The sequence below is a fragment of the Lederbergia sp. B243.17 genome (assembly GCF_057657925.1).
This window is the reverse complement of the sequence record NZ_JBWBKF010000096.1, coordinates 1-49,386: the sequence shown is the minus strand read 5'-3', so window position 1 is coordinate 49,386 and position 49,386 is coordinate 1. Positions and strand designations below refer to the sequence as shown.

The window sequence follows — 49,386 nt, the reverse complement described above, 5'->3', positions numbered from 1 at the left end:
TCGACTTGCATGTATTAGGCACGCCGCCAGCGTTCGTCCTGAGCCAGGATCAAACTCTCATTAAAGTTTGTTAGCTCATTTGCTGGTCTTGCTTAAAAAGTAAATCATTGACGTTTGTTTCGTTCAGTTTTCAAGGAACAAGCTCGCCTCGTTGGCGACTTACCTATTATATCAAGCACCGAAGTCGATGTCAACAACTTTTTTCAACATCTTCTTTTCTGCTTTGTTGCTGTTTTAGCAACGAATAATAATATACCACTTAGATATTTAGTTTGCAATACTTTTTTTAAAAAAGTTTAGATCGAAATATAAAAGATAGGGAAGCATAGAACTTGCCATGCTTCCCCTACTTCTATTAATCGCGGTTCCTCATAAGCGGGAACAGCAGAACGTCACGGATTGACGGAGAGTTGGTCAGCAGCATGACAAGACGATCGATACCGATACCGAGTCCTCCTGTAGGCGGCATACCGTACTCCAGCGCCTCAACAAAGTCCTCGTCCATTTCATGCGCCTCGTCATTCCCCTGCTCGCGTTCAAGCAATTGCTTCTCGAAACGCTCGCGCTGATCGATTGGATCATTCAGCTCTGTAAAGGCGTTTGCGTGTTCACGGCCGACGATGAACAATTCGAATCGGTCTGTGAAGCGCGGATCCTCAGCGTTCTTTTTGGCAAGCGGTGAGATTTCGACAGGATGGCCGTAGATGAATGTCGGCTGGATCAGCTTTTCCTCGATCCGCTGTTCGAAGAATTCATTAACGATATGGCCATATGTCATATGTTCCGTGATTTCAATATTATTCTCTTTTGCAAGCTGCCTTGCTTCTTCGTCACTTGTTACATTCCAGAAGTCAACGCCTGTATATTCTTTGACAGCATCTACCATGTGGAGTCTTTTCCACTTAGGTTCGAGGTCCACTTCATGCTCGCCGTATTGGATCTTTGTCTCCCCGAGAACTTCTTTGGCGACATAAGCGACCATGTTTTCCGTCAATTCCATAATGTCGTTGTAATCCGCATAAGCTTCATACAGCTCAATCATCGTAAATTCCGGGTTATGTCGAGTGGATACTCCTTCATTTCTGAATACACGGCCAATTTCATATACCTTCTCAAGGCCACCGACAATCAGGCGCTTCAAATGAAGCTCAATGGCGATCCGCATATAAAAAGGCATGTCCAAAGCATTATGGTGAGTGATGAACGGACGTGCAGCCGCTCCTCCGGCAATAGAGTGGAGCATCGGTGTTTCCACCTCTAGGAAGCCTGCCTCATCCAGGTAATGGCGCATTGCCTGGATAATCTTGCTTCGGGCGATGAACGTCTCTTTACTTTCCTGGTTGGTGATCAAGTCGAGGTAGCGTTGGCGATAGCGCTGCTCAACATCCTTCAAACCATGGAACTTATCCGGCAGAGGGCGGAGTGCTTTGGTCAACAAGGTAAAGTCGTTTACTTTGATCGACAACTCTCCTACCTTCGTCTTAAAGATTGTACCGGTTACACCAACGATGTCTCCAAGATCGGCAGATGTGAAGATATGATACTGTTCCTCACCAACTGCGTCCGCGCGCACGTAAATTTGGATTTGGCCATGCAGATCCTGGACGTGGGCAAATCCTGCTTTCCCTTTGCCTCGCTTTGTCATCATCCGGCCTGCAATTGTCACCTCTGCAGCCTTTTCATCCAGTTCTTCCTTTGTATATTCCTCGTAAGTCTCGATAATTTCCTTTGTAGTCGTCGACCGTTCGAATCTCTTGCCGAAAGGGTCATGTCCTTCCGCGCGCATGGCGTTCATTTTCTCGCGTCTGACACGCAGCTGGTCATTCAATTCTTCACTCATGTAAAACACTCCAATCTATTTTTCCGGCCGATGGCAGCATCTTAAGCCCTTTATACTTTCCTATTGTACACAATTATCCGCCGCCACACATCATCCGACCTATTTATTTTGAAATCTCCTATACATGTATAAAAAATCACTGCCGGTTGCGCTCTCCGGCAGTGTTCGTCATTTGCAAAGTGAGGAGGAACACGGAGTTACACATCCCTGAACAGTCCTTCTTATCCATCTTTCCGATCTTCCGGTGCCAATTCTTTTACCGAAACTTGCAACGCTGCGGCAATTTTTGCGAGCATTGCCGCTGACGGCTCCCTGCTTCCCCTTTCAATCTCTCCCATAACGGAAACAGATACACCTATATGTTTAGCCAGGCCTTCCTGAGTAAAGCCCTTTAATTTTCGAAAAGCGCGGATGCGTCTTCCCCATTTATCTGTTTCCATAACCGAACTCCTTCTTTATCAGGTATTTCGTCAAGAATTCCAGCCAAACGGGCTTCGGTTCCAGGCAGTTCCAGTTCCTTGTCCATTTCAAGCAGAGGGACTAGCACAAATGCCCTCTCCGTCATGCGAGGATGGGGGACCTGCAACTTCTCCATTTCAATATTCTCTTGATTATAAAGCAAAATGTCAAGGTCTATTATCCTCGGCCCCCAGCGGAACTCCCGCACCCTTCCAAGCTTCGTCTCGATGTCCATGCATTCTTCCAGCAGCTCCTCCGCCGAGAGGGATGTCGCAAGCTTCACAGCCATATTCAGGAACTGGGCTTGATCCTCATATCCGACAGGATCTGTTTCATAAACGGAAGACAACCGGACAACTTTGACACCATCCGTCTGCTCAAGGGCGTTTATTGCATCGCGCAAATTTCTGAACCTGTCTCCGATATTCGTTCCGATTGATAAGTAAGCCGTGTTATCCATTTACCCGGCTCCTTTTTATCTCCACTGCGACCGACTGGTAGTGCCCTGCTATCGGCGGATCCGGCTTAATCATCTTTACAGTGACAGCACTCGCAAGCGGGAACGTCTCCAGAATGTCCGCTGCGAGTTTTTCAGCGACCGCCTCAATCAGCTTATAGATTTCCTGTTCAACAACATTTCTGCATAGAGCAAAAACTTCAGCATAGTTGATCGTCTTATCCAGCGCATCCTCTGCACCCGCTTCCCGTAAATCCACCTCAAGCTCAAGATCAACCCTGAAACGTTGACCGAGCTTTGTTTCTTCCGGCAGTGCACCGTGGTAGCCGTAAAACTCCATTCCTGTGAGATAAATCTTATCCATCTTACTTCCCCTTTCCGGCCAAAACGTCCATCATTTTCGCCATCCGGCTTATCGCTTTGACATCATGCACCCGCATCATTTGACAGCCCTTTTGGATCCCGTAGCATACGGTTGCTCCCGTTCCTTCCATTCGCTCATCCACCGGAAGGTCGAGGGCTGTCCCAATCATTCTTTTCCTTGATGTGCCAAGCAGGACTGGATAACCGAGCGAGACCACCTTATCAAGGTTTTGCATCATCACAATGTTTTCTTCATAGTCCTTGGCGAATCCGATCCCGGGATCAAGAATGATTTGCTCATCCTTCACTCCAGCTCTTTTGGCGATCGAAATGCTTTCATACAGATCATTCAATACATCCCGGATAAACGAGGTGTAATCCCGGTCTTCACGGTTGTGCATTAGAATGAGCGGCGCCCCGGTTCCAGCTGCTACCGCTGCGATTTCCGGATCTTTTTTTGCCCCCCAAATATCGTTGATAATATGGGCACCCGCCTGCAGCGCGCTTTCTGCCGTCTTTGCTTTATATGTATCAATTGAAATAGGGACAGCCAAGGAAGAGGCGACCGCTTCAATGACAGGAACGACTCGGGCAATTTCCTCCTCCGCCCTGACCGGTTCATGTCCCGGTCTTGTCGATTCCCCGCCGATATCAATTATGTCTGCGCCGTCCCGGACCATTTCTTTCGCATGTCCGGCAGCGAACACATGCTCATTGTATTTGCCGCCATCGGAAAATGAATCCGGCGTTATATTCAAAATCCCCATAATCAGCGTTTTATGTTTGTAATCCAATTGATAGGGCCCGCACTGGATAACGTCTTTCATTTCTACCCATCCTTCCTTCTTCCACTCCATTATAGTCAGTCTAACTTTTTTCCAGGCGGATGAAAAGGACAAAGGCAGGCCCCTCTCCGGGGCCTGCCTTCATTGTTCTGTATTAATCTTCAAATTGATAAAGAGGTGTGCTCAAATAACGTTCGCCATTGCTCGGGATAATCGCCAGCACTTTCTTGCCTTTGCCAAGCTCTTTTGCAACCTTTAGCGCTGCCCAGATCGCAGCTCCAGAAGAAATACCGCCTAGGATGCCTTCCTCTTTTGCTGTACGTCTTGCCAATTCGAACGCATCATCATTTTTAACCTTAATGATCTCATCGTATATTTTCGTATCAAGGACATCCGGCACGAATCCGGCACCAATGCCTTGAATTTTATGCGGACCCGGCTTCCCTCCTGATAAAACAGGGGAATCCTCTGGCTCAACAGCATAAATTTTGATGTCTTTGTATTTTTCTTTCAGCACTTGACCGGCACCTGTAATCGTTCCGCCTGTACCGATCCCTGCAATGAAGCCATCAAGCTGGTCGCCCATTTGCTCAACGATTTCCTTCCCTGTCGTCAAACGGTGAATTTCCGGGTTGGCTGGATTTTCAAATTGCTGCGGCATAAAGTAGCCCTTCTCCTCAGCGAGTTCCTTCGCCTTCTTAATGGCTCCGTTCATTCCTTCCGCTCCCGGCGTCAAAACGAGCTCCGCCCCGTATGCGCGGAGAAGGTTGCGCCGTTCCATGCTCATCGTGTCAGGCATGACGAGCACCGCTCTGTATCCCTTGGCAGCCGCCACCATTGCAAGGCCGATTCCCGTATTTCCGCTTGTCGGCTCAATCAGCGTGTCTCCTTCTTTCAGCTTTCCGGCCTTCTCAGCCGCTTCAATCATCGCAAGTGCAATTCTGTCCTTTACACTGCTTCCTGGATTCATATATTCCAATTTCAAATAAACATCCGCCATGTCGTCACTTGTGATCCGATTTAGTTTGACAATGGGAGTATTTCCAATTAAGTCGGTGATTCCATTCGCTATATTTGCCAATTCCTCCACCTCTAATTCATAGTATTTTTATTGGTTTTATCTCAAATTTACAACAAGTGCCTTTTCCATGTCAATCTTTTGCCAACTTCCCCTATCTTATTCCACACCACTCTGAATAAAAACAAAAAAGGAGAGATCTATACGATCTCACCTTCTTAAACCAATCACTCCGCCTCTTCGCGCAGTTCTTCCAATTCCTCTTTGGAAAACATGTATGTTTGATTGCAAAAATGGCATTGTGTCTCTGCCTGGCCATCTTCGTCAATCATATCCTGGATTTCATCTTTGCCCAAGCTGATGATGGCATTGCCGAAACGCTCTTTTGAGCATGTACATTGGAATTCGACCGGCAGCGTATCCAACATTTTCACATTCTCTTTACCAAGCACTTCCTGAAGAAGCTCTTCAGGCGTTAACCCCCGCTCGATCAGCTTAGAAACTGGAGGAATCTGTCCGAGACGCTCCTCGATGGCTGAAATGACCGACTCAGGCGTTCCGGGCAAAAGCTGAATGATGAAACCGCCTGAAGCAAGGATCGTATTGTCCGGATTGACTAGCACTCCTACTCCGACAGATGAAGGAGTCTGCTCTGACATTACAAAGTAGTAGGTGAAGTCTTCACCCAGCTCGCCAGAAACAATCGGCACCTGGCCTGAGAAGTGATCGCGCAGCCCAAGGTCTTTAACGACCGTCAAAGTTCCGTCCGTTCCGACAGCCCGTCTCACATCCAGCTTGCCCGCTTCATTCAAATCAAAATGCGTCTGCGGGTTGGTTACATAACCGCGAACATGCCCTTTTGCATCCGCATCAACGAGTATCGCACCGATCGGGCCATGACCTTCTATTTTAATAGTCAGCTTCTCTTCGCCCTTCAGCATGGCTCCCATCATGACACCTGCAGTCATTGAACGCCCGAGAGCGGCCGATGCAGTCGGCCATGTATAATGCCTTTTTTGCGCCTCTCCGACAGTTTCCGTCGTTCTTGCAGCATATGCACGAACGGCACCGTCAAACGCAAGCGCCCTTACCAAATAGTCACTCATTTTCACTCCGCCTTTCATTCCTCCATATTTCGCTTATAAATAAGTTGAAGGCCTTTCAACGTCAGATCAGGGTCAACAATATCGATCTGATCCGATTCAGAGGAAATCAGATTTGCCAGTCCGCCGGTTGCTACGACAATCGGATTCGATTTACTTTGTTCCTTAATCCGTTTTACAATTCCCTCTACCTGCCCGACAAAACCGAAAAGGATTCCTGCCTGCATCGCAGAGACAGTATTTTTTCCAATTATATTGTCGACATGGGTGATTTCAATTCTTGGCAGCTTGGCGGCACGCGAATAGAGGGCTTCTGTCGAAATACCGATTCCCGGCGCAATGACGCCCCCCATATACTCGCTCTTTTCGTTTATATAGCAAAAAGTTGTCGCCGTGCCAAAATCCACGATAACAAGAGGGCTTCCGTAGTCATGGATGCCCGCTACCGCGTTGACGATCCGGTCTGCACCGACCTCCCGCGGATTTTCATATTTTATATTAAGGCCCGTCTTGATTCCCGGCCCGACAATCAATGGCTTTTCCTGAAAATACTTTTTGCACATCCTCTCCAATGTAAACATAAGCGGAGGGACAACAGACGAAATAATGATGCCGTTAATATGGTCAAACCTTAAACCTGCATGCTCAAACAATGATTTGATGATCATGCCAAACTCATCTTCCGTCTTGTGGCGGCTTGTTTGAATTCTCCAGTGGTATTTCAGTACATCCCCTTCATAAACTCCGAGGACAATATTGGTATTCCCTACATCCAACACAAATATCATTTTATTTTCACCACTTTACCATGAGACTTAAATTCACTTCAAACATCATACCACAATTCTGTTTCGGGTCGAAGAAAAAGTGTCGAAACTGAGCGCCTTCTGAACGCACATGCCGATTCCTATTACAAGGAGCGGCGGATGGCACAAAAAGGCACTGCCGGTAGACAGTGCCTTTTTTCTATTTAGCTCAGCGTGTTATCGTCATTATCCTGTTTCGTCGGCCCCAATTTCTCTGGAGGACTTTGCGGATCATCAACCCGCTCTTCAGGGATGGATACATCATCGTCTGCTTTAGACTGGATGTTCACCTTTGGATCATCGGCAGCCGGAAGTCCGGTTGCATAATGTCCTTCAGGAAGAACTCCATCGTCAAACAAGCTTCTGATCTGGGCAGCATCGAGTGTTTCCACTTTCAGCAGCGTCTGTGCGATCAATTCAAGCTTCTCGCGGTTCTCTGTCAAAATCTGACGGGCACGCTCATAGCTTTCCTTGATGATTCGCTGAATTTCTGTGTCGATATCATAAGCGATCTTATCCGAATAGTTCTGCTCGTTATGCAGATCCCGGCCGAGGAAAACCTGGCCGCCCTGCTGCTGGCCGAATTGGAGCGGTCCGAGCTTTTCGCTCATCCCGTATTCCATGACCATGCTGCGGGCAATATTCGTCGCACGCTGGAAGTCATTGTGTGCACCTGTGGACACTTCACCGAAAATCAGTTCCTCAGCAACACGACCTCCAAGCAGGCCGGTGATCTTGTCGAGCAGTTCCGGCTTCGTCATAAAGTAACGGTCTTCTTTAGGGAGCATGACAGCATAGCCGCCAGCCTGGCCGCGAGGAACAATCGTAACTTTATGGACTACGTCCGCCTCATCAAGGACAAGGCCGATAACCGTATGTCCGCCTTCATGATAAGCGACAATGTTTCTTTCTTTCTCCGATATGACGCGGCTTTTCTTAGCAGGCCCGGCAATGACACGGTCTGTCGCTTCATCAATATCAAGCATATCTATTTTCTTCTTATCCCGTCTTGCTGCAACCAATGCGGCTTCATTGAGCAAGTTCTCGAGATCCGCACCGGAGAAGCCCGGTGTTCTCATCGCAATAGCCTTCAAGTCGACCGATGCATCAAGCGGCTTATTCCGCGCATGCACCTTCAGCACGGCTTCACGGCCCGTGACATCCGGACGGTCAACAGTGATCTGGCGGTCAAAACGACCAGGGCGCAAGAGAGCCGGATCCAAGATATCAGGTCGGTTTGTAGCTGCAATGATGATGATTCCTTCATTGGCGCCAAATCCATCCATCTCAACGAGCAACTGGTTGAGCGTCTGTTCACGCTCATCATGTCCGCCCCCGAGGCCTGCACCACGCTGGCGTCCGACAGCATCGATCTCATCGATGAAGATGATACATGGAGCATTCTTTTTCGCATTTTCGAACAAGTCGCGCACCCGGGAAGCCCCTACCCCGACAAACATTTCCACAAAGTCGGAACCGCTTATCGAGAAAAACGGCACTCCGGCTTCGCCTGCTACTGCACGGGCAAGTAGAGTTTTACCGGTACCCGGAGGTCCGACTAGCAAAACACCTTTCGGAATGCGCGCCCCCAGTTCAGAGAATTTCCGCGGATCTTTGAGGAACTCGACTACTTCAACAAGCTCCTGCTTTTCTTCGTCAGCACCCGCAACATCCTTGAAGCGGACTTTCTTCTTCTCTTCGCTGTAAAGCTTCGCCTTGCTCTTGCCGAAGTTCATGACTCGGCTTCCTCCGCCTTGTGCCTGGTTCAAAAGGAAGAAGAACAAAATGAAAATGATCACGAATGGAATGATGGTTGTGAAGAAGGATACCCAGCCGCTTGCTTCTTTCGCCGGCATCACTTTCAGTCCGTCCGAACTTGCATCAATCCTGTCCAGCATGGCAGGGCTGTTCATTACATAGGTGAGGAAAGTCTTCCCTTCCTCGGCCCCTTTCAGCTGCCCTCTGATTTCGTATACCCCGCGCTCCGGCTGCATCGAATATTCCTTGATGTCGCCGTTTTCCAGATGCGTGATGAATTGATCGTATGTTATATCTTCTGTCGTTTCATTGGTGTTATTGAAGTAACTGAAAACACCGATGAGGACTAGAAAAATCAGTGAGTAAAAAATTAAATTTCTAAAAACCCGGTTCATCCCTTACCTCCTCCCACGGTAAAAAACTAACTTCAATATTAACATAGTCGTTTCAGCATTTTCAACGATTCACACTTTTTAAAAACAGCCGTTTATTCCTCATCCGCACCGCTATATACTTCAGGTTTTAAAACGCCGATGTAAGGCAGATTCCGGTACTTTTCCGCATAATCCAAACCGTAGCCTACTACAAACTCATCAGGCACGTTAAACCCTACATAATCAGCCACGATATCAGCCTTTCTGCCTGCCGGCTTATCGAGCAGTGTTACAATCTTGATCGACGCTGCTTTCCTGTAACGGAAAAGCTCCACCAAATAGCTCAGTGTCAGTCCGCTGTCGATAATATCCTCGATGATCAGGATGTTCCGTCCTTCGACAGGGGTATTTAAATCTTTGAGTATTTTTACTTCCCCTGAAGAAACGGTCGATCTGCCATAGCTCGATACATCCATGAAGTCCATTTCCAAGTATGTATCAATCCGTTTGAGAAGGTCGGCCATAAACGGCATGGCCCCTTTTAGGACACCGACTGCCAAAGGAAACTTTCCGTCATACTCTTCCGTAAGCTGGCTGCCGAGCTCTGCCAGCTTTTCCTGAATTTCTTCTTCTGTGATCAATATCTTCTCAATGTCGTTTTTCATTGATTTGGTTGCCCCCTGAAAGATGTTGGATGCTTGCGCGCATTACGTACACATTCTGCTTCAAAGAAGGAAAGAGATCGCAGTCGGATTTCTTCAGCCCCGGCAGCCAAAGTATGGTGCCGGCCTCATCGGTCACTATTGGCCATCCCTTCCGCTCGGTCAGCGGAACCTTCTCTTCAATAAAAATTTCTTTTATTTTCTTCGTTCCTGACATTCCTTTTACTTGCATGCGGTCACCCGGTCTTCTCGTCCGGATGAAAAAAGGAGGTTGGACCCGGTCCGGATCCAAAAGCGTCACTTGATTCGTCCCGCCGGCGGGCATACAGCCCTGCTCCATCAGTTCGAGCACCATTCCATTGGGCAGGCGCACGCTTTCCCCCGGATTAAGCGGATAAAAGTAGTCTTCTTCGACCGCTTCCTCAGCAAAGGTAAAAATGCATATGCCATATGACCTTCGGACTTTGAGCCCTCCCGGCAAATCAAGAGAGCCTGATGGGTTCTCCGACTCGATCAGTCTTTTGACCATGTTGGCATGCACAGCTGATAAGTCAGGAAAATCCTGCTTATAAAGATAGTTTAATATTAGATGAATCAATCTCCTTTGTAAAGGCAAAGGCACTTCCATAAAACCATTGATATCAAGCTCAGTCCGATGTTCATCCAATTGACACAAAGCATCCAAATGCTTTACAGCTAAGCTCTCCAGGTACAGTTCATCCTCCGTCATTTCCTCGCTAAAACGCTGAAAATGTTCGGAGACCCGAGGATTCTCCGCATATAGGACGGGAAGGACTTTATGCCTGAAGCGATTCCTCGTGTAATCATCCTTTTCATTGCTCGGGTCGCGGCGGGGCTGCAGCCGATAGTGGGCACAGTACTCTTCTATATCCTTTTTTGTAACATTTAAAAGCGGCCTGATGATAAAACCTGAAGCAAATGTCCGCATTGCCTGGATGCCCGCTCTCGCCAAGCCGCTGCTCCCTCTCGTCAGGCGCATGAGGATGGTCTCCGTCTGATCGTCTCCGTGCTGAGCAACGGCAAGTTTATTTCCCTGCACTTTGTGCATCTCCTGCTCAAAAAAACGATAACGGTATTTTCTTGCCGTTTCCTGCATCCCCGCCCTGTCCGTGGCCATTTTTTCCTTTATCCGAATGGCTGCTGCCTCAAAGGGAATGCCGCGGTCTTCGCAAAAACCCCGGACAAACTCAAGGTCACCCTTCGATTCTTCCCCGCGAAGCATATGATCAACATGCAACGCCTTGATCCTGATGCGGTAAAATTGCTGCCGCCTATGTAAAAAATCCAACAGAGCCAAGGAATCCGGACCGCCTGACACGGCAATCAAGACATGGTCCCCTTCCCTGATCAGTGAATGCCTGTCAATAAACTTGCCGGTTTTCCGCTCAAACTCCAGCATGGAATACCCCTTCCTTTATACGCACCTATTCATTCCGCTATTTTAGCATGTAACTTCCCATCCATATAGGAAAGCGCCTTTTAAAATAGGTGTCCGTATATGTACATCGCGTAAAGGATGGCGGTAATGCCAAGTATGGCAGCCGTCTCAATTGCAGCACCGCTTTTATCAGGCTTCCGACTCTTACGGATACTGCTTCGGGACACCGGCTTATCCCGGGGGGCGGAGAGAACCTGCAGGAAATCCTGCTTCATTTCGGCTGCCTTGTTGTACTGCCCACGCAATGCCTTTAGCAGCGGCACTTCAAACGCCCTCAAATTGGAGTTCCCCCGGATTGCCTCTAGCAGCTGTCTTTCGCCACTTCCGTTCTTGGCAAATCGTTTCGGGTAGAAAAGATTAATCATCACCATCGCGACTGAGAATAAGTCATACGAGGGTTCAGCCTTTCTCGAACCAAGTCCCCAATAGCCACGGTCAAAAAACTCGGTGAACTCCTTTACTGCCCTGCCCTGCATCGTTGTTCCGCCGACATCGATGCACCTCAGTTGGCCAGGGTTGCCGGTGATAATAATATTTTCCGGCTTTAAGTCGCCGAATATCCAATTCTGGCCGTGAAGCTTATCCATCACATCGAGCAGCTGGAGCACCATCACTCCTGCCCATGCTTCACCTTTCAGCCTAACGAATTCCAGCAGCTCCGGACCTTCTATGTATTCCATTACATAATAATGGAGCCTGCCTATCCTCCGATCCCAATCATCGACATCAATCAAAGAAGGCCCGAGGGTGAATCCCTGGACCTTTGCGAATGCTTTCAGGACATTGACCTCTGTAATAATGGACGCGCCATCCGCGCTCATCTTCAATGCTGCCGCCTCTCCCCGGCTGTCCCGGATCAGATAGACAACACCGTTCGCGCCTGCTCCGAGTTTTTTTATAATAGTATATTGCCCACCATGCCATTTTCCCGAAATTTGCGTTCCGGGAAAAACCTCACATGGATTCCTCTGAGAATGGTTGTTCATTTCCTGAAATCAACTCCCTGAACGATCGCTTCCTCCGGAAATTGCTGATTGCCTCGCGAATCGCCGGTCCTGTCGGGGTAATGCCGCCTGTAGTCAGCTTCGGAAAAACGGCGGATAGCGTATTTAAGTTCGGTGTCCAATCCAGCAGCTTCTCCGTCTCTTTTCGTTTCCCGGGAAATACTGAAATGGAGAACCGGTTTTCTCCTGTCCGTGCTCCAAGACTCAGAGACAAATCAAATAATGCCTCTTTGACGACAGGGAGCTTGTCTGCCATGCTTGCGCTCGTATCGATTAAAACGAGTACATCGAGTGCAGATGTCTCACCCAGCTCCTCTACAACCTCCATCACTTCTCCTCTCTGGTCAGGGGGCAGCTCCTCCAATGTTTTTCCTTGTCCGAGGATTTGTTTCAGTTCGCGGTTCACCACTCCCTGCAATGTTTGTGTCATCGCTTTTCTCGTGACCATCTGTACAGTTTGGGACAATTGTTCCGTGAATACCGTCTGGCTGATTCCTCCTCCCGCCGTGGCGATTGCCTCTATTTCGTCCTTTCCCCTGCCTTCAATCGTACCTTTCGCCATCACGCCGATCACATTGACCGTTATCCCGCTCTCCTTCGCCAGCGCCGCCATTGCGACCGGGTCCTCCCCCTGATTTGAACAGCCGTCAGTAATCAGCAAGATCTGTTTCAGTGTGCCTTTGCTCATATGCTCCCTCCGTCCGGTTTCGTTTAGCTTCATCCTCGCCGGACGGCCTTATTTTTATACGCTGATCAAGAGATTTTCATCCCTCTCGACCTCACGGGGATTGCTGCCCATTTCGGTGTATTGTGACTGATTTTCACCGCGGCAATTGTCATGTCATCGGCAATTTCACCCGAACAGGTCCTGATCACTTCCTCCATGATCAAGTCGGCGACTGCCTGTGGATCCCCTGTCTCCAACTCCCTGAGCTTGCGCTTCATCCAAATCTCATAATTCTCGACGTGTTTCGGGCCTTCAAACACACCATCGCTCATCATGATGACCATATCCCCCGCCCGGAGCTGGACAGACACCACATCGACATCAAACTCCTGCAAAATGCCAATCGGCAAATTGCCCGCTTCTATTTTCATCACTTTGTCACCTCTCTTAATGAAGCTGGGAATCGAACCGATCTTTAAAAACTTTGCTTGGGCAGTTTGCAAGTCGATCATTGAAAGATCAAGGGTTGAGAATATCTCATCTGTCGTTCGCAAAGATAGGATAGAGTTAATCGACTTAATGGCGATTTTTTCTTCGATGCCTGACTGCAGGATCGTCTGAAGCAGTTTTAGCGTTTCATTGCTTTCATGGTGGGCACGCTCTCCATTCCCCATTCCATCACTGATAGCCACTGCCACCTTCCCAGGTCCAAGTTCAATCGTGGAATAGCTGTCACCTGATAAAAAGCCGCCTCCTTTCGCCGCATGGGCAACTCCCGTTTCAACGACAAAGCTTTGTGCTGAGCGGAGCGTGATACAGCATTGATCAGCCGGAATATCTGGCCATGTTTTGTTCTGGACGATGATCGTTTCGTCCAAGATATCCGACAGCAGCGGAGCAATCAGTTTCTCACACTCGCCGAATCCGCGGTCATTCAGCATGATAATATCAATATCTATATTGCCTGCTTCGAGGCTGTATACTTCCACATGTTCAATTTCGACCCCGAATTCCAGTAGCGCCTGGAGCATCATCTCCTCCTGGCGGTTATGGTTCTCCTGCTCTCGCTGGATTTCTTTCGCAAAGTCGCCCATCACCTCCGATACACCAAGTAATTGCTCTGCCACGAGCCGCCTGCTTTCCTGTACCTGCTTTTTCAACTTTTCATTCGCCCGCAGAAGGGTCAGTTCCTGATGAACGGCATCCCGTACCTTATCAGGACGGTTGCAATGCTTGTCCAAGTTTCGATAAACACTTCCTGAAATGTTCCCTGCATTTTCGTCGAGATCATGCATGACATCCCGCATCAGCGCATATGTTTTATCAAACTGGGCTCCCCAGCATTGGGCCTTTTTGTAACAGGTTTGGCATGTCTTCTCAGTGACATTGCTTAAAAACAGATCAAACTCCTGTTCTTCATCGTCAGGCTCCTCCCACTTTTCCGGCTGTGAAAAGCTGCTTGAGAGAGCTTGGAAAACCGATGAAAATTGTTCGACTCTCCGCACCGTAACATCCCGGACTTTCCTTGCATACTTTTGCTGGTCCTGCGCATGCTCGACAGTTCCGGGAATGTGCTTGGCAAGCTTTTCCGCTATTCCGACTGGAGTTAACAATAATAGAAGAATGGCTGCTGCCGACTCGAGCGTAGTCTGCATCAATGAGATGGAGGACTCGGTATACATCCCGATCAGCAACGTAGCCACCATCAAGCCGACTGCCGTCCCTGCACGTTTTCCTTCCTTTAATAAACCTCCGAGTAATCCGGCGAAGGCAAGCAGACTCATCTGATAGAAACTCGCCATACTTGCCAGACTGAATATCAGTCCCGTTACGACTCCGACTGTCGAACCGACCGCTGCTCCTGCGGCGAACGCAAATAAAATGACCAGATACCTCGATAATATATGTTCAATAGACAACTCATAGATTGTCCAACCGATCGTGCCTGTCATTACGGAGGCGAGCATGATAATGAGACTGATCACCTCTTCAGTCCGCAGAGACTTTTTCCGTTGCTGGGAGATGAGGAAGGGGATGCTCTGCATGAAGATATAGACGAGAATGAGAGCAAGACAGGCCTCCACTCCGGCCATCACCGCGTCGTACTGAGGGATGGTATATCCATTCGAAAGATAAATCCATGAAAGCTTAACCCCCGCCGCAAGGAGTCCCACAGTATAAGGAAGTGCTTTAAGCGGATGCTTGTTCAACTTTTCTACCAGCTTAAAGATCGGCAGGAAAACAAGGCAAAGGACAAAGGTGAATGCGGCATTACTGATAGAAAGTGTTAAAGAGCTAATCAGCAACCCGAGCATGGCGATCGGTGACTTTTCCCGCCGCAGTACATAGACCGCAGCGAAAAACGGCAGGACAAAAGGTGTTAATTGCGAAAGGATGAATGCCCGTCCCAATAAAATGGAAACAAAAAACAAAGCCAGTCCTCTTTGGATTAAAATGTTCTCCAGTTTTAGCTGCAGCTTTTTTAGCCCGTCCAGCAAATCAAACTTCGCCCCCGAAACTGCCAAATCTCCCGCCGGCTCCAACAAACGTTCACTTTTCTCCATCTCCTACCCACTCCCCCTGTTATTGTTCGTTGACCCATTATAAACAAAATTACGCGGAATATTTTGTCAATTGGACAGAGAGAAAATGGCAAATCGTTCGACGTTATTGGGCAAAATCTAAGTGCCTCGCATAAAAAATGCCAAATAGACATCCCAATAGACAAACTGCGGTAAACGACAGATAGACAGACACACAGAACCGATCACAAAAACAGATTTGTTGTTGACAAGCTGCCAGGACGCCGGTATTATAGAGAATGTGTTTTAATTTTGGCGGCGTAGCTCAGCTGGCTAGAGCGTACGGTTCATACCCGTGAGGTCGTGGGTTCGATCCCCTCCGCCGCTATAAGAATAGCATCTGGCAGTCGTCTGTAGATGCATATCAAACGAAAAAAAGTGCGGGCCTCCCCTTGAATAGGGAGCCCGCACTTTTTTTAAATAAAAACAAGCGGCAGGCCTAAACTAACTGGGGCCTGCCGCTTGTTTTACACGTTCTATTAAAAAAACAGACAGCAAGTTAACCTCGCCTAGCACCGCGTCCGCCGCGTTTTGATTCCGTATTACGCTTCAGGGAAGATAAACGATCTTCACTGTCCTTCAAGAATTTGTTCATTTTCTGTTCAAATGTCTCTCTTGGGCGGAAATCAGTAGTGCGATTTGGACGCGGACGATGGTTCGAATGGGATGGAGCCGGCGGCTGATCTTTCGCTTTACGGATAGATAAACCAATTTTACCGTCCTTTTCAACATTCAGGACTTTCACTAATACTTGATCACCGACTTTTAGATGATCGTTGATGTCTTTTACATAATTGTCGGCGACTTCACTGATATGAACAAGTCCCGTTGTACCTTCGGGCAGTTCTACAAACGCCCCAAAATGAGTGATGCCTGTTACTTTACCCTGTAACTTGCTGCCTACTTCAATCGACATAAAAAAATTTATCCTCCTTAAAGTATAAGAAATGAACCTTTATGATATATTATATCGCTTCTGGAAAATAAGTGTCAACCAGCGGTCTATTTCTCCTTACCTTTCTCTTTTTCTTTCTTCTTCGGTTCCGGAATGTTGAAAATGGTTTCACCTTTGTCAGAAAGGAAGTATTCACTCCTGGCAAGTTTGGCTATGTATTCGTCATCATTCAGCTTTACAATTTCGTTCTCCAGAAGGGACTGTTTCTTTTCGAGCTTGGCGAGCTCCAACTGGAGTTGTTGTTTCTCCTCCTGCTTCGCCTCAAGCGCAGAAGTACGAGCAATCAGCGTTGATACGAATAAATACGTGCAGGCTATCATCAGGATGAGAAAAACGGATAAACGCCTGAAAAGTAATTTTTTCCGTTTCTTTGCGAGCCTTGCGCCCATTTCCTGCTGTTTCATATATTGGGTTTCTAACGATGCAATCGGCAGCCTTTTCTTCGCTCCCATCCTGCCACCTCCTACTGTTTTTTCTGAAAAAATCTGCGAATGAAGTGATAGCCTCTACGTAACTTATTCTTGCTCCAATCTATAGTTCCTGCCAAAGCGGCAAGTTTTCGTGCGACATAATTTGTTGCGGTCTTCGGCAGCATTCTCCAAAGAAGACGAAGTAGCCAAACGACCGGCATGAATATAATCTTTATAATCCATAATATCACGTTCATAGCCGTTTTTACAACAGCCAGCAGCAGCTTCCCGATCAGCGTGAGGAGAGAAAACAGCAGCATGAAAATAGCTGTAATCGGCCGGAAGATGAGGAGCTGTATCGTTCTCCTGATCAACCTGGCGCAAGCAAGGAAAAACCGGATCAGCCATTCAAGCAGCTTCAGATAAAATGATTTGAATAGTGCCTGATATGCCGCAAATCCGCATAAGAGGGCCAGCAGCAAATAAAACCGCAATTCCCCGTAGTTAACGAGGAAAAGTAGATAAAAAAACAATAACCCATGGACAAGCCAAAAGAGTACGTCATAGATGAAGACAATCCACCCGCTGCGCTTATTTCTCTGCAGAAACCTCTGGTATGTGTCAAGGGCAGCCCCGAACCAACTTCCGGCTCCGACCATGGCCAGCATTGTATATAACTGGACAGACAGACTCATTTGAACAGCTTGCCAAAGAGCCCTTTAGCCTTCTCCCCGTGATGATCATCCAGATAAACGAGATCATACACCTTTCCTTTAATTGAGACGATGCCCTTATCCACATCAAGGTTTTTCATTTGTAAATTCTGGCCGCGGACTGAAAGAAAGCCCATGCTTGTTTCAAGCAGAAATTCCTCATTGTCGAAACTCTCCACTTGCTTTACGCCCGTGATTTCCAATAACCTGCGGCCTCTCATCGTTACATCATGCTCCGCAGCTGCCCCTTTTCCGCCTTGAACAGACTCATACTGGTTCATCCCATATCCCCCGCTTTACATCTGGTTTACTATACGTTTATGAAGCGGGGGGCAAAATTAGAACAAGCCCTATGCCTGCTCTTCTTCCGAGATCCGTTCCTCCTTGAGGACAGAGAACATGTTTGCTGCGTCTTCCTTTTTCGTAGACTCTTGCAGCTCCTCGACTTTGACGGTGACGAGCTTCTGGCCGAACCGGATTTCCAGCTCATCGCCAACCTTTACATTGGTACTGGCCTTCGCCTGAATCCCGTTGATTGTGATTCTTCCTTTATCCGCGACTTCCTTGGCCAAGGTTCTCCGCTTGATCAATCTTGATACTTTTAAAAACTTATCCAATCGCATAACTGACATCATTTCACCCCATTACTTTCCTGATTGCTTTGCTTCATCCCAAAAATGGTCAAGCTGCTGCAGTGTGAATTGCTCAAATGGCTTTCCCGATTCGCGGACCTTTTGTTCAACATATGAAAATCGGCGCCGGAACTTGTCATTCGTCATTTGCAGTGCCTCTTCAGGTTGGATCCCTGCAAGTCTTGCAGCATTAATCACAGCAAAAAGCAGATCGCCCAGCTCCGCAATCTTCTCTTTTGTTGTTCCCTTCGCCACTTCCTCTTCAAACTCCTGCATTTCTTCCTTTACTTTCTCTATCGCTTCCTCAGCCGTATCCCAATCAAACCCCACTTTGGCAGCCTGTTTTTGATATTCATAGGCGCGAAGCAAGGCAGGAAGACCCTTGCTTGTCTTATTAAGTAGAGAGGCAGGAGGTTCATCATCGCCCTTTTCCTTACGCTTGATTTCCTCCCAATTGGCGACAACTTCTTCAGCATTCTCTGCCATTGCCGTACCGAAAACATGCGGGTGGCGCCGGATCATTTTTCGTGAAATGCCCTCAATCACCTCATCGATTGTAAACATCCCTTCATCCTCGCCGATTTGGGAATGGAGCATCACCTGCAGAAGGACATCGCCGAGCTCCTCGATCATATGCTCAATATCATCCTCATCAATCGCTTCAAGAAGCTCATACGCTTCCTCGATCAGGTACTTTTTCAAGGATTCATGTGTCTGCTTTTTGTCCCACGGGCAGCCCTCTGGCCCCCTTAGCTGTGCGATGATCGACCGTAATGTCGAAAACTCATGGTACGGCCGCTCAGGAAGAGGCGGAATGTATAAACTGCGCAAGTTATTCACCGCAAGCTCCCAGTCTATTTGATATAAAGGGACCGTGCGGATGACTTCATCCTTCCCGCCAGCTGATTCGATCATGTACACTTTATGCTCATCAGGATACTTTTCCATCAGTGCAAGCTTGACGTCTGAAGCGGTGAAAGAGTCGTATACTTGTGCAATGATGACGTGCTGTACCGGATTTGCATCTTCTTTCTTGAGTGCAGTTCCGTCGAGCAGCTGGAAGCCTTCGATCGGATCCACTTTGACTGCGGAAAACAGACTGTCCAAAAAGCTGTGGCCGCCGGCGATTTTTATTTCCACTCCTGCCTCTTGTCCCCTTTCAAGCAGAAGCTGGACTGTTTTCTCAGCCATCATCGGATGACCGGGAACCGCATAGATTACATCCTCTGTAGCCGCTCTTTCTAGCAGCACTTGGACAATCTCTTCGTAAACTGCTTCGAATTGGTCGTGTTTTTCATAAATGCCGTCAAAGAAAGTAAACTCAATTCCTTCTGCAGCCAACTCCTGAATGACCGGATGCTCTTTCGTTCTCGCATATAAATGCGACGCTCCTTTTAGACGTTTATAAACGCCGAGCGGCAGCTGGTCGAGGTCTCCCGAACCAAGACCGATAATTTCTATTTTATGCATATCGTATCCTCTTCTCTTTTAACCGCCTCATCTTTTACCGATGGGCAGAAGATTTCGCTCTTCCTCATTCAGCAAGCTGCTCTTCCAAATAACCGTAAGATAGACGAAACCGCCAAGCACTACACCAGATAAGGCGATGACAGCGGACCATCCCCTTCCAGACTCGCCAATCCCTGCTGTCACCTTTAAGAAAACCTGCAGCACAATGGTCATAGATAGAACCGCAACAGCTGCCGGCTTGACGAATGATGCTACAAATCGACGTATCGGCAAAATCCCATTCAGCTTTCTGAAAAAAAACCAGGCCATAAATGCTAGACTGAACACCGTAGAGATGGCCGCTCCCATCGTGCCCACCTTCGGAATAAGCACGTCGTTCATGATCCACTTCATTGCGACTCCTATAAGAATGTACAAGGCGGGACGATCGACCATGCCGATTCCCTGCAAGATACCGCTTATCAATAAAATGATCGAGCAGAATAGAATGGAAACGGCTAATACGCCGAGAACAGCGGATCCTGCCGCATTTTCAAACAGCATCCTATTGACGGGCCGAATCAGATTGGCCAGCCCGAAGGCTGCACCTGTTCCGACAATCATTGTCAGTTTCAGCGCAGTCAGCATCTTTCCCCGCGCTTCTTTCATCCCTTCTTCATTTGCCTGCCATTGCCGGGCAATCACCGGGACGATCGACAGGGAAATTGACGTTGCCGCAACAGTTCCCAGTTGAAGAAGAGGCTGTCCCCTGTCATAGATTCCCTTCAGCATCTTCGCCTCATGCCCGGCTGTGCCTTCTTGAATGAGGAGCGGATACAAGCTGAAGGAATCAAGCAATTGCAGCAGTACAAGTACCATACTGCTGATGGCAATCGCTGCGCCTTGAACGATAATCACCTTTCCCAGTCGCCAATTCACACTAAAACTTCCTGGCTGGAAAGCAAGACCCTGCTTCCGGATAAACAAAAGCAGAACGAACAGCCCGGCCAGCCCTCCTGCAGCTGCTCCGGCCATTGCTCCTGCACTCGTTTCATAGAGAGAATAGCCCGCTCTTACCAAGAAAAACGAACAGCCGAGGATCGCCGCCACTCTGACAATTTGCTCGATGGTTTGACTGGCAGCGGTCGGCATCATGTTTCCCACCCCTTGGAAATACCCTCTGATCACCGAAAGGAATGGCATCAGCAAAAATATAAGAGAGGTAGACCTGATGACCGGGACAAGTTTGTCATCGCCCATTACCCGGGCAACCCCCTCCGCACCAGCAAAAAACAACAAAAACAGCATGAAACTAACCAAAACCAAACTAAAAAATGCGGTTTGCAGTAAGCCGGAAAGCTGTTTCGAATTCCCTGCCCCTCTATCCGCGATCAGTCGGGAAAGGATGACTGGAAAACCTGAAATTGAAAGTCCCGCTGCAATTCCGTAGATTGGATATACTTGTTGATAAATATAAAATCCGGTATCGCCCACAATATTTTGAAAAGGAACCCGATACACGGCACTCAGAATTTTAACGATAAAGGCAGCGGCTGCCAGCACAGCAGCGCCCTTTAACATATTGTTCGCTTCCTTCGCCTCTGGCAAAATGTCTCCCGGCCTTTCATAACCTAATAAGGTGCATTATACCATATCGCCAGGAATGAAAAAAATGGACCGGGTTGGTCCATTTTTTTAGATATTATGACTCCATCTGCCTGGCCAAAAAGCCAGCAGCGGTTTCAGCTGATTTCTGTTCCACTTCGCCCAGCATCTTTTCCTTCGAAAAGATGAATACCGCTCCAATCGCATCTCCATTGGCAATAATAGGAGCCATTGCATAGGATTGAATTTCTTCCTCGTTTCCGTCGACAATTTCTACGGTTCTTGCCTTTTTTTCCAAATGGATTTTTCTGTCGGCCATCGCCTTTTCGAGCAATTCGCCATTCGATTTGCCGACATACTCCTTTTTGGAGGCGCCGGAAACGACTATAATTTCATCCCGGTCGCAGATAATAACTGGACTGCCCAAGCTGTCGAACAGCGCTTCCCCATATTCTTTTGCAAAATCGCTTAGTTCATTGATCGGGGAATATTTCTTCAGGATTACTTCCCCATCCCTGTCGACAAAAATCTCCAATGGATCGCCTTCCCGGATCCGTAATGTTCTGCGTATTTCTTTAGGGATAACAACTCTTCCCAAATCATCGATTCTACGTACGATTCCTGTTGCTTTCATTCTTATGCTGCCTCACTTTCATCAGATGATTTCGACAGACTCCGTTCCAATTAAACAGGTCTACGATTTCAATGTATTGCCATCAGTTGTTGATTTTAGTATCTTTCAAATCAACCGTTCTATACATGGAACGATAAATAAGAAAGTAAAATGTGATGGAACACTGTCGTTCGGGAATGTGTACCTATTTAATATTGTTCATAACAGAAAAAAGCGACGTCTTTTTAGCCTGGCTCGCTAAGACAAGGTGGATCATCGCTCTTTTCTAAGCCTGCGCCAGGCCAAGCATCGCTTTGCTGCTAACGCAGGCTCATCACCAGCTCTCCATTACTTTTTTGCGGTTTCTAAATTCTTGATGATGTCCATTGCCATTTCCAGCCATGTGTCAGTTGCCATCTTGGAGTTCTGAATCGTGATCTTCAATTTTGATCCTTCCATTCCGAGCCCCACTTCCCTGCCATGGCGGCTGCAAATGCTGAAAACCTTCGATCCGTCGATTTCCGCGGTCCCATCCTCCGTCATATAAATGATGATTTCCGTTTTCGTCTGTTTGATCGACTCCAGCTTGCTTCTTTTTGCATATACTTTCATTTCTGCGACAGTGAATAGGTAGCCGACTTGGTCCGGGTAATCTCCGAAGCGGTCAATCATCTCTTCTCGCAGCTCTTCAAGTTCATCCAGCGTTTCAATGTTCCGGAAACGTTTGTACATTTCAATCTTCTGGTTTCCATCCGCGATGTAGGCATCAGGGATGTAGGCATCCAATTCAAGCTCCACCTCAAAGACGGGCTGGTCGATTCTAATTTCCCCTTTTCGCTCATCAATAGCCTCTTTGAGCATTTGGGAATACAAATCAAAACCGACCGAATCGATGAAGCCGTGCTGCTGGGCCCCGAGCAGGTTTCCCGCCCCCCTGATCGACAAGTCACGCATTGCAATTTTAAAGCCGGATCCGAGTTCAGTAAACTCCTTGATCGCTTGCAGCCTTTTCTCCGCTACTTCCGTCAACACCTTATCTTTCCGGTAGGTAAAGTAAGCGTAGGCGATCCGATTGGAACGGCCGACCCTTCCTCGCAACTGATAAAGCTGGGAAAGACCCATCCGGTCTGCATCATGGACGATCAGCGTGTTGACATTTGGAATATCGACGCCTGTTTCGATGATTGTGGTCGTTACTAGCACATCGTATTCACCGTCCAGGAAGCTCAGGATGATCGACTCAAGTTCCGCCTCAGACATCTGACCATGGGCAAAAGCAACCCGTGCTTCTGGCACAAGCATGGAAATCTCCTCGGCTTTCCGCTCGATGTCCTCCACCCGATTGTAAAGAAAATAAACTTGCCCATCACGCGCCAATTCCCGTTCTATCGCTTCTTTGACCAGTGCCCCGTTATATTCCATTACATAGGTCTGAACCGGGTAACGGTTCTCTGGCGGAGTTTCAATGACGGACAGATCGCGGACGCCGAGCATCGACATGTGCAGCGTCCTTGGAATCGGTGTCGCCGTGAGCGTCAGTACATCAATATTCGTCTTCAGCTGTTTGATCTTCTCTTTATGGGTGACACCAAACCGCTGCTCTTCATCGACAATGAGTAAGCCAAGGTTGGCGTATTTGATGTCTTTGGATAAAAGGCGGTGGGTACCCACTACAACATCCACTGTCCCATTTTTCAGCCCTTTGAGCGTCTCGGTCTGTTGTTTCTTTGACCTGAATCTGCTTAGCAGCCCGACATTTATCGGAAACTCTTGGAACCGTTCTTTCATCGTTTCAAAATGCTGCTGGGCAAGAATGGTCGTCGGTACAAGGATGGCAACCTGTTTGCCGTCCATGATCGCCTTGAAGGCAGCACGGATGGCGACCTCCGTTTTTCCGTAACCGACGTCTCCGCAAAGCAAGCGGTCCATCGGGCGCTCCCTTTCCATATCCTTTTTGATTTCCACAATCGAGCGGAGCTGGTCCTCAGTCTCCTGGTAAGGGAAAGACGCTTCGAATTCGCGCTGTGTATCTCCATCTGGGGAAAAGGCATAGCCTTTAGCAGCTTCCCTTTCGGCGTACAGCTTGATCAAATCATCCGCAATGTCTTTGACGGACGTTTCGACCTTCTTCTTGACCCGTTTCCATTCTGTACCGCCAAGCTTATAGACCTTCGGATCCTTTCCTTCAGAGCCGACAAACTTTTGGACGAGATCAATCTGGTCAATCGGAACATACAGCTTATCATCACCCTGATACTTGATGTGCATATAGTCTTTATGAACACCATTGATCAGCAACGTCTCAATTCCGAGATAGCGGCCAATCCCATGATTAACATGAACAACATAGTCGCCGGGCTTCAGCTCCGAGTAGCTCTTGATCCGCTCTGCATTTGAAAGATTCTGCCGGCGCTTCGATCTTCGCGTCTTTTTATTGAAAATCTCTTCTTCGGTTAAAACGACAAGCTTCGATAACGGAAGCTCAAAACCGCTATGGAGCGTCCCTTCAATGATCTGAATGCCTGGCTGCAGCCGATCGGGATGATCGACAACAGCCGCCTCGATATCATAGTCATCAAAAATCGACTGGACTTTTTTCGCCCTCTCCATTGTGGGTGCAAGAAACACAACCGAAAAGCGCATTTTTACCCAACGTTCCATTTCGGCCTTGAGCAAGTTCATCTGGCCATGGAAATTCTGCATCAGCTTGCACGGGATATTTGCGATATTTTGCGGATTTGTATTCGGAATATGACGGATGAATAAGGACAAATAAACCCGCGGGAACGAATATGCTGCAAGCAGATTGGTAAATTGATGGGCCACTTTCGCCCCATTTGTGATTTTTCCCGTTTCGAGCAGGGATGTAAACCATTCCGCCTCTTCTTTCTCCAACCGCTCATCCATTTCCTGAATTCTGCTTAGCTCGTCAAAAATCAGCAAACTGTCGGAAGATAGATAGTCTAGCAAACTGGCGGGGCGGGAATAGGCAAATGAGAGGTACTTGAACATTTGCTCGGGCTTTTGGCCGTTGCGGAGCTGCTCAATATCATAGCCGATGTTTTCGCTAAGCAATTCTTTCGTCTGTTCGTTTTTCATTTTCGCTATTGTTTTGGAAAGATCCGCTTCCAGCTTACTGGCCAAGTCTATGAACATTGCCGGATCGACAGGTGATTCGGAGGCCGGGCCGACTGTAATGGAATCGAGTTTTTCCATCGATCGCTGGTCATCGATTGAGAAGGTACGGATGGAATCGATCTCTGTATCAAAAAGTTCGATCCGGATCGGATTCTCCTCCGTCAACGGGTAGATGTCGAGAATGCCTCCCCGAACGCTGAACTCCCCTGGAGCGCTGACCATATCGGAGCGGCTGTAGCCCATCTGGACAAGTGTCGTCAGGCTTGCCTCCAGATCCAGATCATCACCGAGCCCCAAACGCAGCTGGTATTGCTTCCACTTTTCAGGCGGCGGCAAAATCCGCCTTAACCCTGCAAGCGGAATAACGAATATCCCTTTTTTACCCGAAGCCAGATAATTGAGCATTTCCAATCTCTGGCCCCTCAGCTCAGGACTGGACGTGCCGAGTTCAGCAGCAATCAACTCATTGGCAGGATACAAAAACAGCTTCTCTTCTTCTATAAATTGGCTTAAATCATCGAATAGCTTCTGAGCCTGCAGCAGGTTATGGGTGACAACCGCGACAGATCTGTTTGTTTTATTGGCTGCCGCTGCAATAAACACAGACCTGGCTGAGCCTGAAAGCCCGGCCGCCAGCTGTTCATGCAACCCTTCTTCGACGCCGTCAATGATTGATTGCATTTCATTTTGCTGGAGCAGTAAACTTTGTAATCCTTGCATATTTATCTCCTCTTCCAAGAAATGGCCATACGTCAAAACAGAAAAACGCTTTGGATTTTTCTCCAAAGCTTTTTACTGTATAAGGTGGTCGTATTGATGCATATCCGGATTGCGTTCGTATGCCTCTTGGCAGTTCTCGCATATGGCTTTGATGTGCACATCGCCATTAGCATCGTAGGCTACCATTTCTTGTTTTTCCTGATCAGTTAGTGTATGAAGGCCAAGCTGCTCCTCGTGAAAGGAACCGCCTTCAATCTTTCCGATGCCCGCCGAACACCGGCTGCATTGATAATATATAGCCATGCTGCGCCTCCTTGCCTCAAACAAATCTGTTCATGCTTCAGTATGAACGATTCTTTGCGGAGTTATGCATCACTTGGCGTTGAACTGATTCATTACCTCCAAAAAAGGCTTAGTAAACCATTCTTCGCAAGCATCCGCGCTCAGCTTGACCATATTTTCCACCATTTCCCGCTCTTCCTTGCCGAATCGCCCCAGCACATAGTCTGGAACCTTCATTCCTGCGGGCGGGCGGTCGATCCCAATTCGGATACGATTGAATTCCTGCGTACCAAGGTGGGCTATTGCAGATTTTATTCCATTATGCCCCCCGGCGCTCCCTTTCTGTCTCAGCCGGATGCGTCCGACCGGCAAATCAAGGTCATCATAGATGATGGCCAGATCCTCAAGGTCAATATCAAAGTAATCCATGAAGGGACGGATGCATTCACCCGACAAGTTCATATACGTCAACGGCTTCAGCAGGAAAATCTTCTCTCCCCCTGAATGCACAGTCGCATACACACCGTTAAACTTCGTCTGTGAAAGTGGTGCATTCAGCCTTTCCGCGAGTTCATCAATTACATCAAAACCTACATTATGTCTTGTTTTATCATAAGCAGAGCCTGGGTTTCCCAATCCTACAAGCAGCTTCATCATGTAAACACTCCTGAATAAAAGGCATTTCCTTTTTATACTCTTTCCATTATAGCTGATTTTTTGCAAATAAACGACTTTCGAAGGCAAAATCTCTCGACCTGCAGCCCGAAAGCCGCTCCAAACAGAAATGCCGCAGAACGGGTACTCCATTCTGCGGCAGAGGATTGTTGTTGTTATTCAGCTTCGGTCGTTTCCTGTGCTCCTGATTCTTGGGCTTCCGCCTCATCCGCATCCTCCCGGTCTTCCTCTACACGTGGAGGCTGGACGTTGGCAATCGGCTCATCATCCTCATGGTTGATTGTGACAGACACAGTATTTCGGATATCACCGACAGTAATGGTTTCACCGATGTCTAGATTGGAGGCATCCACTTCAATTGCCTCAGGTATCTTGTCTGGTACCGCCGTCACTTGCAGTTCATGGAGCAGAACTTGCAGAACACCGCCACTCTTGACGCCGAGTACGTCCTCCGACACTTCCACGCGGACCCCTGCTTCAATTTCCTGGTTCAAGTCGACAGCAAGGAAATCGGCATGGATCACAGTGTTTTTGAGCGGATCTTGCTGGTATTCATGAAGGATGGCATTCACTTTTTTGCCGTCGACATCAAGGCCGATGACCCCGTTTCTGCCAACATCTCTCATGAGTTTTGAAAATTCGGCTGCATTCACGAATATTGGTGTATTTTCTACTTCATAACCATACACTACGGCTGGAACCTTACCGTCTTGCCGAAGCTGTGTAAGCTCCGATCGGCGGCTGCCGGAACGCTTTTTTGCCTCTAGCGTGTTACTCATATTATCGTCCACCTTCTCCCTGAAATGTAAAACCAAATGCTATTCCATAGTTTTACCATAACATAAAGCACTTTAAACCTCTAATCAAATGCAAGAATTGCATGAATTGAGGGACTCCTTTACAGTGAAGCAGGCCGGGTTTCCAATACGGAACCCGGCCTGCTTATCTATATTCTGTTTGTTATCAATCGAAAAGGGTGCTTACAGATTGGTTTTCATGAACGCGGACAATTGCTTCGCCGATGAGGGAAGCGACGGAAAGTTCTTTGATTTTGTCGATTTTCTTTTCTTCCGGCAAGGAAATTGTGTTTGTGACGACAAGCTCCTTAATGTTCGAGTTGTCGATTCTTTCAATGGCTGGCCCTGATAGAACAGGGTGTGTACAACATGCGTATACTTCCTTCGCTCCGGCCTCTGCCAAAGCTCCGGCTGCCAATGTAATCGTTCCTGCCGTGTCAATGATGTCGTCAATCAAGATCGCTGTTTTGCCTTCGACATTACCCACGATGTTCATCACTTCGGCAACATTCGGACGCGGTCTTCTCTTGTCAATGATGGCGATCGGTGCTTTCAGACGGTCTGCAAGCTTGCGTGCGCGTGTCACCCCGCCGTGATCCGGAGAAACAATCACAATATCATCGCGCAAAAAGTTCTTAGCTTTGAAATATTCGCCCAGAATCGGCACGCCCATAAGGTGGTCGATCGGGATATCAAAGAATCCCTGGATTTGCGGTGCATGCAGGTCCAATGTAATTACCCTTGTTGCCCCTGCCGTTTCAATCAGATTGGCGACAAGCTTGGCTGTGATTGGCTCTCTCGCTCTTGCTTTCCGGTCTTGCCTTGCGTAACCATAGTACGGGATAACGAGGTTGATCGTTTTGGCAGAAGCCCGTTTGAGCGCGTCAATCATGATCAGCAGTTCCATCAGATTATGGTTGACCGGTGCGCTTGTCGATTGAATGATATATACTTCGCAACCGCGAATGCTTTCTTCAATATTTATTTGGATTTCTCCGTCGCTGAATTGATTGACAGAGCACTTTCCAAGCTCTACTCCGATATCCTTGGCAATTTCCTCCGCCAAGGGGCGGTTGGAGCTTAGTGAAAATAATTTCAGGCTAGGGTCTAAATATTGGTTGGGCATGACTGACCTCCGGTTATTTTTTCAAATTTAATTTTGAAACGTAGTTGTCTTTATTCACTTGGCGTGCGCGTGCAATCGATAGAGCTTCTTCAGGGACATCCTCGGTAATGGTTGATCCGGCTGCAACATACGCACCTTTCCGTACTGTTACCGGCGCCACTAAGTTGGAATTGCAGCCGATGAACACGTTGTCTTCGATCTTGGTTACGTGTTTGTTTTTGCCGTCATAGTTCACTGTAATGGATCCGCAGCCAATATTTACATCGGCTCCTACTTCCGCATCGCCGATATAACTGAGGTGGGATGCTTTGCTGCCCTTGCCGATTTCCGCTTTTTTGATCTCAACGAAGTTTCCGACCTTCGCTTCATCTCCAATCGCTGATGCAGGACGAATATGAGCAAACGGACCAATTTGGACATGAGAACCAATCTTGCTGTCATGCACGACGGATTGCCGGATGACGGTTGCCTCTCCCACTTCGCTGTCCTTCAACTCGCTGTTCGGACCAATTGCACAGTTGGGGCCAATCGTTGTCTTCCCTTTTATGACGGTTCCCGGATAGACGGTTGTATCCGGACCGATTTGAACATCGGTATCAATGTAGGTGTGGGATGGATCGATGAGGGTCACTCCGTTTTTCATATGCTGCTCATTGATTCTCGCTCTCATGACACGTTCAGCTTCTGCTAGAGCCACCCGGTCATTTATCCCCATTGTTTCCTCGAATTCAGAGGTCTGGTAAGCAGACACAACTTCATCCGCTGATTTTAAAATCTCGATTACATCAGGAAGATAATATTCGCCCTGTGCATTTTCATTTGATACCTTGCTCAACGCATTGAACAGTGATTGGTTGTCAAAGCAGTACGTACCGGTATTAATCTCTCTAACAGCCAGTTCAGATGAATTGGCATCTTTATGTTCGACAATTTTCTCTACATTGCCTTCATGATTGCGGATGACGCGCCCGTATCCGTCCGGTTTTTCTGTATAGGCAGTCAGAATCGTCGCTTTGGCTCCCTGCCCTTCGTGATGCTGAATTAAGGATTCCATCGTTTCAGCTTTTATGAGCGGGGTGTCTCCGCATATAACAAGGGTCGTTCCGTTCTGTTCGCCTAATATATCCTTCGCTTGCATGACTGCATGGGCGGTGCCGAGCTGTTCCTCTTGAAGAACAAATTTGCTTTTGCCCTCCAGTTGGTTTTTCACGGTGTCTGCTCCGTATCCGACGACTGTCACCGTCTCATCGGCATGAAGTCCGGCAATATTGTCCAGAACATGTTCAACCATTGGCTTGCCGCAAATAGCATGCATGACTTTATATAAACTGGACTTCATTCGGGTACCTTGGCCAGCAGCCAGAATTATAGCGAATCTATTTGTCATAAACGGGCCTCCCTACTATTTTTCCATAATGAATATATCGTAAATAAGCCAGTTTTTCAAGGATTCGGGGAGGGGAGGCATAAAGTCGTCACAGTGGGCAGCTTAGAGGAATGGCACGAACAAGTGCGAGGCGGGAATTATTTGCGGACAATCAAAAGAGAGCCTTACTTTACCAAGTAGGCTCTTGATGTGCGGTTCTCTTCGGTTTACGAGGCGCCGGCTTCTTCTAGCTCCGGTTCTTCCACTTCTCCCAGGCGGTGGTATTCCGCCAAAACAACATCCTGGATCTTACTGCGGGTGTTTGAATTGATCGGATGAGCAATATCGCGAAATTCTCCGTCTGGCGTACGTTTGCTCGGCATTGCAACAAACAGCCCGTTATTACCGTCAATCACGCGGATATCATGAACAACGAATTCATTGTCCAAAGTAATCGAAGCAATCGCTCTCATTCTTCCTTCTGTGTTGACACGGCGCAGTCTCACATCTGTCACTTCCATTGTGCTCACCACCTTCTGTTCCTAGATAGAATCATACTTAAGTATTCTACGGATGTTGGCAAACTCCTTCTTGAATTGTGAATTTTTTTTAAAATTAATGTATAAGTGGTTTATTTTTCCTCAAAAGGGCAATATATATATATGTTTTTGATTGCCATTCCATAATAAAAAAACTGCTCCCTTCAGCAGGGAGCAGCGAGTTACTTTACGAGAGCGATAACTTCGATTTCCAGCAGTGCATCTTTCGGCAGCCTTGCTACTTCCACACAAGAGCGCGCCGGCTTATGATTGGAAAAATATTGTCCGTACACTTCATTGATGGCACCGAAATCATCCATGTTCTTAATGAATACAGTCGCCTTGACAACTGTCTCCAGAGAGGCGCCTGCCTCTTCAAGGACAGCAGTCAAATTTTTAAAGACTTGATGCGCTTGTTCCTCGACACCGCCCTCTACCATTATTCCTTCAGCGGTCAGCGGAATCTGACCGGAGCTGTAGAACATGTTATTGACGATCATCCCCTGGCAGTAAGGCCCGATAGCTGCCGGCGCTTTGCTTGTCTGTACTGTTTTCATTCGAATCTCTCCCCTTTTAAAAGTAATTGCCTTTCTCTACACGGATTTGTCTCTCTTTCTCGTTTACATCGGCCAGTTTGATTAAGGAAATATAATCCTCCACAAGTCGTTCTTCCTGATATTCGGACTCAACCAATACAGCGATGCCGGAAACAGTTGCTCTGAATTCATCAAGCAGGTTAACCATGCCATTGATCGTGCCGCCCGCCTTCATGAAATCATCGACAATCAGCACTTTGGAACCTTCCTTTAGGCTCCTGCGTGATAGCGACATCATTTGCAGGCGTTTTGAGGATCCGGATACATAATTGATGGAAACGGTCGAACCCTCTGTCACCTTGCTGTCACGACGAACAATTACAAAAGGCACGTTCAAATGATGTGCAACCGTCTGGGCGATCGGGATGCCTTTCGTCGCTACTGTCATGATGACGTCGATTTCCTTATCGGCAACAGCTGAAGCGAGAAGCTTTCCGACCTCGTTTAAAATTTGCGGATCACCGAGCAGGTCGCTGATATATAAATACCCTCCGGGCAAGAGCCTGTCAGGGCTGGCCATTTGGGTGCACAATTCGTTGATGAACGTTGCTGCCCTTTCTGCCTTGATTTTCGGGATATATTTCACTCCGCCTGCTGCACCCGGCAATGTCTGCAGTGTCCCAATTCCTTGAGCTTCAAATGTTTCTTTGACGATTGCCAAATCTTCACTGATGGACGATTTCGCGGATTCATAGCACTCGCAGAAATGCGTCAGCGAAATCAACTCCCGCGGATGATTCAACAGGTGATGCGTCATATCAACGAGCCGCTCGCTGCGTCGAAATTTCATTCAATACCCTCCGTTCACTAAACACACCGAACATTTTTAAATAAATATATAGCATTGTCCGTACTTTTTCAAGGGACCTTGTCCATTCTCACTCTCCAAGCATTCTTACAGCAAAAACTTGCCCGCAGAAGCCACGCAGGCCATTGTAAATACGTTGCAGTCTTGAATCGTGCTGGACGAGACCGAAAACCGTCGGACCGCTGCCGCTCATCAAAACCGCATCCGCTCCGAACCTTTCCATCTGGTCCTTTATATGAGAAACCTCCGGATGCATTTTCAGCGTCACACTTTCCAATGCATTGCCCATCTCCCGGCAAATCGTTTCGTATTCCTGTTCATAAATCGCCTTGACCATTCCTTCTGTATTGGGGTGTTTCACCTGCTTCAAATCGACCCCGCGGTATACATCAGCCGTTGAAACACCAATTGAAGGCTTGGCCAAAATTACCCAGCAATTGGGCGGTGCCGGCAATCTGGTGATCTTTTCGCCGCGGCCCTTTGCAAGTGCAGTCCCTCCGTAGACACAAAACGATACATCAGAGCCGACAAGTGAACCGATCTCAGCCAGTTCATCTGGAGAGAGCCCCAGCTGCCAAAGCTTATTCAAGCCTCTCAGAGTGGCTGCAGCATCACTGCTGCCGCCGGCCAATCCCGCTGCAACCGGAATGTTCTTGTCGATAGAAATGGTGACGCCTTGCTTGATATTGTATTTGTCTTTCAATATTTTGGCGGCTTGGTATGCAAGGTTGCGCTGATCATCGGGGACAAAGCGATTTTGGGAATGGATGACAATCTTGTCCTCCCTCCGTTCCTCAAGCTCTATACGATCAGCCAGATCGATTGTCGTCATGACCATCTCGACCTCATGATAACCATCATCCCGCTTGGACAAAACGTCCAAGGACAGGTTGATTTTTGCCGGTGCCTTCATTAACAATTTCATTGCCTTCACCTGCTTGTCTTTCCGTCTCATTATTTTTCCCATTTTACCATGAACAAAAGCCGAAAACCATACAGAGAGGAGGTCGGACGGCTTATTGAGAATAATCAGGCGTATCAAAGGAAGCAAAAAGGCGCCGAAAGGGAACTTCGATTTCCCCTCGGCGCCTTTAACGGGCGGTAATTTGTCGTTCATTGTCTTCAGGTCAGAGCATGATCATTCTTCTCGATTGTTATTGGCGAGCTGCCGTTCAGCCATTTCTATAGCACGTTTGACCATGTTACCAGCATCTCTGGCTCTGATGCCGCCCCAGCCCTCTTTCTGGACCACATCATAAAACCCAAGCTCCTTTGCCAACTCTTCTTTCAATTGATCAGACATGACTCCTCTTCTTCTTCCCAAAGCAACTTCCTCCTTTTCGCCCGCATTCTTAGCTTGGGCAATTCGAGGAAGATTATCGCGGGAAACATTGACCAGTCCAGCCATGGGAAAAATATGAAGTCAGAAGACGGCAAAAAGCAGCAGTACTGAATTACTGCTGCCCCATTGCTATGTTTCCTGCTGTATCTTCGTAGAATGTAAGTTCAACCGTCTCAGTAAGCACATCTGCATAGCTGTAGGAAACACGCTCGAACGCGTTCTCCTCCTGGTCTAATTCGATGACAAAAACCGATGGATAAGTTTCTGCCAAAATCCCAGAACGTTCAATCGTCTTTCTGCGACCTCCATTGGCTTTTAACATTAATCTTTTACCCAAGTTGGAATCAAGGGATTTTTTAATGCTCGCTAATGTTTTTGGCATTTCGCTCCACCTCACTGGTTTTTATTATAACACAGGGGTAAAAAAATGTCAAACAAATTAATAATTTTATCAATGATACCGATAAGTTGTCAATGCTTTTTTTTCATCAAATTGATTGTTTTTACAACATTTTTAGTATGACCCGCCCTTCTCAAATTATCCGCAAGAAGAGTATTATGTAAAAAAGCATTGGATTCCAAACCAATGCTATTCGGTGCTATCTATTCCTCATCGTCGCTTGGGGGTTTGAACGGCATTCCTGTCCGCAGCACCCCTCTTGTTTCAATTCCTCCGATGCCCTTTTCCCCGGTTAGCGTATTGCGGAGCACTTCCCACACGTTGATCCGTTCCATAAATGGGGTGTAGCAAATTCTCGTAACAATGTAAACGGGGTCGAGAGCGTGGATATTCACTCTTTGCGGAGAGCTGGCAAAATTGGCGCCGGCCTGGATGAGGGATTCAAAATGGGACTGGCACGCCCCCGCAAAGATGACGAGCTGATCCAAATTTGGAATCTTTCTCCGAGCTTCCCTTACCGTTTGAACAAAGTACTTCGAATGGCGGTATGCGTTTATATCTGTTTTCTTCCCTTTGGCCTTTGTATATGCGTCATGACCAGTGATCACAAGAATATCCGGCCGGTAGTAATCGAGCAGCGACTCAATCCGCAGATGCATTTCTTTCTCATCACAATGAACGCCATAAACCGAAACGCCGATTTTTTTGTACAGATCCACACATTTATTTAAATAGCCCTGATCCCCGTCAAGGTGGAGAACCCGGCCGGGAATCTGGAAATAATCGAACTCCTCACGATAGCCGTCTGTAACCCTGTATTCCCCTGCTTGGCGCAGGAGCTCCAGATCCTGCCGGAACAGCTTAAACGACTGCTCCTCGAGGGAACGGACCTGTGATGCTTTCCTGGAAAGCTCCGACTCGCTGAACCGGACAAGATCATCCAGGGGTGCATCTGCAATTAGCCTGTAATCCTCCCCATATAGGACTGCAATCTTCCGTCCTTCGTTCTCCGTTATGTCGATGATGCGGAATAAAATATCGCATTGATAGGAAAGACGGCCGACAATTGAATTGATCTCCATTCCAGTCTCATCTCCAATGTTCAGCAGAATGATCTCATTCTCTGACATAGAGTATGCACCCAGGGCGGGCAATGTGTCTGAAGGATTGAGATTCGGTCTATTCCTTCTTTTTGAGTGGAAGAAGGGCTTCACTCAGTTTGCCGAACTCCTCGATCGACAGCGTCTCTCCTCTGCGGGAAGGGTCAATGCCCGCAGCTGACAGGGCAGCCGAAATCTGTTCTTTCTGTTCCTTTCCTTCGGGCATGCCATTTACAAGATTATTCATGATCGTTTTCCGTCTTTGCGCAAAAGACATCCGGACGACCTCAAAGAAGAAATCTTCATCCGGAACCACCGCCGCAGGTGTATCCCGCCTGATGAGGCGAATCACAGCCGAGTCCACATTCGGCTGGGGCATAAAGACGGTTTTCGGGACGATCATTACTGTTTCCGCTTTCGTATAATACTGCACTGCAATGGAAAGCGAGCCGTAATCCTTTGTGCCAGGCTTGGCGGAGATCCGGTCGGCCACCTCCTTCTGAAGCATGACAACCATCCCGCGGATCGGGAGCCTATTCTCCAGTAGTTCCATAATGATCGGCGTGGTCACATAATACGGAAGATTGGCGACGACCATAATATCTTTTATACCGGAAAATTCCTCTTCGATGATTTCCTTGACAGATGCCTTCAATATATCCTGATGAATAATTTTGACATTGGAATATGGTGAGAGCGTATCGGCCAAGATCGGGAGGAGCCGCTGATCAATTTCAAATGCCAGTACCTTCTTGCTCTTACGTGCCAAATGCTCTGTCAACGCACCGATCCCCGGCCCGATTTCAATCGCTCCTGTCTCTTCTGTCAACCCTGCATACTCCGTTATATTCCTTAATATATTCGGATCGATCAAAAAGTTTTGGCCCAGGCTCTTTTTAAACGCAAAGCCGTACTTCGCTAAAATTTCCTTTGTTCTGATTGGTGTGGCAATGTCCTTTTCCATTCGTACCTTCCTCCTGAAGTCCAGGGAAACCGTTGCCCTGTCCGTCTCATTTCTCTTCGTCAATTCGCTTCATCGCTTCTGCAAAAGCTGTGGGGCTAATCTGAAATGCCATCAGCCGCTTATGCAATTGCTTCCCATTCGTATAGCCGATCTTCAGCAGCTTTCCGAGCTGTTCCCTGCGTCTGGAAGCAGCCGGTCCTCCGATCAATCCCCAATGAATTAAATCATCTTTCGTTATCTGCTCTTCAGGCTCTTCCTGCATCGTCTGAGCATGGCGCAGCGCCTCCAAGATCGCCTCTTTGGATGCATGCTCGACTCCCAGTCCTCTGCCATGCTTCGGTCTTGCCTCCTCTTTATCCAAGAAGGCATGCTTGCAATCCGGAACGGCCGCAGCAATCGTTTTTCTTATCTTTTCGCCCGGAAAGTCGGGATCCGTGAATACGATGACGCCCCTTACGCGCTGGGCGTGCCGGATTACCTCAATCGTGTCGCCGGAGATAGCTGAACCGTTCGTCTCGATTGTGTCCGCATCAAGCGCCGACTGGATTGCTCTTGTATCATCTTTACCTTCCACAACGATTATTTCTTTTATTTTCATTTTTCCTCCAACTAGTGAAACTTTTTTGTCGACCGCGTCGTCTATATAGGTGAGAGACATTTCCCCCACTCTTGGCCGGGCTGCCGAATCTGTGAAGATGAAAGGCAGCCCCTAACGTCCTTTTCTTTTCCATTCATTATTATAACCCAAAGCATGATTGAAGAGAAAATCAAAAAGGGCAAAGGAGATTGCTCTCCCCTGCCCCTATGGTATCAATTTACAACTCTGATCTTAACCCGTTTTGAACCGTATCTGTACGCTTCCTCTTTTGAAGAAACAAACAGGTCAATTCTATTTCCTTTGATCGCACCGCCTGTATCGCCTGCGACTGCGTAGCCGTATCCTTCCACCCATACCTTGGAACCGAGCGGAATGACTTTCGGGTCAACAGCAATTACCTTGGCTCCCGGATTGGATCTCAAATTAATGCCAGTTGCAGTGACGCCTGAACAGCCATTGCAATATGCTGTATAAGCAGTGGCATTCACGTACATCTCTTTGCCGCCTTCAGGAGCTGCACCTGCTGCCTGTGCCGTGCTTTTTGTTCCGCGTGACACTTGTGCAGTAAGCACCTTAGTCCCGACAGCCACTATTTTACTCTGGCTTTCCTCAACCTTTTTTTCGGCGATGAGCTTACGGGATACTTCTTTTCCGTTTTCTTTTACTACTTCAAACTCTTTTTTCGCCAGGCCGTTCTTGCCAGGCTGGACTACTTTTTCAACACCCTTGGCGAGCTTATCATCTTTCTTTGTCACAATTGCAAAATCAATCGGTTCTTCCACTACATCGGTGACCTTTTCAACGCGGATAACGTTCACTGTACCATTCGGCTCCACGCTCTCATCCAAACCTGGCTCTACACGGTCAAGCTGGCTGAGTGTAATTCCCTGTTGCTCTAAAAAGTCAGCGACAGTAGTCGAAGTTGCCCATACTTTTTCTTCTTGGTTTCCATTTTTCAACACGAGAGGAAAAGCGCGCTCAATCGATAATTTCATGTTATCGGAAATCACCTTATCGAGCGATACATTGATCTTATCATAGTCTGTTAAACTCATATTCTGCGACTTCAAGAACTCGCGGACTGTTTTCGTCGTAGTCCAAATCTTTTCTTCTTTCTTCCCGTCTGTCAGTACAACCTGCTTGGCGGGTTCCCACGCAAACGTCAATCTATTCTTTACAGCGGTATCAGGCGAATGAGATAAATAATCCCCTTCACTGACCGTAATGTCCAGCTCCTTTAATACATCCCCGATTGTGTCAGCATGTGTTTTCACAACGACTTTTTCGCCATCCAGCGTAAGTGCCACAGTCTTTTTTGTCCCCTCATATGCAAGGATACAAAACGTAGCTGCAAACACTACGAAACTGGCAACAAAAAGGCCTAACTTGTGCCGGTTCATTGTAGATAACAATGAACCATTTCTGGGTTCTGTGTTCATCAACACGCCTCCTTCTTCTCCGTGAGATTATATAAATATTAATCGCCCCATGTCAACTCACAATTTCTGGTGGGGTTACGCAACATTATGCATAACTCGCAAGAAAAAGAAAAGCTAGAGTTGTCGACATAGTCTCTCAACAAAGAAGTAAGTTTTGTCAAACATTCTGGAATCGGACATGAAGCAGACAGGCTTTCTCACGGTCTTACAGTATTCTTTGTCAGTTGATGCCGAATAGTCTTTTTGCGTTTTCTGCAGTCACGGCAGCCACTTCTTCTACCGGCAGGTTTTTCAGTTCAGCAATTTCTTCTGCTACCAGTTTGACATAGGCTGGCTCATTTCTTTTGCCTCTGTTTGGATGAGGTGCCAAATATGGGCAATCCGTTTCAATCAGAAGACGCTCCATTGGGACAGCTTGCGCGACTTCCTTCGGTTTTTTTGCATTTTTGAACGTCACCGGTCCTCCAAGGGAAATGTGAAAGTTCATGTTTACACATTCCAGCGCTGTTTCAGCACTACCGCTGAAGCAATGCATGATGCCGCCGACTTCATTGGCCTCTTCTTCTTTGAGGATAGTTACGATGTCTTGAGTAGCTTCTCGGTTATGTATGATGATCGGCATCTTTAATTTCTTCGCCAGCTTGATCTGTCTGCGGAATACATCCTTCTGTACATCATGGGGAGATTTCTCCCAATGGTAGTCGAGGCCCATTTCACCAAGAGCGACTACTTTCGGATGTGCTGCCTTTTCTTCAATCCACGCGAGATCCTCATCCGTCATATCAATGGCATCAACCGGATGCCAACCGATGCTGGCGTAGAGAAAGTCATACTCGTCGATCAGTTTTAGCGCCCTTGTGATTGTTTTGCGGTCGAAACCGACCACTACCATATTTTCTACTCCTGCTTCTTGTGCTCTTGCAATGACTTCTTCCAGATCCTCATCAAATTGATCGTCGTTCAAATGAACGTGAGTATCAAATAGCATTGTCAAAATCTCCTTAGTAGAGTATACGCCATAAATCCGTAACATTTATCACAGTACTCTAACATTATGATTACAACAAACTTCATAGAGAGAGAGCGAATAAATATGCATGATTCGCTCATACCCCTCTATGTCCCTGTTGTATAAAAGTTTTTAGAATTTACAGTTTTATTAAAATTACTTTACAAGGGCCCCGTTTTCCAGTGACTGATCGACACTTGCCAGGGATAAAATTCCGTTTTTCTCACCGGCCAAGATCATTCCTTGGGACAATTCCCCCCGCAATTTCACTTCTTTCAAGTTCGCCACAACGATTACTTTACGGCCGACGAGTTCCTCTGGACTGTAGAATTGTGCGATACCCGATACGACCTGACGTTTCTCATAACCCAAGTCGAGTTGAAGTTTTAACAGCTTATCGGTCTTTTTTACCGGTTCACAATCGATGACCTCTGCTACCCTCAATTCAACTTTCATAAAGTCATCGATCGTGATTTCAGGCTGTCCATCCGAATTTTCTTCTTTCGGCTCTTCGGCAGCTGCAGGAGAGCCGCCTTGCATCTGTTCTTTGATATAGTCGATCTCCTCTTTCATATCAAGGCGAGGGAATATCGGTTCTCCCTTTTCTGTTACCTTTCTTCCCTCAGGAATGAGGCCGAATTTCTCAAGACTGTCCCAGGCCTTCAGCTGTTCCTCTTCAATTCCCAGCTGCTGGAACACCTTTCCCGGTGTTTTGGTCAAGAATGGCTGAAGAAGTACAGCTGCTCTCCGAAGCGATTCGGCCAAATGAACCATAACACTTCCGAGTTCTTCCCGTTTCTCTTCTTTTGCGAGCACCCAAGGTTGTGTTTCATCTATATATTTATTTGTCCGGCTGATCAATTGCCAAACGGCCGACAAAGCAACTGAAAACTCCATCTTCTCCATGGCCTCTTCATATTGCTTCACGACATCACCATTGATCTTTAGCAGATCATCATCAAATGCAGTAACCGATCCCGCGTACAGAGGAATTTCGCCGCCGAAATATTTATTGATCATTGCTACTGTCCTGTTCAGCAGGTTGCCGAGATCATTTGCAAGGTCAAAGTTGATACGTTCTACAAATCCCTCTGGAGTAAAGACGCCGTCTGCTCCGAATGGAACCTCACGAAGAAGATAATAGCGAAGTGCATCAAGGCCATAACGGTCAATCAGCGTAACCGGATCGACAACATTCCCCTTCGATTTCGACATTTTCCCGTCTTTCATCAACAACCAGCCATGCGCAAATACCTTTTTCGGTAGCGGCAAGTCAAGCGCCATCAGCATGATCGGCCAGTAAATCGTATGGAAGCGTACAATCTCCTTCCCGACAAGATGAACATCGGCCGGCCAGTATTTAAGGAATTTCGAATCGTCATCCGTTCCGTAGCCGAGAGCTGTAATATAGTTTGTCAATGCGTCAATCCAAACATAGATTACATGCTTCGGGTTACCTGGAACCTTGATTCCCCAGTCGAAAGTCGTTCTGGATACGGCCAAGTCCTCAAGTCCCGGCTTCAAGAAGTTATTAACCATTTCATTTTTCCGTGACTCAGGCTGGATGAACTCCGGATTTTCCTCATAGAATTGAAGCAGCCGGTCTACATACTTGCTCATTTTGAAGAAATAGGACTCTTCCTTCACTTTTTCGACCGGACGTCCACAATCCGGGCATTTTCCGTCAATTAGCTGTCTCTCTGTGAAAAAGGATTCACATGGCGTACAATAAAGTCCCTCGTATTCATCAAGATAGATGTCTCCCTGGTCCAAAAGTCGCTGAAAGATTTTTTGGACGACATCCTTGTGGCGATCTTCCGTAGTCCGGATAAAGTCGTCATAGGAAATTTCCAACTTGCTCCACAGCTCCTGAATCCCGCTGACAATCTCATCAACATAAGCTTGAGGAGTAACACCTTTCTCTTCGGCCTTCTGCTGGATCTTCTGCCCGTGTTCATCAGTCCCTGTCAAGTACATTACATCGAAGCCTCGCAGACGCTTGTAGCGGGCCATTGCATCCCCCGCCACCGTTGTATATGCATGACCTATATGCAAATTGCCGCTCGGATAGTAGATCGGCGTGGTCAGATAAAATGTTTTCAATTTTTCTTTCACATTTGTTCCCTCCTCTTATGTCTATAAACAAACGTTCTTTTTGGCATCATAACCCCTTATATCAACAAAATATACGTGAAATTAGACATTTCCGCAACTTAGGCACGTCCAAATCCCACTCTCATTATTCAAGGGAAGGAACTTGTCGAAAAATATTAGTTGAAATATGGAGGAAATTGTTAATCAAAAAAGGTATTATAGTGTAGTAGAGTGAACTAGTTCTCTCAAATGCTAGCTAATTAATAAATTGACGCATATGGGAATGACTGGTATGATTATACTACTCCTAGAAATTTGTCGAATTATGGCGAAATAATCTGTAGTCCTATCTTGAGAGGGGAAATGAGGAAAATGAAATCGACTGGAATTGTTAGAAAGGTAGATGAGCTTGGAAGGGTTGTAATCCCGATCGAACTTCGTCGCACTCTAGGAATTGAAGAGAAGGATGCGCTGGAAATATATGTTGATGACGATAAAATCATCTTGAAGAAATACAAACCAAGCATGACTTGCCATATTACCGGTGATGTTTCTGATGACAACGCGTTGCTTGCCGGCGGAAAGTTGGTAATCAGCCGTGCGGGAGCAGAGCAATTAATGAAGGAAATTGAAAATGCCTTCCACTTGAAAGAAGAAAGGTAAGTACATAAAAAAATCCGGCTAACGCCGGGTTTTTTCTTTTTATCTTCGATAACATTTTAATCTTCAACATGGTAAATCTGGTACACGTCCCGCTTTTTCATGCCTCTGTCAAGGGCAGCCTGCTTAATCCCTTCCTTTGCGGTAACCTTTCCTTCATTAATATAGTGGTTAACATGCTCCTCAACCGTCAAGTTTTCCCACCACTCAGCTACAGCCTGTTCTTGTATCGTTACCCCGCCTGCTTCAAGAATAATGCAGAACTCTCCTCTGACCTCTTCACTTCCAGCCCATTCCAGTGCATCCTCTGCGGTTCCCCTGATAAATTCTTCATACTTCTTGGTCAGTTCGCGGCAAAGGACCACAGTTTTTCCGCCATAAATGCCTGCAATCGCCTTAAGTGTTTCTTTCAGCCGATGCGGCGCTTCGTAAAGGATCGCAGTTGTATTTAGCTTAAAGATCGCCTCAAGTTCTGCTGCCTTTTCCTTTTTGCCTCTGGGCAGGAATCCATAAAAATAAAAAGGCTGGGCTTTAATGCCTGACGCAATCAAGGCGGTCAAGGCTGCATTGGCTCCAGGTATCGGCACGACTTTTATTCCTTCCTCGATGGCAAGAGACGCCAGTTCATAACCCGGATCGGATATACAAGGCATGCCCGCATCACTGACAAGCGCTACTGTTTCTCCTCCCTTAAGCCTTTCTACAAGCTGCTTCCCGCTCGTTTCCTTATTATGTTCATGGTAACTTATTAAAGGGGTTGTTATATCAAAATAATTACAGAGCTTTTTTGTGTTCCGGGTATCTTCAGCAGCAATTACATCTGCCTCTTTCAGAAGTCGTATCGCACGGAACGTCATGTCCTCCAAATTACCGATCGGAGTGGAAACAAGATAAAGGATCCCCCCAATGCCTGTCCCATCAAAACTCTTTTGAATTCTCATAACGGCCACCTGCCTTTTGCAAAAAATGTTCTTTCTGTTTGCGGGTCAGTTTTTTAAATGCATATTCCGCCCTCATCGCCTGGCGCTTATCGCCAAATTCCTCACTATAAATAACCGTTACCGGGGTTTTTGCCCTTGTATATTTTGCTCCTTTGCCGCTGTTATGCTCGGCAAGACGCCTTTCCACATCAGTCGTATACCCCCCGTAATAGGAGCCATCGCAACATTCCAGCACATAAAAATAATGGTTATTCTTTATTTCCATATAATATTTCTCTCACTTCAGGGGTATATTCACCTTCATCGTCATACACAAACAGTGGAGGCAATGTTTTCAACCCCGGCTTGCCGTCCTTCATGCCTTCAACAAGGATGGTATTCGCCTCTTTTCCGTTCTTTGGATAGACAAAGCGAAGCCTTTTTGGCTCCAGGCGGTAGTGACGCATTGCTGTAAGAATATCCATTAACCTCTCCGGACGATGGACGAAGGCTGCCTTGCCTCCTTGTTTGAGGAGCTGACTGCTGACACGGACGACGTCATCCAGTTTGCAGAGGATCTCATGCCTTGCGATTGCAAAATGCTCATTTTCATTCCTCTCCTCTGAGGACGGCGACAAAAAGTAGGGTGGGTTGCATGTGACGACATCATACTTGCTGCTTCCTAATATTTGCGGCATGTCCTTCAAGTCTCCATGGATCATGTTCAGCTGTGTCTCCAGCCCGTTATAGGCAACACTCCTTACTGCCATATCGTACAGCCTCTCCTGTATCTCTACTCCTGTTATGTCCGCCTTTGTTCTGGCGCTTAAAAGCAACGGAATGACGCCATTTCCCGTACATAAATCGACCACCTTCCCCTTTTGGATCGGCAAGTAGGCGAACCTTGCCAATAAGACGGCATCAAGGGAAAAAGCGAACACGGAAGGACTTTGTATAATCCGCAGGTCTTCAGCGAGCAAATAGTCCAAACGCTCATCAGGTTTTAGATTCATCATGTTTCACACTCCATTAAAACAGCCTTCCTTTTTGTAAGGAAGGCCTCGATAATCTCCAGACAGCCGCCCAAACGGTAATAAGCTTCTCGTTCCGCGGCCTGAATGCATCTTTATTTTTTATTGAGGAAAGAAAGACAGAAGAGACAGTCCTCATCCCGGCGAGGACTGCCGAAATGAACGTTGCAAATATGGAAGCCTTCTTGGTAGAGACGGGCCAGATTATCATATCCTTCCCCGATCTCTGTTATTTTCTCATACACCGTTTTGTCTTTCTGCTTTTCTTCGTCTGTCAAAGCTTTATTCTCGTCCTGTCCCTGTTCCATATGTCTGCGCAAATGGTCGTTCTCTAGTTTCAAATGATGATTTTCTTCAATCAGCTCGGCAAGATATTGCTTCAACTCGCCCAGTTGCTGATAGAGCTGGCCAATTTGCATCTCCATATTACTGACTGAATCAAAGAATTCCTTCTTATCCATTGCACTCCACCTCGTTATTCCGTGGCCGGGACAGACGTTGCACTCTGACTTGTGATCTCCTCCAGCGTGTATTCCAGCATGCGCTCCTGCCCTGACAAGTCCACTTGGATCAACCGTTCCAAAATGTTCAAGCCTGTCACCCGGCCCATGCCGTCAGGGGTCTTGATCGTCTCACCTACATCAGGCAGCTCTGCCTTAGCAGCTTCGTATTCATCATTTTCATATTTCAGGCAGCACATGAGCCGTCCGCATAACCCAGAAATCTTCGTCGGATTCAAAGACAGGTTCTGGTCCTTCGCCATCTTGATCGACACCGGTTCAAAATCTCCGAGGAACGTGGAGCAGCAAAGCATTCTTCCGCATGGTCCGATGCCGCCGAGCATCTTCGCTTCATCTCTTACACCGATTTGGCGCAATTCGATTCTCGTCCGAAAAATGGCCGCCAAATCTTTTACCAGTTCGCGGAAATCGACCCGGCCATCCGCTGTAAAATAAAATATTACCTTGTTCCGATCAAATGTATATTCAACATCCACCAGCTTCATATCAAGCTGGTGAATTGAAATCTTCTCGGTACACACACGATAGGCCTCTTCCGCCGCTGCCTTGTTCTCTTCGACATTCAGCATGTCCTTCTGGTCTGCAATGCGAACCACTTTTTTGAGCGGAAGCACCACATCGTTCTCATTAACCCTTTTTATATCTGTAACAGCCTTGCCATACTCAATCCCTCTGGCAGTTTCAACGATGATATAATCATCTTTAAAAATTGGAAACTCTCCAGGGTCGAAGTAATATATTTTACCGGCTTTCTTAAACCGGACACCTACAACATTATACAAAAGAAGGTCCCCCCTGCAAATTTAGCACAAGCTGTTCCATTAACAGCTGAGGATTCATATTTGCTTGTAATTTCCGTTTGGCTTCCAAAATTGCAGTCATTTGGTCCGACAGCCTTGTCGCAGAGGTGCGCAGGGCATCTTGAGCCAGTTGGGCCCTCATGTCGGGATAGACCAAGCTCTGTTCCTTCCCCAATTGTATATAAAGTACATCTTTATATAAGAGCAAAAGCAAGTCCAAGCCTATATTTATCTGAGGCCTTTCCTTGAAAAGGCCATGCCATTCCTCTTGTAAAACAGTCATCGCGTACAGCGGCTCCTGTTTCATAACTTCATATAATTTTAACACTGTCTTTCTGGCCTGTGCAAACCAATCTTCCTCATTGAGGATGAGAGCCTGCTCCATATTATTCGTCATGGCCGCGAGCAGCGGAGCCTTAACGGGATGGACACCGGCATCTACCAGCTTGGCTGTAAGAATCTCAGCCGGAATGGACTTGAAGGATATGGACTGACAACGGGATAAAATCGTCGGCAGCATACGCTGAGGCTGAGAGGTCGTCAAAATGGCAATCGTTTCGGAATACGGTTCCTCCAGAAACTTCAACAGGCTGTTCGCTGCCGCGATGCTCATTTTCTCTGCATCAATCAGCATATACAGCTTTTTATTGGATTCCACGCCCGATTTACTGAACTCGGAACGCAAGGCCGTAATCTGATCCTTTTTGATAGATTGCCCGTCCGGTTCGACCACATGCACATCGGGGTGATTGCCTGAATAAATCCTCTTGCAATTGACACATTGGCCGCAGGGTTCAACCGCCCCCCGCTCACAAAAAACACTGGCGGCAAGCAGATACCCTGCTTCTCGCTTGCCGGTTCCTGCCTCACCTTCAAACAGGTAGGCATGGGACAGACGGTGGCGCTCGATGCCGTTTCTCAGCATTTTAGCGGCAAATGGCTGTTCCTTCTGAAAGCTTTCCCAAGTTTGGGACACCCGATTCACCCGCTTACGTTTATAAATTGATAACAGCCTCTTTATCGGCTGCGGCTATTAAAATTGGTGAAACTGTTCGATTGGCACTACAAAAACTGTCGCTCCGCCAACAGATACTTCAACCGGATACGGGATATACGAATCCGCATTTCCGCCCATAGGAGAGACTGGGGCCATCAGCTGCTCACGGGATTTGCAGTTATCTTTGATGACTTGAAGAGCTTTTTCGACTCTGATGTCTTCCGTCCCAATCATAAATGTTGTATTACCCGACTTCAGGAATCCGCCGGTTGTTGCCAGCTTTGTTGCTCTAAAATTATTGTCCACCAACGCTGTCATTAAACGGTTGCTATCTTGGTCTTGAACAACTGCCATGATCAACTTCATATAGATTCACCCCTCCATATCGTTTTACTTCTGAAAATCCATTCCATCATATTATATCAGTTAAACCCATCTGTTACATAGGTATTCCGCGTTCATTTTAAATTTCCTCTTTTCTGCAGGAAACTTTCGACTTTCTTCTTCGCCTCTTTGTATACCTCGTCCAGAGAGCGGGAAGCATCTATTTCTACGATCCTTTCTGGGAACCTCTCCTTCAGGATCTTATACCCTTCACGAACCCGTTGATGAAAGCCCAAATCTTCCAAATCGAGCCGGTTCACTTCCCGGCCCTTGTGAGCTTCGATTCTCTGCAGGCCGATTTTTGGCTCAATATCGAAGTAAAGCGTCAATTCCGGCAGGACATCCTGTATGGCAAACTGATTGATTGAAAAAATCTCCTCAATGCCGAGCCCTCTCGCATAACCTTGATAAGCGAGGGAACTGTCGATGAAACGGTCGCAGAGAACAATAGAACCCTTCATCAGCTCAGGCAGGACCTTTTCGATCAGATGCTGCCGTCTCGCCGCTGCATATAGCAGAGCTTCGGTACGGCCGTCCATTTCAACATGGTCTTTATTTAAAATGACCCGCCTGATTTCCTCTGAAATCCGGATACCGCCTGGTTCTCTCGTCGGTATTACCTTTATCTCCTGTTTACATAAATCTTCGACGATCTTACTCATGATTGTCGTCTTTCCGGATCCGTCTGGACCTTCAAACGTGATGAATACTCCCTGCATTCCAAAACCTCCGCAGCACTAGCTTATTGTGTTTTAGTATATCATTCACCAGATGATTTTTCAGCAGGCGATTGAATATACACGGCAATCTTTCCGTCCTTTAAATGTTCCGCTCCCTGGAACCGCACCCCGGCGACCAGCAGCTCTTCCAATCGGGAGATATGCCATCCCGTAATCGTCTCTCCGGGCATGAGCAATGGAATGCCCGGCGGGTAGGGAATGACCATTTCGGCTGCGACACGTCCTTCCCCTTCTTTTATATATACCCATTCTGAGAGAATGCTGTACCTGTTTTGAAAAGCAGCAGCAGATATTTTTGATATTCCGCTTAACTGTATGTTTGATGCTCTCTTTTCAGTATAGGCTTCCTTCCTTGTCCACTCGATTTTTTTCATTCTGGTAACTGCATCTTTATACGGAAAGGCCATACCTTTTTTCAATAGAGGAAGAACGAGAAGAACAGCGTTCGGGTCGGCCAACTCCGGATAGATACCAGCCTCCTCCAGCTTCTTCTGCAGATCCACCCCGCTATAATTTTCATGGCGCAGCGTAATTTTGAGCGGGTCATCACCTGACTGGACAGTCAGGGAGGGTATGGATTCAAGGGAAGCGATGAATCGTGACCCTTCTTCCAACGTATATGCGATGTCCTCCTGATTAAAACCCGCCAAATAGCTACGGGCAAAGTCCAGCGATGCCATAATCGGATAGGAGGGACTGCTTGATTGGAAAATCGATAAATACCACTCCAATTTCTCCTTAGACACCCGGGAACTGTTGAGATGCAAGTAGGACCCCATCGTCATTGCTGGCAGCATCTTGTGAGCCGACTGTACAACAACGTCGGCACCCAACGAGACCGCGGAAGCCGGGAATGGCTCCCCCAGCATAAAATGCGGGCCATGTGCCTCATCAATCAGGACAGCCGCACCAAATTGATGGGCGGTCTTTATGATAGAACGGAGATCATATGTATGTCCGTAATAGTCCGGATATGTAAATATACAGGCTGTGATGGCTGGAAAACTTTCGAAAGCCTTTTTGACCTCTTCTTGATCCACCTTACCTGGAAGTCCTGTTATGCTATCTATTTCCGGGGAAATGAATACCGGCTCAGCCTTTGCCAGCATGATTCCATTCAAAACAGACTTGTGGCAGTTCCGCTGGACGAGAACTGTATCGCCCTCGCTGCACGAAGACATGATCATTGCCATGTTTCCAGACGTGCTGCCATTTACAAGAAAGTAGCTCTTCTCTGATTCATACAGATCGGACAGAAGCTCCTCTGCTTCCTGAATGACCCCCTCTGGAGAGTGCAGATCATCCAGTCCGGTTAGCTCCGTCATATCTATGCCCGCAATCCGGCGGAAGGCAGAACCGATTTCAGAAGCATATAACGCACCGTTTTTATGGCCCGGAACATGAAAGGATATCGGCCTCTCTCCTGTACGGGAAAGCAACCGCTCGTACAAAGGCATTTTTGACTGATTCATTCATCTTCTCCTCTCCACATCCTTTCTCATTTTACCCGGCAAAAAGAAATAAGACCAGACGAATCCGAATCGTCTGGCCTACGAAATTACCCTCGCGTCGGTCACAGCTTTTAATTGGGTAATATAGTAATTGTATTGCGGGTCACTCGTGCTTGTGCTGACCATCTCTTTCTCGCAATCTGTGCAAATGAATGCTGTATACAGGTGAATTCCCTTCTCTTTCGGATGCTCACAAATAACGCACCTTTCCATTGCCCCACCTCCATACTGTCATCATGCCCGTATATTAATTTTATATACATAATTTTCAACCAACTGCGCCCAATCACATACTCCATCCTATGCCGGCAGGACAGCGGCCGTGTTTGTCTGCCGGAAATCTAATTATGTGCAGGATGGATGGGGCGATACCTTCATTAAGAACATTAGATAATTGCTTGGGTGGCGGGCGGGAAGGGAGTATTAAGGAACCGGAGGGGCTGGAAGCTGGATGTGAGGAGATTGGAAAAGGGATACATGCCTAAATGAGGGACTATTGCTAGTGGCCTCTGAGAAAGCTGGTCATAAATTGAAGGCAGGTGCGCCATTGAGGGGAATCTTAGTATCCGCCACAGGCAGGCGATACTTTGGCCGGGAACGACATAAAGTTGCTGAGGTGGTAGATAACTTTCCTGAGAACGACATACATTCATGGAGTTGATCGATATCTTTGCCGTGGGTGCCCAGAAGCAACTGGATTTCAGCTAAAAAAGATGAACTTGCCAATATATTCTCCAGGACGGCGATATATTTACTGAGAACGAGATATATCCCCCAGGAGTGAAATATATTTGCCGAGACGGAGATATCTTCTCCCGGAGTGAGATATATTTTCCAAGACGAAGACATATATGCTACGGAAGAGAACCTTATCGATGAAACACGATATAGCCTATAAACGGACAATAAAAATGGAACAGCTGCCCCATTAAGCAGATAAAACAAAAAAACACCGCATCCGCGGTGTCTTTCGTTTTGCCTGGCAGCGTCCTGCTCTCGCAGGGGGAAACCCCCAACTACCATCGGCGCTGAAGAGCTTAACTTCCGTGTTCGAGATGGGAACGGGTGTGGCCTCTTCGCTATAGCCGCCAGACAAGGTTATAAGAGAAATGTTT

51 protein-coding genes, 1 tRNA gene and 2 rRNA genes are annotated in these 49,386 nt (G+C 47.2%); 2 read left to right on the top strand and 52 right to left on the bottom strand.

What is annotated here, in order from left to right:
• The 15 genes from AC0TWI_RS20130 to spoIIE form a co-directional block, all read right to left on the bottom strand.
• Positions 1-65: ribosomal RNA gene (locus tag AC0TWI_RS20130) — 16S ribosomal RNA — on the bottom strand; the annotation flags it as partial.
• 290 nt (positions 66-355) lie between these two features.
• Positions 356-1,840: a lysine--tRNA ligase gene (lysS, locus tag AC0TWI_RS20125; RefSeq protein ID WP_488128124.1), complete on the bottom strand. Its 1,485-nt coding sequence runs from the start codon at positions 1,838-1,840 to the stop codon at positions 356-358.
• Positions 1,841-2,061: 221 nt separating this feature from the next.
• Positions 2,062-2,280, bottom strand: coding sequence for a helix-turn-helix domain-containing protein (locus AC0TWI_RS20120; protein WP_488128123.1), 219 nt, complete (start codon positions 2,278-2,280; stop codon positions 2,062-2,064).
• Positions 2,232-2,759 (bottom strand): 2-amino-4-hydroxy-6-hydroxymethyldihydropteridine diphosphokinase, encoded by a 528-nt coding sequence (gene folK, locus AC0TWI_RS20115; protein ID WP_488128122.1) that lies wholly within the window; start codon positions 2,757-2,759, stop codon positions 2,232-2,234. The genes AC0TWI_RS20120 and folK overlap by 49 nt, the downstream gene beginning before the upstream one ends.
• Positions 2,752-3,120, bottom strand: a complete 369-nt coding sequence (gene folB / locus AC0TWI_RS20110) for a dihydroneopterin aldolase (protein ID WP_488128121.1) — start codon at positions 3,118-3,120, stop codon at positions 2,752-2,754. Before folB ends, folK begins: the two co-directional genes overlap by 8 nt.
• 1 nt (position 3,121) lies before the next feature.
• Positions 3,122-3,946: a dihydropteroate synthase gene (gene folP / locus AC0TWI_RS20105; protein WP_488128120.1), complete on the bottom strand. Its 825-nt coding sequence runs from the start codon at positions 3,944-3,946 to the stop codon at positions 3,122-3,124.
• 112 nt (positions 3,947-4,058) lie between these two features.
• Positions 4,059-4,985, bottom strand: a complete 927-nt coding sequence (gene cysK, locus AC0TWI_RS20100) for a cysteine synthase A (protein WP_488128119.1) — start codon at positions 4,983-4,985, stop codon at positions 4,059-4,061.
• A 164-nt stretch (positions 4,986-5,149) separates the two neighbouring features.
• Positions 5,150-6,028, bottom strand: a complete 879-nt coding sequence (hslO, locus tag AC0TWI_RS20095; protein ID WP_488128118.1) for an Hsp33 family molecular chaperone HslO — start codon at positions 6,026-6,028, stop codon at positions 5,150-5,152.
• A gap of 14 nt (positions 6,029-6,042) precedes the next feature.
• Positions 6,043-6,813 carry a type III pantothenate kinase gene (locus AC0TWI_RS20090; RefSeq protein ID WP_488128117.1) on the bottom strand — a complete coding sequence of 257 codons (771 nt, stop codon included), beginning with the start codon at positions 6,811-6,813 and terminating at the stop codon, positions 6,043-6,045.
• A gap of 182 nt (positions 6,814-6,995) precedes the next feature.
• Complete coding sequence (gene ftsH, locus AC0TWI_RS20085; RefSeq protein ID WP_488128116.1) at positions 6,996-8,984, bottom strand: ATP-dependent zinc metalloprotease FtsH; 1,989 nt, start codon at positions 8,982-8,984, stop codon at positions 6,996-6,998.
• Positions 8,985-9,076: 92 nt separating this feature from the next.
• Complete coding sequence (gene hpt / locus AC0TWI_RS20080; RefSeq protein WP_488128115.1) at positions 9,077-9,628, bottom strand: hypoxanthine phosphoribosyltransferase; 552 nt, start codon at positions 9,626-9,628, stop codon at positions 9,077-9,079.
• Complete coding sequence (tilS, locus tag AC0TWI_RS20075) at positions 9,612-11,045, bottom strand: tRNA lysidine(34) synthetase TilS (protein ID WP_488128114.1); 1,434 nt, start codon at positions 11,043-11,045, stop codon at positions 9,612-9,614. Before tilS ends, hpt begins: the two co-directional genes overlap by 17 nt.
• A gap of 80 nt (positions 11,046-11,125) precedes the next feature.
• Positions 11,126-12,070, bottom strand: a complete 945-nt coding sequence (locus AC0TWI_RS20070) for a serine/threonine protein kinase (RefSeq protein WP_488128113.1) — start codon at positions 12,068-12,070, stop codon at positions 11,126-11,128.
• Positions 12,039-12,776: a VWA domain-containing protein gene (locus AC0TWI_RS20065; protein ID WP_488128112.1), complete on the bottom strand. Its 738-nt coding sequence runs from the start codon at positions 12,774-12,776 to the stop codon at positions 12,039-12,041. The genes AC0TWI_RS20070 and AC0TWI_RS20065 overlap by 32 nt, the downstream gene beginning before the upstream one ends.
• 65 nt (positions 12,777-12,841) lie before the next feature.
• A complete protein-coding gene (gene spoIIE, locus AC0TWI_RS20060; RefSeq protein WP_488128111.1) occupies positions 12,842-15,319 on the bottom strand; it encodes a stage II sporulation protein E in 2,478 nt (825 codons plus the stop codon).
• 272 nt (positions 15,320-15,591) lie between these two features.
• Between spoIIE and AC0TWI_RS20055 the strand changes: the two genes are divergently transcribed.
• A tRNA-Met gene (locus AC0TWI_RS20055) sits at positions 15,592-15,665 on the top strand.
• A gap of 171 nt (positions 15,666-15,836) precedes the next feature.
• Here AC0TWI_RS20055 and AC0TWI_RS20050 read toward each other — a convergent pair.
• The 26 genes from AC0TWI_RS20050 to metG form a co-directional block, all read right to left on the bottom strand.
• The gene (locus AC0TWI_RS20050; RefSeq protein ID WP_488128110.1) at positions 15,837-16,253 is read right to left on the bottom strand and encodes a S1 domain-containing RNA-binding protein; all 417 of its coding nucleotides are present in this window, start codon (positions 16,251-16,253) and stop codon (positions 15,837-15,839) included.
• Between the two features lie 86 nt (positions 16,254-16,339).
• The gene (locus AC0TWI_RS20045; RefSeq protein WP_488128109.1) at positions 16,340-16,744 is read right to left on the bottom strand and encodes an FtsB family cell division protein; all 405 of its coding nucleotides are present in this window, start codon (positions 16,742-16,744) and stop codon (positions 16,340-16,342) included.
• Between the two features lie 11 nt (positions 16,745-16,755).
• A complete protein-coding gene (yabQ, locus tag AC0TWI_RS20040) occupies positions 16,756-17,397 on the bottom strand; it encodes a spore cortex biosynthesis protein YabQ (RefSeq protein ID WP_488128108.1) in 642 nt (213 codons plus the stop codon).
• A complete protein-coding gene (gene yabP / locus AC0TWI_RS20035) occupies positions 17,394-17,696 on the bottom strand; it encodes a sporulation protein YabP (RefSeq protein WP_488128107.1) in 303 nt (100 codons plus the stop codon). Before yabP ends, yabQ begins: the two co-directional genes overlap by 4 nt.
• 69 nt (positions 17,697-17,765) lie before the next feature.
• The gene (locus AC0TWI_RS20030; RefSeq protein ID WP_488128128.1) at positions 17,766-18,038 is read right to left on the bottom strand and encodes an RNA-binding S4 domain-containing protein; all 273 of its coding nucleotides are present in this window, start codon (positions 18,036-18,038) and stop codon (positions 17,766-17,768) included.
• A gap of 21 nt (positions 18,039-18,059) precedes the next feature.
• Positions 18,060-19,517, bottom strand: coding sequence for a bifunctional methyltransferase/pyrophosphohydrolase YabN (yabN, locus tag AC0TWI_RS20025; protein WP_488128106.1), 1,458 nt, complete (start codon positions 19,515-19,517; stop codon positions 18,060-18,062).
• A 27-nt stretch (positions 19,518-19,544) separates the two neighbouring features.
• A complete protein-coding gene (locus AC0TWI_RS20020) occupies positions 19,545-21,077 on the bottom strand; it encodes a putative polysaccharide biosynthesis protein (protein WP_488128105.1) in 1,533 nt (510 codons plus the stop codon).
• A gap of 121 nt (positions 21,078-21,198) precedes the next feature.
• A complete protein-coding gene (gene spoVT, locus AC0TWI_RS20015; protein ID WP_488128104.1) occupies positions 21,199-21,735 on the bottom strand; it encodes a stage V sporulation protein T in 537 nt (178 codons plus the stop codon).
• 327 nt (positions 21,736-22,062) lie between these two features.
• Positions 22,063-25,572 (bottom strand): transcription-repair coupling factor, encoded by a 3,510-nt coding sequence (gene mfd / locus AC0TWI_RS20010; RefSeq protein WP_488128103.1) that lies wholly within the window; start codon positions 25,570-25,572, stop codon positions 22,063-22,065.
• Positions 25,573-25,644: 72 nt separating this feature from the next.
• Positions 25,645-25,875 (bottom strand): anti-sigma-F factor Fin, encoded by a 231-nt coding sequence (fin, locus tag AC0TWI_RS20005; RefSeq protein WP_488128102.1) that lies wholly within the window; start codon positions 25,873-25,875, stop codon positions 25,645-25,647.
• Between the two features lie 69 nt (positions 25,876-25,944).
• Positions 25,945-26,508: an aminoacyl-tRNA hydrolase gene (pth, locus tag AC0TWI_RS20000; protein WP_488128127.1), complete on the bottom strand. Its 564-nt coding sequence runs from the start codon at positions 26,506-26,508 to the stop codon at positions 25,945-25,947.
• A gap of 176 nt (positions 26,509-26,684) precedes the next feature.
• Positions 26,685-27,308: a 50S ribosomal protein L25/general stress protein Ctc gene (locus AC0TWI_RS19995; protein WP_488128101.1), complete on the bottom strand. Its 624-nt coding sequence runs from the start codon at positions 27,306-27,308 to the stop codon at positions 26,685-26,687.
• A 184-nt stretch (positions 27,309-27,492) separates the two neighbouring features.
• Positions 27,493-28,452, bottom strand: coding sequence for a ribose-phosphate diphosphokinase (locus AC0TWI_RS19990; RefSeq protein WP_488128100.1), 960 nt, complete (start codon positions 28,450-28,452; stop codon positions 27,493-27,495).
• A 13-nt stretch (positions 28,453-28,465) separates the two neighbouring features.
• Positions 28,466-29,839 carry a bifunctional UDP-N-acetylglucosamine diphosphorylase/glucosamine-1-phosphate N-acetyltransferase GlmU gene (gene glmU, locus AC0TWI_RS19985; protein WP_488128099.1) on the bottom strand — a complete coding sequence of 458 codons (1,374 nt, stop codon included), beginning with the start codon at positions 29,837-29,839 and terminating at the stop codon, positions 28,466-28,468.
• A gap of 206 nt (positions 29,840-30,045) precedes the next feature.
• Positions 30,046-30,339 carry a septation regulator SpoVG gene (gene spoVG / locus AC0TWI_RS19980; RefSeq protein WP_213100123.1) on the bottom strand — a complete coding sequence of 98 codons (294 nt, stop codon included), beginning with the start codon at positions 30,337-30,339 and terminating at the stop codon, positions 30,046-30,048.
• Between the two features lie 200 nt (positions 30,340-30,539).
• Positions 30,540-30,914 carry a RidA family protein gene (locus AC0TWI_RS19975; RefSeq protein WP_488128098.1) on the bottom strand — a complete coding sequence of 125 codons (375 nt, stop codon included), beginning with the start codon at positions 30,912-30,914 and terminating at the stop codon, positions 30,540-30,542.
• Positions 30,915-30,930: 16 nt separating this feature from the next.
• Complete coding sequence (purR, locus tag AC0TWI_RS19970) at positions 30,931-31,743, bottom strand: pur operon repressor (protein WP_488128097.1); 813 nt, start codon at positions 31,741-31,743, stop codon at positions 30,931-30,933.
• An 88-nt stretch (positions 31,744-31,831) separates the two neighbouring features.
• Positions 31,832-32,686 carry a 4-(cytidine 5'-diphospho)-2-C-methyl-D-erythritol kinase gene (ispE, locus tag AC0TWI_RS19965; protein ID WP_488128096.1) on the bottom strand — a complete coding sequence of 285 codons (855 nt, stop codon included), beginning with the start codon at positions 32,684-32,686 and terminating at the stop codon, positions 31,832-31,834.
• Positions 32,687-32,899: 213 nt separating this feature from the next.
• The gene (locus AC0TWI_RS19960) at positions 32,900-33,085 is read right to left on the bottom strand and encodes a small, acid-soluble spore protein, alpha/beta type (protein ID WP_488128095.1); all 186 of its coding nucleotides are present in this window, start codon (positions 33,083-33,085) and stop codon (positions 32,900-32,902) included.
• 130 nt (positions 33,086-33,215) lie between these two features.
• On the bottom strand, positions 33,216-33,485 hold the full coding sequence (veg, locus tag AC0TWI_RS19955) for a biofilm formation stimulator Veg (RefSeq protein WP_488128094.1): 270 nt from the start codon (positions 33,483-33,485) through the stop codon (positions 33,216-33,218).
• 221 nt (positions 33,486-33,706) lie between these two features.
• Complete coding sequence (gene yabG, locus AC0TWI_RS19950; protein ID WP_488128126.1) at positions 33,707-34,585, bottom strand: sporulation peptidase YabG; 879 nt, start codon at positions 34,583-34,585, stop codon at positions 33,707-33,709.
• Between the two features lie 97 nt (positions 34,586-34,682).
• Positions 34,683-35,567, bottom strand: coding sequence for a 16S rRNA (adenine(1518)-N(6)/adenine(1519)-N(6))-dimethyltransferase RsmA (gene rsmA / locus AC0TWI_RS19945; RefSeq protein ID WP_488128093.1), 885 nt, complete (start codon positions 35,565-35,567; stop codon positions 34,683-34,685).
• Between the two features lie 46 nt (positions 35,568-35,613).
• Positions 35,614-36,165, bottom strand: a complete 552-nt coding sequence (gene rnmV, locus AC0TWI_RS19940) for a ribonuclease M5 (RefSeq protein WP_488128125.1) — start codon at positions 36,163-36,165, stop codon at positions 35,614-35,616.
• Between the two features lie 212 nt (positions 36,166-36,377).
• A complete protein-coding gene (locus tag AC0TWI_RS19935) occupies positions 36,378-37,604 on the bottom strand; it encodes a resuscitation-promoting factor (protein ID WP_488128092.1) in 1,227 nt (408 codons plus the stop codon).
• 220 nt (positions 37,605-37,824) lie between these two features.
• Positions 37,825-38,592, bottom strand: a complete 768-nt coding sequence (locus tag AC0TWI_RS19930) for a TatD family hydrolase (protein ID WP_488128091.1) — start codon at positions 38,590-38,592, stop codon at positions 37,825-37,827.
• Positions 38,593-38,769: 177 nt separating this feature from the next.
• Positions 38,770-40,728, bottom strand: a complete 1,959-nt coding sequence (gene metG, locus AC0TWI_RS19925) for a methionine--tRNA ligase (protein ID WP_488128090.1) — start codon at positions 40,726-40,728, stop codon at positions 38,770-38,772.
• 351 nt (positions 40,729-41,079) lie between these two features.
• Between metG and abrB the strand changes: the two genes are divergently transcribed.
• Positions 41,080-41,370, top strand: a complete 291-nt coding sequence (abrB, locus tag AC0TWI_RS19920; RefSeq protein WP_488128089.1) for a transition state genes transcriptional regulator AbrB — start codon at positions 41,080-41,082, stop codon at positions 41,368-41,370.
• Positions 41,371-41,426: 56 nt separating this feature from the next.
• Here abrB and rsmI read toward each other — a convergent pair whose 3' ends face one another.
• The 11 genes from rsmI to rrf form a co-directional block, all read right to left on the bottom strand.
• Positions 41,427-42,308: a 16S rRNA (cytidine(1402)-2'-O)-methyltransferase gene (gene rsmI / locus AC0TWI_RS19915; protein ID WP_488128088.1), complete on the bottom strand. Its 882-nt coding sequence runs from the start codon at positions 42,306-42,308 to the stop codon at positions 41,427-41,429.
• Positions 42,286-42,573, bottom strand: a complete 288-nt coding sequence (locus tag AC0TWI_RS19910; protein ID WP_488128087.1) for a GIY-YIG nuclease family protein — start codon at positions 42,571-42,573, stop codon at positions 42,286-42,288. The genes rsmI and AC0TWI_RS19910 overlap by 23 nt, the downstream gene beginning before the upstream one ends.
• Complete coding sequence (locus AC0TWI_RS19905; protein WP_488128086.1) at positions 42,557-43,303, bottom strand: tRNA1(Val) (adenine(37)-N6)-methyltransferase; 747 nt, start codon at positions 43,301-43,303, stop codon at positions 42,557-42,559. The genes AC0TWI_RS19910 and AC0TWI_RS19905 overlap by 17 nt, the downstream gene beginning before the upstream one ends.
• 110 nt (positions 43,304-43,413) lie before the next feature.
• The gene (gene yabA, locus AC0TWI_RS19900; RefSeq protein ID WP_488128085.1) at positions 43,414-43,779 is read right to left on the bottom strand and encodes a DNA replication initiation control protein YabA; all 366 of its coding nucleotides are present in this window, start codon (positions 43,777-43,779) and stop codon (positions 43,414-43,416) included.
• A 14-nt stretch (positions 43,780-43,793) separates the two neighbouring features.
• On the bottom strand, positions 43,794-44,621 hold the full coding sequence (locus AC0TWI_RS19895; RefSeq protein WP_488128084.1) for a PSP1 domain-containing protein: 828 nt from the start codon (positions 44,619-44,621) through the stop codon (positions 43,794-43,796).
• Positions 44,614-45,615 (bottom strand): DNA polymerase III subunit delta', encoded by a 1,002-nt coding sequence (gene holB, locus AC0TWI_RS19890; RefSeq protein WP_488128083.1) that lies wholly within the window; start codon positions 45,613-45,615, stop codon positions 44,614-44,616. Before holB ends, AC0TWI_RS19895 begins: the two co-directional genes overlap by 8 nt.
• Before the next feature lie 57 nt (positions 45,616-45,672).
• Entirely contained in the window at positions 45,673-46,002 is a 330-nt protein-coding gene (locus tag AC0TWI_RS19885) for a cyclic-di-AMP receptor (protein ID WP_488128082.1), read from the bottom strand.
• Between the two features lie 92 nt (positions 46,003-46,094).
• Positions 46,095-46,739 (bottom strand): dTMP kinase, encoded by a 645-nt coding sequence (tmk, locus tag AC0TWI_RS19880; RefSeq protein ID WP_488128081.1) that lies wholly within the window; start codon positions 46,737-46,739, stop codon positions 46,095-46,097.
• Between the two features lie 41 nt (positions 46,740-46,780).
• On the bottom strand, positions 46,781-48,232 hold the full coding sequence (locus AC0TWI_RS19875; protein ID WP_488128080.1) for an aminotransferase class I/II-fold pyridoxal phosphate-dependent enzyme: 1,452 nt from the start codon (positions 48,230-48,232) through the stop codon (positions 46,781-46,783).
• A gap of 78 nt (positions 48,233-48,310) precedes the next feature.
• Positions 48,311-48,484, bottom strand: a complete 174-nt coding sequence (locus AC0TWI_RS19870) for a sigma factor G inhibitor Gin (RefSeq protein WP_488128079.1) — start codon at positions 48,482-48,484, stop codon at positions 48,311-48,313.
• Positions 48,485-49,248: 764 nt separating this feature from the next.
• Positions 49,249-49,364 (bottom strand): 5S ribosomal RNA (rrf, locus tag AC0TWI_RS19865).
• Positions 49,365-49,386: the final 22 nt, after the last annotated feature.

Bases quoted from the DNA above. Each gene is read 5' to 3' on its own strand.
- lysS (WP_488128124.1), bottom strand. From the start codon at position 1,840: ATGAGTGAAGAATTGAATGACCAGCTGCGTGTCAGACGCGAGAAAATG.
- AC0TWI_RS20120 (WP_488128123.1), bottom strand. From the start codon at position 2,280: ATGGAAACAGATAAATGGGGAAGACGCATCCGCGCTTTTCGAAAATTA.
- folK (WP_488128122.1), bottom strand. From the start codon at position 2,759: ATGGATAACACGGCTTACTTATCAATCGGAACGAATATCGGAGACAGG.
- folB (WP_488128121.1), bottom strand. From the start codon at position 3,120: ATGGATAAGATTTATCTCACAGGAATGGAGTTTTACGGCTACCACGGT.
- folP (WP_488128120.1), bottom strand. From the start codon at position 3,946: ATGAAAGACGTTATCCAGTGCGGGCCCTATCAATTGGATTACAAACAT.
- hslO (WP_488128118.1), bottom strand. From the start codon at position 6,028: ATGAGTGACTATTTGGTAAGGGCGCTTGCGTTTGACGGTGCCGTTCGT.
- AC0TWI_RS20090 (WP_488128117.1), bottom strand. From the start codon at position 6,813: ATGATATTTGTGTTGGATGTAGGGAATACCAATATTGTCCTCGGAGTT.
- ftsH (WP_488128116.1), bottom strand. From the start codon at position 8,984: ATGAACCGGGTTTTTAGAAATTTAATTTTTTACTCACTGATTTTTCTA.
- hpt (WP_488128115.1), bottom strand. From the start codon at position 9,628: ATGAAAAACGACATTGAGAAGATATTGATCACAGAAGAAGAAATTCAG.
- tilS (WP_488128114.1), bottom strand. From the start codon at position 11,045: ATGCTGGAGTTTGAGCGGAAAACCGGCAAGTTTATTGACAGGCATTCA.
- AC0TWI_RS20070 (WP_488128113.1), bottom strand. From the start codon at position 12,070: ATGAACAACCATTCTCAGAGGAATCCATGTGAGGTTTTTCCCGGAACG.
- AC0TWI_RS20065 (WP_488128112.1), bottom strand. From the start codon at position 12,776: ATGAGCAAAGGCACACTGAAACAGATCTTGCTGATTACTGACGGCTGT.
- spoIIE (WP_488128111.1), bottom strand. From the start codon at position 15,319: ATGGAGAAAAGTGAACGTTTGTTGGAGCCGGCGGGAGATTTGGCAGTT.
- AC0TWI_RS20050 (WP_488128110.1), bottom strand. From the start codon at position 16,253: ATGTCGATTGAAGTAGGCAGCAAGTTACAGGGTAAAGTAACAGGCATC.
- AC0TWI_RS20045 (WP_488128109.1), bottom strand. From the start codon at position 16,744: ATGGGAGCGAAGAAAAGGCTGCCGATTGCATCGTTAGAAACCCAATAT.
- yabQ (WP_488128108.1), bottom strand. From the start codon at position 17,397: ATGAGTCTGTCTGTCCAGTTATATACAATGCTGGCCATGGTCGGAGCC.
- yabP (WP_488128107.1), bottom strand. From the start codon at position 17,696: ATGAACCAGTATGAGTCTGTTCAAGGCGGAAAAGGGGCAGCTGCGGAG.
- AC0TWI_RS20030 (WP_488128128.1), bottom strand. From the start codon at position 18,038: ATGCGATTGGATAAGTTTTTAAAAGTATCAAGATTGATCAAGCGGAGA.
- yabN (WP_488128106.1), bottom strand. From the start codon at position 19,517: ATGCATAAAATAGAAATTATCGGTCTTGGTTCGGGAGACCTCGACCAG.
- AC0TWI_RS20020 (WP_488128105.1), bottom strand. From the start codon at position 21,077: ATGTTAAAGGGCGCTGCTGTGCTGGCAGCCGCTGCCTTTATCGTTAAA.
- spoVT (WP_488128104.1), bottom strand. From the start codon at position 21,735: ATGAAAGCAACAGGAATCGTACGTAGAATCGATGATTTGGGAAGAGTT.
- mfd (WP_488128103.1), bottom strand. From the start codon at position 25,572: ATGCAAGGATTACAAAGTTTACTGCTCCAGCAAAATGAAATGCAATCA.
- fin (WP_488128102.1), bottom strand. From the start codon at position 25,875: ATGGCTATATATTATCAATGCAGCCGGTGTTCGGCGGGCATCGGAAAG.
- pth (WP_488128127.1), bottom strand. From the start codon at position 26,508: ATGAAGCTGCTTGTAGGATTGGGAAACCCAGGCTCTGCTTATGATAAA.
- AC0TWI_RS19995 (WP_488128101.1), bottom strand. From the start codon at position 27,308: ATGAGTAACACGCTAGAGGCAAAAAAGCGTTCCGGCAGCCGCCGATCG.
- AC0TWI_RS19990 (WP_488128100.1), bottom strand. From the start codon at position 28,452: ATGCCCAACCAATATTTAGACCCTAGCCTGAAATTATTTTCACTAAGC.
- glmU (WP_488128099.1), bottom strand. From the start codon at position 29,839: ATGACAAATAGATTCGCTATAATTCTGGCTGCTGGCCAAGGTACCCGA.
- spoVG (WP_213100123.1), bottom strand. From the start codon at position 30,339: ATGGAAGTGACAGATGTGAGACTGCGCCGTGTCAACACAGAAGGAAGA.
- AC0TWI_RS19975 (WP_488128098.1), bottom strand. From the start codon at position 30,914: ATGAAAACAGTACAGACAAGCAAAGCGCCGGCAGCTATCGGGCCTTAC.
- purR (WP_488128097.1), bottom strand. From the start codon at position 31,743: ATGAAATTTCGACGCAGCGAGCGGCTCGTTGATATGACGCATCACCTG.
- ispE (WP_488128096.1), bottom strand. From the start codon at position 32,686: ATGAAATTGTTAATGAAGGCACCGGCAAAAATCAACCTGTCCTTGGAC.
- veg (WP_488128094.1), bottom strand. From the start codon at position 33,485: ATGCCAAAAACATTAGCGAGCATTAAAAAATCCCTTGATTCCAACTTG.
- yabG (WP_488128126.1), bottom strand. From the start codon at position 34,585: ATGGAGATCAATTCAATTGTCGGCCGTCTTTCCTATCAATGCGATATT.
- rsmA (WP_488128093.1), bottom strand. From the start codon at position 35,567: ATGGAAAAGGACATTGCCACACCAATCAGAACAAAGGAAATTTTAGCG.
- rnmV (WP_488128125.1), bottom strand. From the start codon at position 36,165: ATGAAAATAAAAGAAATAATCGTTGTGGAAGGTAAAGATGATACAAGA.
- AC0TWI_RS19935 (WP_488128092.1), bottom strand. From the start codon at position 37,604: ATGAACACAGAACCCAGAAATGGTTCATTGTTATCTACAATGAACCGG.
- AC0TWI_RS19930 (WP_488128091.1), bottom strand. From the start codon at position 38,592: ATGCTATTTGATACTCACGTTCATTTGAACGACGATCAATTTGATGAG.
- abrB (WP_488128089.1), top strand. From the start codon at position 41,080: ATGAAATCGACTGGAATTGTTAGAAAGGTAGATGAGCTTGGAAGGGTT.
- rsmI (WP_488128088.1), bottom strand. From the start codon at position 42,308: ATGAGAATTCAAAAGAGTTTTGATGGGACAGGCATTGGGGGGATCCTT.
- AC0TWI_RS19910 (WP_488128087.1), bottom strand. From the start codon at position 42,573: ATGGAAATAAAGAATAACCATTATTTTTATGTGCTGGAATGTTGCGAT.
- AC0TWI_RS19905 (WP_488128086.1), bottom strand. From the start codon at position 43,303: ATGATGAATCTAAAACCTGATGAGCGTTTGGACTATTTGCTCGCTGAA.
- yabA (WP_488128085.1), bottom strand. From the start codon at position 43,779: ATGGATAAGAAGGAATTCTTTGATTCAGTCAGTAATATGGAGATGCAA.
- AC0TWI_RS19885 (WP_488128082.1), bottom strand. From the start codon at position 46,002: ATGAAGTTGATCATGGCAGTTGTTCAAGACCAAGATAGCAACCGTTTA.
- tmk (WP_488128081.1), bottom strand. From the start codon at position 46,739: ATGCAGGGAGTATTCATCACGTTTGAAGGTCCAGACGGATCCGGAAAG.
- AC0TWI_RS19875 (WP_488128080.1), bottom strand. From the start codon at position 48,232: ATGAATCAGTCAAAAATGCCTTTGTACGAGCGGTTGCTTTCCCGTACA.
- AC0TWI_RS19870 (WP_488128079.1), bottom strand. From the start codon at position 48,484: ATGGAAAGGTGCGTTATTTGTGAGCATCCGAAAGAGAAGGGAATTCAC.